Source organism: Acinetobacter sp. YH1901141 (assembly GCF_013416935.1).
GTDB classification, from domain to species: Bacteria; Pseudomonadota; Gammaproteobacteria; order Pseudomonadales; family Moraxellaceae; genus Acinetobacter; species Acinetobacter towneri.
In genome coordinates, this window is sequence record NZ_VPEY01000004.1 from 114,006 (window position 1) to 160,468 (window position 46,463).

Annotated in this window: 59 protein-coding genes and 2 pseudogenes; 19 read left to right on the plus strand and 42 right to left on the minus strand. The window is 41.3% G+C overall.

Going from position 1 to position 46,463, the window contains the following annotated elements:
* Window positions 1-113 precede the first annotated feature (113 nt).
* From FTV52_RS03985 to FTV52_RS04005, 5 genes are all read left to right on the plus strand, one after another.
* Window positions 114-1,706, plus strand: a complete 1,593-nt coding sequence (locus FTV52_RS03985; protein ID WP_004974887.1) for a peptide chain release factor 3 — start codon at window positions 114-116, stop codon at window positions 1,704-1,706.
* A 167-nt stretch (window positions 1,707-1,873) separates the two neighbouring features.
* The gene (locus FTV52_RS03990) at window positions 1,874-2,689 is read left to right on the plus strand and encodes a hypothetical protein (protein WP_004974888.1); all 816 of its coding nucleotides are present in this window, start codon (window positions 1,874-1,876) and stop codon (window positions 2,687-2,689) included.
* A gap of 49 nt (window positions 2,690-2,738) precedes the next feature.
* Window positions 2,739-3,755 carry an RsiV family protein gene (locus FTV52_RS03995; RefSeq protein WP_096901396.1) on the plus strand — a complete coding sequence of 339 codons (1,017 nt, stop codon included), beginning with the start codon at window positions 2,739-2,741 and terminating at the stop codon, window positions 3,753-3,755.
* A gap of 1 nt (window position 3,756) precedes the next feature.
* Window positions 3,757-4,593 (plus strand): TatD family hydrolase, encoded by an 837-nt coding sequence (locus tag FTV52_RS04000; RefSeq protein WP_179989956.1) that lies wholly within the window; start codon window positions 3,757-3,759, stop codon window positions 4,591-4,593.
* Between the two features lie 45 nt (window positions 4,594-4,638).
* Window positions 4,639-5,409, plus strand: coding sequence for a ThiF family adenylyltransferase (locus FTV52_RS04005; RefSeq protein ID WP_179989958.1), 771 nt, complete (start codon window positions 4,639-4,641; stop codon window positions 5,407-5,409).
* Between the two features lie 76 nt (window positions 5,410-5,485).
* Here the strand turns inward: FTV52_RS04005 and dusA are convergent, their stop codons facing one another.
* Window positions 5,486-6,535, minus strand: coding sequence for a tRNA dihydrouridine(20/20a) synthase DusA (gene dusA, locus FTV52_RS04010; RefSeq protein ID WP_179990050.1), 1,050 nt, complete (start codon window positions 6,533-6,535; stop codon window positions 5,486-5,488).
* Window positions 6,536-6,636: 101 nt separating this feature from the next.
* Between dusA and FTV52_RS04015 the strand changes: the two genes are divergently transcribed.
* Window positions 6,637-7,788, plus strand: coding sequence for a tyrosine-type recombinase/integrase (locus tag FTV52_RS04015; protein WP_179989960.1), 1,152 nt, complete (start codon window positions 6,637-6,639; stop codon window positions 7,786-7,788).
* A gap of 11 nt (window positions 7,789-7,799) precedes the next feature.
* Here FTV52_RS04015 and FTV52_RS04020 read toward each other — a convergent pair whose 3' ends face one another.
* The 9 genes and pseudogenes from FTV52_RS04020 to FTV52_RS04060 all read right to left on the minus strand — a co-directional run bounded on the left by FTV52_RS04020 (window position 7,800) and on the right by FTV52_RS04060 (window position 12,976).
* Window positions 7,800-7,985: a hypothetical protein gene (locus FTV52_RS04020; protein ID WP_179989961.1), complete on the minus strand. Its 186-nt coding sequence runs from the start codon at window positions 7,983-7,985 to the stop codon at window positions 7,800-7,802.
* 32 nt (window positions 7,986-8,017) lie between these two features.
* Complete coding sequence (locus FTV52_RS04025; protein WP_179989963.1) at window positions 8,018-8,296, minus strand: pyocin activator PrtN family protein; 279 nt, start codon at window positions 8,294-8,296, stop codon at window positions 8,018-8,020.
* Complete coding sequence (locus FTV52_RS04030; RefSeq protein WP_179989965.1) at window positions 8,297-8,626, minus strand: hypothetical protein; 330 nt, start codon at window positions 8,624-8,626, stop codon at window positions 8,297-8,299.
* A 27-nt stretch (window positions 8,627-8,653) separates the two neighbouring features.
* A pseudogene (gene ssb, locus FTV52_RS04035) lies at window positions 8,654-8,992 on the minus strand (single-stranded DNA-binding protein); the annotation flags it as partial.
* Window positions 8,980-9,468 carry a hypothetical protein gene (locus FTV52_RS04040; protein WP_179989969.1) on the minus strand — a complete coding sequence of 163 codons (489 nt, stop codon included), beginning with the start codon at window positions 9,466-9,468 and terminating at the stop codon, window positions 8,980-8,982. The gene FTV52_RS04040 and the pseudogene ssb, both read right to left, overlap by 13 nt.
* Complete coding sequence (locus FTV52_RS04045; RefSeq protein WP_179989971.1) at window positions 9,465-9,734, minus strand: hypothetical protein; 270 nt, start codon at window positions 9,732-9,734, stop codon at window positions 9,465-9,467. The genes FTV52_RS04040 and FTV52_RS04045 overlap by 4 nt, the downstream gene beginning before the upstream one ends.
* Window positions 9,734-12,493: a toprim domain-containing protein gene (locus FTV52_RS04050; protein ID WP_179989973.1), complete on the minus strand. Its 2,760-nt coding sequence runs from the start codon at window positions 12,491-12,493 to the stop codon at window positions 9,734-9,736. The genes FTV52_RS04045 and FTV52_RS04050 overlap by 1 nt, the downstream gene beginning before the upstream one ends.
* Window positions 12,493-12,735, minus strand: coding sequence for a hypothetical protein (locus FTV52_RS04055; protein WP_257221663.1), 243 nt, complete (start codon window positions 12,733-12,735; stop codon window positions 12,493-12,495). Before FTV52_RS04055 ends, FTV52_RS04050 begins: the two co-directional genes overlap by 1 nt.
* Before the next feature lie 46 nt (window positions 12,736-12,781).
* On the minus strand, window positions 12,782-12,976 hold the full coding sequence (locus tag FTV52_RS04060) for a hypothetical protein (RefSeq protein WP_137311808.1): 195 nt from the start codon (window positions 12,974-12,976) through the stop codon (window positions 12,782-12,784).
* Window positions 12,977-13,078: 102 nt separating this feature from the next.
* On the opposite strand from FTV52_RS04060, the gene FTV52_RS04065 reads away from it, so the two are divergent.
* Entirely contained in the window at window positions 13,079-13,405 is a 327-nt protein-coding gene (locus tag FTV52_RS04065) for a helix-turn-helix domain-containing protein (RefSeq protein ID WP_171529613.1), read from the plus strand.
* Window positions 13,406-13,460: 55 nt separating this feature from the next.
* Here the strand turns inward: FTV52_RS04065 and FTV52_RS04070 are convergent, their stop codons facing one another.
* From FTV52_RS04070 to FTV52_RS04080, 3 genes are all read right to left on the minus strand, one after another.
* Window positions 13,461-13,667 (minus strand): hypothetical protein, encoded by a 207-nt coding sequence (locus FTV52_RS04070; protein WP_179989975.1) that lies wholly within the window; start codon window positions 13,665-13,667, stop codon window positions 13,461-13,463.
* A 103-nt stretch (window positions 13,668-13,770) separates the two neighbouring features.
* Window positions 13,771-14,577: a Rha family transcriptional regulator gene (locus FTV52_RS04075; RefSeq protein ID WP_179989977.1), complete on the minus strand. Its 807-nt coding sequence runs from the start codon at window positions 14,575-14,577 to the stop codon at window positions 13,771-13,773.
* Between the two features lie 3 nt (window positions 14,578-14,580).
* On the minus strand, window positions 14,581-14,775 hold the full coding sequence (locus FTV52_RS04080; protein WP_179989979.1) for a hypothetical protein: 195 nt from the start codon (window positions 14,773-14,775) through the stop codon (window positions 14,581-14,583).
* 458 nt (window positions 14,776-15,233) lie between these two features.
* Here FTV52_RS04080 and FTV52_RS04085 point away from each other — a divergent pair, with 458 nt between their 5' ends.
* Complete coding sequence (locus FTV52_RS04085; protein ID WP_179989981.1) at window positions 15,234-15,887, plus strand: hypothetical protein; 654 nt, start codon at window positions 15,234-15,236, stop codon at window positions 15,885-15,887.
* Between the two features lie 195 nt (window positions 15,888-16,082).
* Here the strand turns inward: FTV52_RS04085 and FTV52_RS04090 are convergent, their stop codons facing one another.
* From FTV52_RS04090 to FTV52_RS04215, 26 genes are all read right to left on the minus strand, one after another.
* Entirely contained in the window at window positions 16,083-16,253 is a 171-nt protein-coding gene (locus FTV52_RS04090) for a hypothetical protein (RefSeq protein WP_179989983.1), read from the minus strand.
* A 72-nt stretch (window positions 16,254-16,325) separates the two neighbouring features.
* Window positions 16,326-16,526: a TraR/DksA C4-type zinc finger protein gene (locus tag FTV52_RS04095; protein ID WP_179989985.1), complete on the minus strand. Its 201-nt coding sequence runs from the start codon at window positions 16,524-16,526 to the stop codon at window positions 16,326-16,328.
* Window positions 16,519-16,770, minus strand: coding sequence for an ogr/Delta-like zinc finger family protein (locus FTV52_RS04100; RefSeq protein ID WP_179989987.1), 252 nt, complete (start codon window positions 16,768-16,770; stop codon window positions 16,519-16,521). The genes FTV52_RS04095 and FTV52_RS04100 overlap by 8 nt, the downstream gene beginning before the upstream one ends.
* Window positions 16,771-16,922: 152 nt before the next feature.
* Entirely contained in the window at window positions 16,923-18,236 is a 1,314-nt protein-coding gene (locus FTV52_RS04105; protein ID WP_179989989.1) for a contractile injection system protein, VgrG/Pvc8 family, read from the minus strand.
* Entirely contained in the window at window positions 18,236-18,676 is a 441-nt protein-coding gene (locus FTV52_RS04110; RefSeq protein WP_179989991.1) for a phage tail protein, read from the minus strand. The genes FTV52_RS04105 and FTV52_RS04110 overlap by 1 nt, the downstream gene beginning before the upstream one ends.
* An 8-nt stretch (window positions 18,677-18,684) precedes the next feature.
* The gene (locus FTV52_RS04115; RefSeq protein WP_179989993.1) at window positions 18,685-21,129 is read right to left on the minus strand and encodes a phage tail tape measure protein; all 2,445 of its coding nucleotides are present in this window, start codon (window positions 21,127-21,129) and stop codon (window positions 18,685-18,687) included.
* A 12-nt stretch (window positions 21,130-21,141) separates the two neighbouring features.
* Window positions 21,142-21,288 carry a GpE family phage tail protein gene (locus FTV52_RS04120; RefSeq protein ID WP_308444327.1) on the minus strand — a complete coding sequence of 49 codons (147 nt, stop codon included), beginning with the start codon at window positions 21,286-21,288 and terminating at the stop codon, window positions 21,142-21,144.
* Complete coding sequence (locus FTV52_RS04125) at window positions 21,285-21,626, minus strand: phage tail assembly protein (RefSeq protein WP_179989995.1); 342 nt, start codon at window positions 21,624-21,626, stop codon at window positions 21,285-21,287. Before FTV52_RS04125 ends, FTV52_RS04120 begins: the two co-directional genes overlap by 4 nt.
* A gap of 71 nt (window positions 21,627-21,697) precedes the next feature.
* Window positions 21,698-22,213: a phage major tail tube protein gene (locus tag FTV52_RS04130; protein ID WP_179989997.1), complete on the minus strand. Its 516-nt coding sequence runs from the start codon at window positions 22,211-22,213 to the stop codon at window positions 21,698-21,700.
* Between the two features lie 10 nt (window positions 22,214-22,223).
* Complete coding sequence (locus FTV52_RS04135) at window positions 22,224-23,396, minus strand: phage tail sheath protein (protein ID WP_179989999.1); 1,173 nt, start codon at window positions 23,394-23,396, stop codon at window positions 22,224-22,226.
* 93 nt (window positions 23,397-23,489) lie between these two features.
* Window positions 23,490-23,882 (minus strand): hypothetical protein, encoded by a 393-nt coding sequence (locus tag FTV52_RS04140; RefSeq protein WP_179990001.1) that lies wholly within the window; start codon window positions 23,880-23,882, stop codon window positions 23,490-23,492.
* A complete protein-coding gene (locus FTV52_RS04145; protein WP_179990003.1) occupies window positions 23,879-24,826 on the minus strand; it encodes a phage tail protein in 948 nt (315 codons plus the stop codon). The genes FTV52_RS04140 and FTV52_RS04145 overlap by 4 nt, the downstream gene beginning before the upstream one ends.
* A complete protein-coding gene (locus tag FTV52_RS04150; protein WP_179990005.1) occupies window positions 24,827-25,357 on the minus strand; it encodes a phage tail protein I in 531 nt (176 codons plus the stop codon).
* The gene (locus tag FTV52_RS04155) at window positions 25,354-26,271 is read right to left on the minus strand and encodes a baseplate J/gp47 family protein (RefSeq protein WP_179990007.1); all 918 of its coding nucleotides are present in this window, start codon (window positions 26,269-26,271) and stop codon (window positions 25,354-25,356) included. The genes FTV52_RS04150 and FTV52_RS04155 overlap by 4 nt, the downstream gene beginning before the upstream one ends.
* Window positions 26,268-26,615 carry a GPW/gp25 family protein gene (locus FTV52_RS04160; protein WP_179990009.1) on the minus strand — a complete coding sequence of 116 codons (348 nt, stop codon included), beginning with the start codon at window positions 26,613-26,615 and terminating at the stop codon, window positions 26,268-26,270. The genes FTV52_RS04155 and FTV52_RS04160 overlap by 4 nt, the downstream gene beginning before the upstream one ends.
* Window positions 26,612-27,244 (minus strand): phage baseplate assembly protein V, encoded by a 633-nt coding sequence (locus tag FTV52_RS04165; protein WP_179990011.1) that lies wholly within the window; start codon window positions 27,242-27,244, stop codon window positions 26,612-26,614. The genes FTV52_RS04160 and FTV52_RS04165 overlap by 4 nt, the downstream gene beginning before the upstream one ends.
* A gap of 77 nt (window positions 27,245-27,321) precedes the next feature.
* Window positions 27,322-27,771, minus strand: coding sequence for a phage virion morphogenesis protein (locus FTV52_RS04170; RefSeq protein WP_179990013.1), 450 nt, complete (start codon window positions 27,769-27,771; stop codon window positions 27,322-27,324).
* Entirely contained in the window at window positions 27,768-28,295 is a 528-nt protein-coding gene (locus FTV52_RS04175; RefSeq protein WP_179990015.1) for a phage tail protein, read from the minus strand. The genes FTV52_RS04170 and FTV52_RS04175 overlap by 4 nt, the downstream gene beginning before the upstream one ends.
* Window positions 28,292-29,149: an N-acetylmuramidase family protein gene (locus FTV52_RS04180; protein ID WP_179990017.1), complete on the minus strand. Its 858-nt coding sequence runs from the start codon at window positions 29,147-29,149 to the stop codon at window positions 28,292-28,294. Before FTV52_RS04180 ends, FTV52_RS04175 begins: the two co-directional genes overlap by 4 nt.
* On the minus strand, window positions 29,146-29,439 hold the full coding sequence (locus FTV52_RS04185) for a phage holin family protein (protein ID WP_179990019.1): 294 nt from the start codon (window positions 29,437-29,439) through the stop codon (window positions 29,146-29,148). Before FTV52_RS04185 ends, FTV52_RS04180 begins: the two co-directional genes overlap by 4 nt.
* Window positions 29,436-29,828, minus strand: a complete 393-nt coding sequence (locus FTV52_RS04190) for a putative holin (protein WP_179990021.1) — start codon at window positions 29,826-29,828, stop codon at window positions 29,436-29,438. The genes FTV52_RS04185 and FTV52_RS04190 overlap by 4 nt, the downstream gene beginning before the upstream one ends.
* 10 nt (window positions 29,829-29,838) lie before the next feature.
* A complete protein-coding gene (locus FTV52_RS04195; RefSeq protein ID WP_002060529.1) occupies window positions 29,839-30,048 on the minus strand; it encodes a tail protein X in 210 nt (69 codons plus the stop codon).
* Window positions 30,049-30,513 (minus strand): head completion/stabilization protein, encoded by a 465-nt coding sequence (locus FTV52_RS04200; RefSeq protein ID WP_179990023.1) that lies wholly within the window; start codon window positions 30,511-30,513, stop codon window positions 30,049-30,051.
* Window positions 30,514-30,616: 103 nt separating this feature from the next.
* A complete protein-coding gene (gpM, locus tag FTV52_RS04205; protein WP_179990025.1) occupies window positions 30,617-31,363 on the minus strand; it encodes a phage terminase small subunit in 747 nt (248 codons plus the stop codon).
* Between the two features lie 10 nt (window positions 31,364-31,373).
* The gene (locus FTV52_RS04210; protein ID WP_179990027.1) at window positions 31,374-32,363 is read right to left on the minus strand and encodes a phage major capsid protein, P2 family; all 990 of its coding nucleotides are present in this window, start codon (window positions 32,361-32,363) and stop codon (window positions 31,374-31,376) included.
* 52 nt (window positions 32,364-32,415) lie between these two features.
* Complete coding sequence (locus tag FTV52_RS04215) at window positions 32,416-33,243, minus strand: GPO family capsid scaffolding protein (protein WP_179990029.1); 828 nt, start codon at window positions 33,241-33,243, stop codon at window positions 32,416-32,418.
* Window positions 33,244-33,401: 158 nt separating this feature from the next.
* On the opposite strand from FTV52_RS04215, the gene FTV52_RS04220 reads away from it, so the two are divergent.
* The 8 genes from FTV52_RS04220 to FTV52_RS04255 all read left to right on the plus strand — a co-directional run bounded on the left by FTV52_RS04220 (window position 33,402) and on the right by FTV52_RS04255 (window position 40,205).
* The gene (locus tag FTV52_RS04220; RefSeq protein ID WP_179990031.1) at window positions 33,402-35,189 is read left to right on the plus strand and encodes a terminase large subunit domain-containing protein; all 1,788 of its coding nucleotides are present in this window, start codon (window positions 33,402-33,404) and stop codon (window positions 35,187-35,189) included.
* Window positions 35,189-36,205 carry a phage portal protein gene (locus FTV52_RS04225; RefSeq protein ID WP_179990033.1) on the plus strand — a complete coding sequence of 339 codons (1,017 nt, stop codon included), beginning with the start codon at window positions 35,189-35,191 and terminating at the stop codon, window positions 36,203-36,205. The genes FTV52_RS04220 and FTV52_RS04225 overlap by 1 nt, the downstream gene beginning before the upstream one ends.
* Window positions 36,183-36,674: a hypothetical protein gene (locus tag FTV52_RS04230; protein ID WP_179990035.1), complete on the plus strand. Its 492-nt coding sequence runs from the start codon at window positions 36,183-36,185 to the stop codon at window positions 36,672-36,674. The genes FTV52_RS04225 and FTV52_RS04230 overlap by 23 nt, the downstream gene beginning before the upstream one ends.
* Window positions 36,675-36,688: 14 nt before the next feature.
* The gene (locus FTV52_RS04235; RefSeq protein WP_179990037.1) at window positions 36,689-36,973 is read left to right on the plus strand and encodes a hypothetical protein; all 285 of its coding nucleotides are present in this window, start codon (window positions 36,689-36,691) and stop codon (window positions 36,971-36,973) included.
* Between the two features lies 1 nt (window position 36,974).
* A complete protein-coding gene (locus FTV52_RS04240) occupies window positions 36,975-37,910 on the plus strand; it encodes a hypothetical protein (protein ID WP_179990039.1) in 936 nt (311 codons plus the stop codon).
* A complete protein-coding gene (locus FTV52_RS04245) occupies window positions 37,907-38,239 on the plus strand; it encodes a hypothetical protein (protein WP_179990040.1) in 333 nt (110 codons plus the stop codon). Before FTV52_RS04240 ends, FTV52_RS04245 begins: the two co-directional genes overlap by 4 nt.
* A 711-nt stretch (window positions 38,240-38,950) precedes the next feature.
* Window positions 38,951-39,178 (plus strand): hypothetical protein, encoded by a 228-nt coding sequence (locus tag FTV52_RS04250; RefSeq protein ID WP_179990042.1) that lies wholly within the window; start codon window positions 38,951-38,953, stop codon window positions 39,176-39,178.
* Between the two features lie 382 nt (window positions 39,179-39,560).
* Window positions 39,561-40,205: a hypothetical protein gene (locus FTV52_RS04255; RefSeq protein WP_179990044.1), complete on the plus strand. Its 645-nt coding sequence runs from the start codon at window positions 39,561-39,563 to the stop codon at window positions 40,203-40,205.
* Window positions 40,206-40,233: 28 nt separating this feature from the next.
* Here FTV52_RS04255 and FTV52_RS04260 read toward each other — a convergent pair whose 3' ends face one another.
* Together FTV52_RS04260 and FTV52_RS04265 are read right to left on the minus strand one after the other, a co-directional pair.
* Window positions 40,234-41,424, minus strand: coding sequence for an MFS transporter (locus tag FTV52_RS04260; RefSeq protein ID WP_179990046.1), 1,191 nt, complete (start codon window positions 41,422-41,424; stop codon window positions 40,234-40,236).
* A 94-nt stretch (window positions 41,425-41,518) separates the two neighbouring features.
* The gene (locus FTV52_RS04265; protein ID WP_179990048.1) at window positions 41,519-42,442 is read right to left on the minus strand and encodes a DMT family transporter; all 924 of its coding nucleotides are present in this window, start codon (window positions 42,440-42,442) and stop codon (window positions 41,519-41,521) included.
* Window positions 42,443-43,322: 880 nt separating this feature from the next.
* On the opposite strand from FTV52_RS04265, the gene FTV52_RS04270 reads away from it, so the two are divergent.
* The 3 genes from FTV52_RS04270 to FTV52_RS04280 are packed head-to-tail and all read left to right on the plus strand — an operon-like array spanning window position 43,323 to window position 46,234.
* Window positions 43,323-44,450 carry a Re/Si-specific NAD(P)(+) transhydrogenase subunit alpha gene (locus tag FTV52_RS04270; RefSeq protein WP_004974923.1) on the plus strand — a complete coding sequence of 376 codons (1,128 nt, stop codon included), beginning with the start codon at window positions 43,323-43,325 and terminating at the stop codon, window positions 44,448-44,450.
* A gap of 11 nt (window positions 44,451-44,461) precedes the next feature.
* Entirely contained in the window at window positions 44,462-44,785 is a 324-nt protein-coding gene (locus tag FTV52_RS04275; RefSeq protein ID WP_004974924.1) for a proton-translocating transhydrogenase family protein, read from the plus strand.
* A gap of 3 nt (window positions 44,786-44,788) precedes the next feature.
* Window positions 44,789-46,234 carry an NAD(P)(+) transhydrogenase (Re/Si-specific) subunit beta gene (locus FTV52_RS04280; RefSeq protein WP_004974925.1) on the plus strand — a complete coding sequence of 482 codons (1,446 nt, stop codon included), beginning with the start codon at window positions 44,789-44,791 and terminating at the stop codon, window positions 46,232-46,234.
* A 109-nt stretch (window positions 46,235-46,343) separates the two neighbouring features.
* Here FTV52_RS04280 and FTV52_RS04285 read toward each other — a convergent pair.
* A pseudogene (locus FTV52_RS04285) lies at window positions 46,344-46,463 on the minus strand (IS30 family transposase); the annotation flags it as partial.

Below are 46,463 nucleotides of genomic sequence, written 5' to 3' on the forward strand. Positions count from 1 at the left end.
TTAGAACATATCAACAATCAATAAAATTTGATTCAAATCTGCTACAATTACGCCAATTTTTCATATTGATCATTTTGATCTTATACACTGCGGTTCTGCAGTAGGTGTCTTGCATGAGTTTTAAAGATGAGTTAGCGGCGCAGGTCGCACAGCGACGTACTTTCGCGATTATTTCCCACCCCGATGCTGGTAAAACCACCATGACAGAAAAACTGCTGTTATGGGGACAAGCCATTCAAGTTGCAGGGATGGTAAAAAGCCGTAAGTCAGATCGTGGCGCAACATCTGACTGGATGGAAATGGAAAAAGAACGTGGTATTTCCATTACAACTTCGGTGATGCAATTCCCGTATAAAGACAAAATGATTAACCTGCTCGATACCCCAGGGCACGAAGATTTCTCTGAAGATACTTACCGCACTCTAACTGCGGTGGACTCTGCACTGATGGTGATTGATGGTGCGAAAGGTGTCGAAGACCGTACCATTAAATTAATGGATGTGTGTCGTATGCGTGACACACCCATCATTTCATTCGTCAACAAAATGGACCGCGAAATTCGTGAACCATTAGAGTTGTTGGATGAAATTGAAAATGTCCTCAAAATTAAGTGTGTGCCAATCACTTGGCCAATGGGTACAGGGCGTGATTTCGCAGGGGTGTTTAACCTCATCGAAGAAAAGTTTTATGTGTACAAATCAGGTTTTGGTTCAACCATTCCTGAAATTGAAGTACGTGATGGCTATAACCATGCAGACCTACGTGAAAAAGTAGGTGAATTGGCATGGGCGGCATTTGAAGAATCACTTGAGTTGGTACAAATGGCGAATGAGCCTTTAGACCGTGAAGAGTTTTTAGCGGGTCGTCAAACACCAGTGCTATTTGGTACTGCTTTGGGTAACTTCGGTGTAGATCATGTATTGAATGCATTCAGTGAATATGCGCCGCCGCCAAAAGCACATCCAACGCAAGACCGTATTGTAGAAGCCAATGAAGAAGGCTTTAGTGGTTTTGTTTTTAAAATTCAGGCCAATATGGATCCGAAGCACCGTGACCGTATTGCTTTCATGCGAATCTGTTCAGGCAAGTATGAGAAAGGCTTGAAAATGAAGCATGTGCGTATTGATAAAGATGTACGTATCAGCGATGCCTTAACCTTCTTGGCAGGTGATCGTCAGCACCTCGAAGAAGCGTGGCCGGGCGACATTATTGGTCTACATAACCACGGGACGATTCAAATTGGCGATACCTTCACTTCGGGTGAAAAGTTGCAATTTACAGGGATTCCGCACTTCGCACCTGAAATGTTCCGTCGTGTACGCTTGAAAGACCCATTGAAGTCCAAACAGCTGCAAAAAGGCCTTAAAGAGCTTTCAGAAGAAGGTGCAACGCAAGTCTTTATGCCACAAAACAGCAATGATTTAATCGTAGGTGCTGTTGGTGTGCTACAGTTTGAAGTCGTCGCCTATCGCCTGAAAGAAGAATACAAAGTCGATTGTATTTACGAGCCTGTCAGCATCAACACGGTACGCTGGGTGTCTTGTGCCGATGAGAAAAAGTTTAACGAATTTAAGAAAAAAGCCCACGATCAGTTGTCTGTCGATGGTGGTGGTCACTTAACTTATCTCGCGCCAAGCCGTGTGAATTTACAGTTAATGCAAGAGCGTTACCCTGACATTGAGTTTAGAAATACACGCGAGCACTAAGCCTCAGGTTGATGATGCTTAATCTGGCAGATGCAATCAGCGTAGCGCAGATGAATGTTCGGCATGCCTAAAAGTTTCAAAATTAAAACAGCTTCTTTAGGAAGCTGTTTTATTATGGGGGCGGTAAAAGATTAAAGATTATTTTTGATAAATGAATTGGGGAAATCATGCAGCAAAAATCGGTTTATCTGGGTGCAATTTTGAGCGGGATGGTTTTGCTTAGCGCCTGTGACTCATCTAAACAAGATCAAAACTCAGATGAGCAAACGTCTATTTTTCAGAAAGATCAAGCGGATGTTTTACCGTATTTGAATATCAAGCAACAGGCGGCAGAAATTGCCTTGCCATTTTGTGAAAATAAAAACTGCATTGAATTAGAAGTACAAACTTTAAATACCCAAGATACATGGCTCAACAGTTGGATTGCAAAAAATCAGGCCATGGTGATTCAAGACCAAATTGGCTTAAAACAAAACATGAATTTGCAGCAAGCCGTAGATGCCTATGTGAAAAAATCCGATGCTTGGCAGGCACAATTAGATCAAAATAAAGCTTATGAATTGGCGATGTACACCCGTATGGCATATCAACGCAATCAATATGTTTTGTTGCAAGTCGGGGTAGATAGCAAACAGGAAGGCACGCAGGTCAAAGAACGCTATTATTTCTTTGTGGCAGATCGGAAGCAGCAAAAAGCCTTGTCTGTTTTAGATGTGATTGATGCCAAACAACAAACCCGTATGAATACTTTTGTACAGCAGGCCTATCAGGATTGGCTCAAAACACAAAGCAGTGACGTGCAAAAAGCAGCACCTGCCAAATTATACTGGGGGCAGGCAGATTGGTTTTTTGATGATCAGGGCTTAGGATTGCATTATCGCACCCATGAAATTGTCAAAGATGGCACGCAGTTAGATATTTACCTAAGCAAAGCACAAACACAACAAGTTTTAAAAGCAGACATCTATCCATCTATGTTTTAGTAGGTGAGTACGGTGACAAGCAAAAATAGATGAAATCAAGGTTGGATCCATGTTGAAAAATAAAAGTATTTTGGCGATCAGTATTTTAATTACAACGCTAGGGATTACTGCATGTCAGCCAAAGAAAACCGAACCAGAAACAGTCGAGCCAGAGCAGACGCAGGCGGAACAACAAAGCTTAAAACTGGTCGGGGATACTGAAAAACTGAATTTGTCGTTGCCTAAATGTGAAGGGAATAACTGCCCTGAAATTTCAATTGAGCGTTTGAATAGTAATCAGGCCTTTATCGACCATTTTATTGATCAGAAAATTATTCAAGAATTGGCACAAATTTTAGAAATTGCACCACAGCAGGCGGCTTCTGAGGCTATAGCAGTTGAGAATGCAGCCAGTGAAAATACAGCAGCCAGTGCTGCAGATGCACCTGCCAGCAACCCCACTGCAGCAGCCATTGCACAAGTGGAAACTTTGGCGCAAAAATTAGAAAAACAAACTGTGCCTTATGTGCAAAGCTTTTTGGTACTTGATCAGGAACTGAAAGCTTTAAGCTCAAATCATAAAATCAGTTTGATGATTAAGCCTAAAATTTTGAATGCAGATCAGCCTTTGGCAACCGTGGTACTGAATAGCAGTAGTTATTTGGGAGGAGCGCATGGTGCATCGGCACAGCAATACTATAATTTTGATTTAGAACAGAAAAAATTAGTATTGTTAAATGACATTCTGTTAGAGAAGCAGCGTCCACAATTGGAGCGCAAAGCCTACGAAGCGTTTAAACAATGGGTCATCGCATCTGAACTTTCCACCAATGTGCAAGAATATGAACAAGCGTGGAAATTTAAGCTGTCGGAAAATTACTATTTAGGTCAACAGGGTTTAATTCTGCAATACGCAGAATATGAAATAGGCCCTTATGTCGTTGGTTTACCGCGTTTAACCATTCCGTATGCAGAACTGCAGGGGATTTTAAAAGCTGCGTATTTGCCTGTAACAGAAGCAGCCTCTGAAGCAACCGCAAAATCTGCCGAAGCCAGTGCAGTAAACACAACCAAAGCGAAATCTTAATATGAGCATTGCGCTGTTTGATACGCATACCCATTTTGATGTACCTGATTTTGACTCAGATCGGGAGCAATTGGCGTATGCGGCCAAGGCAGCGGGGGTAGAACATTTAGTACTGATCGGTTTTGTGCAATCACGCTTTCAGGATTTGATTGCAACCCAGCAGTATTTGAATCAACTTGATCAGGCGCCACGTAGTCATTTGGCGCCTGGACTGCATCCCTTTTATATCGAACAGCATCAGCGTCAGCATTTACACGATTTGGAGCAAATTTTACAACAGCAGCATTGCGTTGCTGTGGGCGAAATTGGTTTAGATACTTTTTTAGCTGAACATAAACAAGCTGAGGCATTTCAAAAACAGCAAGATTTTTTTACAGCCCAATTGGAAATTGCCTGTCATTGGCAAAAGCCTGTATTGCTACATATCCGTAAAGCGCATGCCGATGTATTAAAAATTTTAAAACAACAGCAGTTTCAACTTGGCGGCATCGCCCATGCTTTTAGTGGTGGGGTAGAAGAGGCCAAAGCACTGATCAAGCTAGGTTTTAAAATTGGTGTGACAGGGCAGATCACCAACCCTAATGCAAAAAAACTGCGTCGTGTTGTACAAGAAATTGGTGTTGAAAATTTGGTTTTGGAAACCGACTGTCCCGACATGACGCCATTATGTTGCCAAACCGATACTCAAACCCGTACCCGCAATACGCCTGCCAACTTGATCTATGTGCTTGAAGGTTTGGCGGCTTGTTTGAATATCTCGCCGCAAACGCTGGCTGAACAGCTTTGGCAAAATACATTTCGGGTTTTAGATGTGCGCGAAACAACACCCAAGCCCTGAAACACAGTAAAATGCCTCTACCTTGAAACTATATTTGATGAGCGCATGACTGACCTTCTTCAAGATGACGAATATGAACGCCGTTTTGCAGGCGTTGCCAAAATTTATGGTGACAGTGCATTTCAACATTATGCGCATAGTCATGTGATGGTCATTGGTGTTGGCGGGGTTGGTTCTTGGGCGGTCGAGGCCTTAGCACGTACAGGCATAGGTGAGCTGACTTTGGTCGATATGGATGTGGTTGCAGCATCGAACATTAACCGTCAGTTACCTGCCATGAGTGCGACCTTAGGACATGAAAAAATTAATGTGATGGCTGAGCGCTGTCGTTCGATTAATCCACGCATCAAAATTAATTTGGTGGATGATTACTTAAGCCCAGATAACGTCAAAGCGTTATTGGCAACAGCCCCTGACTTGGTGCTAGATTGCATTGATGATGTTAAAGCTAAACTGGCGTTGATGTTGTATTGCCGTTTTAACAAGATTCCGCTCATTGTATCGGGTGGTGCAGGCGGGAAGCTTGATCCACTTAAAATTCGGGTGGCAGATTTATCTAAAACCGAACAAGACCCAATGCTGGCTAAATTGCGAGCTCAATTACGGAGCAAAGGCATTTGTAAAAAGCCAAAAGAAAAGTTTGGTATTACCTGCGTGTATTCTATAGACAATCCATTTTCTAGCGCAGATGTTTGCCCAAGTGCAGGCTTACGTTGCGGTGGTTATGGTTCGGCTGTGGTGGTTACGTCCAGTTTTGCAATGGTGGCTGTGGCTGAAGTGCTGAAAAAACTGGATGCACTGCACAGCAAGAAATAGGCAGAACACCTGCCATGCTGAGTATATCTAGCATGGTCTTTTACGACGATATTCTGCTAAAAGTATGAATTGAAATTTATTCTGCCTGAAGCGACTGCTGCTCTTTTAAATAGGCTTCTGTACGTTGCATGGCCGCCTGAATATTGGCTAGCGCATTTTCCACATCGGCAAAGGTTTTGGCGTTGCCACCACTTAGTGCCTGACGCCATTTACGTGCACCTGGCAGGTTTTGGAATAAACCTAAAATATGGCGGGTAATGACAGAAAGTGGTGCACCTTGTTGTAGACGTTGTTCAATATACGGCAACATGCGCTGCATAATTTCAAAACGGTTAGGTAATTCTAGCCCCCATAATTGCCCAAGCTCTGCCAGTAAATAAGGGTTGTGATAGGCTTCACGACCAATCATCACCCCATCGACATGCTTGAGGTGTTGTTGGGTTTCGGCAAACGTTTTAATTCCACCATTAATTTCAATTAACAATTCGGGGCGGTCTTGTTTTAGGCGATACACATCCTCATAACGCAGAGGCGGAACTTCGCGGTTTTCTTTAGGCGATAAACCTTGTAATAAGGCAATTCGGGCATGCACGATAAAGTTATTGCAACCTGTTTGAGCCACAGTATCCACAAAATGCAGCATCTCTGCATAAGAGTGCATGTCATCAATCCCGATGCGATGTTTTACGGTCACAGGAATATCAACCGATTGACGCATGGCGGCAATACACTCTGCAACCAAGTCTGGTTCTGCCATTAAACACGCACCAATTTTATTGTTTTGTACTCGATCACTTGGGCAGCCAACATTCAGGTTGATTTCATCATAACCCCAGTCTTGTGCCATTTTACTGCAGGTCGCAAGGTCTTTCGGATTTGAACCGCCCAACTGTAAGACAATAGGATGTTCTTCCTTACTGTAATCTAAATGGCGCTTGGCATCACCAAATAAAATCGCGCCTGTGGTCACCATTTCAGTATACAGAATGATATTGGGGTTAAATAAACGTGCAAAAAAACGGTAATCGCGGGTAGTCCAATCCATCATCGGTGCCACGGAAATACGAGGTTTTATTGAGTTATCAATAAGTTGTCGATTTTTCAGGGATTTATCTACATTTTGCATATTGCATTTACTCGCATTTTTACTCATATTCCCCCATATTTCAGTATTTCGGTGCACCGTATTTGCACCGTGAAATGGGTTTTGGGTCAGGGTGCAAATTTATGGGTACAGTTACAGAAAGAGTTCTGTCCACTGGTGTGAAAAAATACAGGGCGCAGGTGCGCGTGAAGCGACAAGGGCAGCCGAATTTTACAGAGTCTAAGACGTTTAGTAAAAGGTCATTGGCTGAAGCATGGATCAAAAAGCGAGAATATGAACTTGAACTGAATCCTGAACTGATGATTTCTGCAAATATTTCAAAGGGCATGACCTTAGCTGCTGCTTTAGAGAAATATTTAAACGAAGTTGAAGGTTTTGGGCGATCAAAACGCATGGGACTGCGTTTTTTAACGCATTGGCCAATCGGACAGGTCAAAATTTCAGATTTAACCAGGAAAGATTTCACTGATCATACTTATTTAAGGCGCAATGGTTATCCAGCGATAGGTGCAAATCCGATTGAATCAAGTACTGCACTGCAAGATTTGCAATATTTAAAGGTGGTTTTGACCCATGCCGATTTGGTTTGGGGCGAAAAAGTGAATCTTTTTGAGCTGGAACAGGCGATGAAGGGTCTACGAAATGCACGTGTGATCACCAAATCCAAGAAACGTGACCGTTTGCCGACATCAAATGAGCTGCAATTACTGACCAATTATTTTTATAGGCGTTGGAAAACCAGTAAAACGTCAATGCCTTTGCATCTGATTATGTGGTTGGCCATTTATACCTGCAGGCGTGAAGATGAATTGACACGACTTTTTTTGAATCAATTTGATCAGAACCACAATGAATGGAAAGTTTTTGATTTAAAAAATCCGAATGGCAGTGCCGGCAATCATAAAAGTTTTAAGGTGACTGAACAGGCTGAACGTGTCATCAAAGAATTAATGAAGCCTGATGTGCGTGATCAAATGCTTCGTTTAGATTCTGCAGATCCGTCGGTGTTGTTGCCGTTGAATGCAAAATCATTTGCATCACGCTGGCGTGAAGCGATCAAGATGACAGGGATTGAAGATTTACGTTTTCATGATTTGCGTCATGAAGGCATTACCCGATTGGCTGAAGATGGTTTGACTATTCCCCAGCTGCAGCAGATCAGTTTGCATGAATCATGGGAAAGTCTAAGACGTTATGTGAATTTGAAAAGCCGTCGTGATCGATTGGATTTTGTGGAAGCCATGAAAGTGGCCAAAGAAAAAGCCCTCATTTGAGGGCTTTTTTCTTAGTCGTGTTTGGTATACATGCTTTTACCAATTACTTGTATTAATTGTTTCTCAAGAAGGTTCAGTCGTCTGTTTACTTCTTCAGCCTTTGCTTTTTTTTCATCTTCAGAATATCGATCACCAATAAGTTCACATACACGAATTCGCGTGTGTTTTATTTCATCTACAATATCACTTAAAGTCATTAAATATTCTCCATTTTAAGTTTAAGGCACGATTAGGCGTGCATGTTTATCCAATCTTGTTGTGAAATTTGACTTTGCTTATTCAGCCAAATTGCCACGTCTGTAATGTTCACCATGTAAGGGGCTTTATTTGAATCTTCTGCCTTGAACGTTGGGAATGGCAGGTCTTGAACGGCTGCACGCTTCTTGGCTGTTTCAATTTTAAGATGCGGTAAAAAGTCCTTTACAATCACCTCCAGTGGAACCACTGGAGACTGATACTTCATGGCCAATAAGAAACTTGAATCAAATTGATTCAATGCAGCGTTCATTTATGTTTGTTCCTCAGTAGCTGAATAATGTTTTGAATCAATTGGCACATAATCTTCAATATCTTCATCCCAGATGGATAGATCAGCTTTACAGCAAGGTGATACATAGATCATCACAAAACTTTCAGTACCTTCACCTGTCTGCATGTTCACCATCCCCCAATAAACATTTTTATAGTGCAACGGTTTTACTGCATTACCTGAACCACATTGATCACATAAAAAACATTGGGTTTCTGTCAATTCAGGTAATGTCATTAATTCTTTTTGAGCACGGAAAGGATTAAAGCCTTCAAATTCATCATCAAAATCAAAATCGTCATCAAACATTATAATTTCCCCTTAAACCGCATTTGCCTGTGATGCTGAATCCAGCATCTGTAAATTTTCTGCACGAATTTCTGTGCTGTAACGTTCCTGACCGTTTTGATCGTTCCATTTACGTGTACGAAGTGAACCTTCGATATAAACTTTTGAGCCTTTTTTTAAGTACTGCTGGGCAATTTCACCCAAACGGTTGTTAGCTACAATACGGTGCCATTCGGTTTGTTCAATCCAATCACCAGTTTGTTTGTTCTGCCATTTTTCAGATGTTGCGATGGAAAATTGACAAACTGAACCACCATTTGGAAAGGTTTTGCTTTCAGGGTTGGCACCCAGCGTGCCGACCAGAATGACTTTATTTACGCCACGCATGAAGCTGCTCCTTCAATTTTTGCAAAATGACTGAAATGTGCTGTGAAACATTTCTGATTGTTGGTGAATGGGATCTTTGGATCTTCGATATGGCAGACATACAGCTGATCTGTACCGACGATCTGCTTCACTTCAAAACGCTGATGACTGCTGACAATAAATTTGTAGCGTGCAAATTCATTAGGGATCCACACTGTTTCACCGATTTTAAAATCATGAACTGTATTGATTTCAGGATCCGTGAACGGTAGGGCATCATCAAAGTCGAGTTCAGCAGTTTCAAGGCCACCTGGCTGTGCTTTGCCAGTATCAACAATATTTTTCATTTCGTTGATCAAGATGCATGCTTCAGTTGGCATGTGCTGAACGCAATGATGCTGATTTAAAATGCTGTGCAAGCGAAGTACACGTGCTGACAGTTCTTGATGTTCAGCGATCATGGTGTAATAGCTTTGATCTTGAGTTTGAGCGTTCATGCTTTTTGCTCCAGTATTTCTTTGACTGCGATTTCAATCAATTGTTGCAGTCGATCATAAGTGACCATGCTTTCGATTTTCTCAGTCAACTTTGCGTTGATCTCAAATTGTTCTAGTAGAGATTTTTCCGCTTGTGCTTTAATTTCCAGCTCAATGGCATTTGCGAAGTCATAAACATATGCGTTTAAATCAATATCCCCACTTGCTTGCTCTTTAAGCTTGAATCCATTAGCTAAAGCTAATTCTTTAATCTTTTGAATATCCATTACTTTTTTGCCCCTAAATTTGGATTGGTGAAGATCCAACACTTCACATTTCGGCTTGCTTTACCTGGTACTTCACGACTTTTATTCACCGCTGCCACGTCATCGGCAGGGAAGCGGTCTGAGTACACCTGTTTATTACTTTCAATGAATTTGTACTTGCGTGAGGTGCGAAGTAATTTCTTCATTTCATTGATTTCAGGCAGCTGCTGATAATTGCGTGCAGCCACTTTGTAAATTTCGTTTAAGTTGATTGCGACGGTTTGAGCATCGGCAGGGTGATGGTTTAAGCCCCATTCTGGTGAACGATTGCCCTGCAGGTATTCGTAAACATCCCAGAATTTTTCCACGTCAGGATGATCACCATTCAACTGTTCAACACGTTCACGCGCCATGTCTTCAAGCATGTCTTGTGCTTCAAGCATGTCTTCCAAGTCGATTGGCAAAACGTGTTTGGTCATTGCTTCAATTAGTGCAGCTACTTGTGCATGACATAAGGCAATACGTGTATGGGTAATGCCAATTTCATGATAGTGATCTTCAATTGCCTGTAGCTTTGATGCATAGGTTTCCAAAATTTTGTCTTCATGACGCAAGCAATGCGTCATGAACGTGCAGGCATCTTCAAGTTCCATGCGATCCAGTTCATCGACAATGCGTTTGGTTTCCAGTGACTGTCCTTTGCGGTCAAAGTACAAGTGCAAAGTACGAGTCAAAATTGCTTCTGAAGCCTGAATTGCTGTGTTCTGTGAAATCAGGATGGCACCACGGAACGGTGGTTCATAGGTTTCATTACCTGCAGTCTTTAAACCTTTAGAACGAATTGCACGACCATTGAATGCATCTTTCAATTCATCCCAACTGAATTTTGACTTTTGAACAGCATTGCCGTTCACATCGTTACGGTCGCCTTCGATTAGGACCACTGGCAGGTTTGCGATCTGTGCAAAGTTACGGTACACCGCCACGTTTGTTGATTTGTTTGCATCAAAGCCTTCATAGTCTTTACGACCTGAAAGTTTCCACATCATTTCAATTAAACGTGATTTACCTGCACCTGCTTCACCGACAATTTCCATGAAAGGATATGAGCTGTGCATGGCACGGATTTGTTCAGCAAAATATGAACCCATCCACCATGCAAGCGCGACAATTCCTTTGGCACCACGAACTTTATGGAAGTCATTCCACCATGAAGGATCAAACTGTTTTTTAGGGTTCAATGTGATCGCTGGTGAACTTGCCAGTGTTTTGATTTCCTGACGTTTTACTTTGAAAAAGTCATGCTCATTGATTGGGATGATTTGCCCTTGATGAACAGCGTATTTTTCAAAAATATAAGTCTGGTATTCACGGCTGTAACCAATGTAATCAATAGTTTTGACTTCACGTAAACGTTCGGTTTCACGTTTGATGAATGTCTCCAGCTGCATATCTGTACCTGTCCACATTGCACCAGACATGACCGACATCACACGTGGTTTGAACTTTGAACGTGATGACATTTGATCTGCTGTAAACGTGGTTTTTGCTTCTGACCATGGACTTTGCAATTTGAAGTAGTACCAAGATTCATCGGTAATTTCATTGCGCTGGAAGTACAACGGTTCAATCTGAGCATTACAGATTTCTTTTGCTGCTGAACAGTTCTTCAATGCACTGGCACGGATCTCTTTATCAGTCAGGATCTGACCACCATTTTCAGCTGCTTCAATGTTGCGGTCTTCCAAGTGCTGAACTGCTTTGTTGAATTTGTCATAGTCGAGTTCCCACCAGTACAAACGGAATTTGTGGTTGTAATAGAACGTGTGACGACGACCTTCATAGAAGTTGTAAATTAAAAGACCTGCTTCTTCAGCCGTTTCAGCAATCAGCAATTCACCATAGTGTTTGTACTTTGGGAATTGATCAGGGTTGAGTTTGTCCCACTGGAACAAGTCATTCCAATCGAGTTTTTTTCCTCCATTTGCCGGTGGCTGTGCAGCAGTAGACGACCAACCTTCAGCACGTGAACGTTCATGCCATTTAACTGTATATGCTTTACCTGCTGCATCATTGTCGAATGCCCAGCGTAAACGTGGCTTGTCAATTTTGAGTTCATGACAACGGTCTGCAATTTGTTTTAAGAATGCAGAAGGGTAGTTGACACATGACAGACAAGATATGGCTTTGACACCTGACTGACTCAGTGCAATGGCATCAAAGATCCCTTCAGTGATCCAAACTGCTTCGCCTTTTTCCCCTAGACGGCAAATTTCATCCAATTCATGCACTGACCATGCTTGGCCAGCATTTTTAAAACCATAGTTAAAACGTGCTTTTTTATTGCCAAAACGTTCAGGTCGGTCAATCAGACGTTCCCAATAGTTTTTGTCATCTAACATAAAGCGAACAGTGGCACTTGATTCGCCTGTATTTGAATCTTTATAGAACTGCTGGGTGTATTTACCAATCAAGTTTTTAAGATCAAAACCACGACCTTCAGATAAAAATGCATCTGCTGCAGCATTTGGATTCGCATCAGTTTGTGGATGGTATTCAGACCAGTCTTTGAATAAGTCTTCACAGATATCTTTGACGTGTTCTTCATAACCACATTTGACCAGACGACCACATTTCACGATACGTGGATTGTGGGCATGGGTATAAAGTTCTTTTTTACCGCATTGTGGGCAGACACCTTCACGGAACCATTCGCCACGTGTCTTGAAACTGAACATATTTTCAAGACGGTCAATGATGCGGTGCTTTATCTCTGACATTAATTCACACCTTGATATTTAGTTTCAACGATATGAAGCCAGTCGCATGCATCTATGTAAGTCATGTGGTTCTGGTCATAAATGGCTTCTATGTAGCCTTTGAGTTTGATTGCAGCAATCATGCGTTGATTGCCTTGTTCTTTTTGCATTTCTTGAATACGTTGCAACAATGCTTGGGTACCATTTCGGTTTTTAAGCTGTGTTTTGCGCTTATTCGTTAAATCTTGAAGTGTTATCATCATGTTTACTCTTGCGTGAAATTGTAAACTTCTAAGCATTTTCAGATGCTTAGGTGTTATTTTTCGCAATGAAAAAAGGGTTTTCAGGATCTGCAATTTTTGACAATTCATTTGCAACGGCTTGACGAATCACATTAGAAATAGTCGTGCGGTTTTTAGCTGCATGGATACGCATGTAGTCTTTTTCGGGTTGGGTAAAATGTGCGCCACTCATTTCTGTTCGGTTTTCTTTGACTGTAGACATGTGAGTTACCTTTTTTTAAAGTTTCGATATATCAACAGTGTTAAACTGTTAAAGTGATCATATTACGAAATATCGAAAGATTCAATAGTATTAGAGGTAGAAATGTCGATAAATGATAATTTTTTAGAGCGTGGGGCGCGTTTGAAAGCGGAAAGAAACCGTTTGAAGCTGACTCAACCTGAAATGGCTGAAATTATAGGTAAAGCAGTCGGATCTATAGTCCGTTATGAAAAGCATGGTGATGCCTTGAACCAGGATCAGCTGATTGCTTTGAGTAATGCGGGATTTGATGTCTTTTATATTACGTTTGGTTTAAGAGCTGATACTTTAAGTGAGCCTGAGCATGAAATTGTCACGGCATACCGTAGTCTGGGTGATGATGCCAAGGCTGCTTTTGTCAAAATGGTCAAGGCTTATGTGGCACAGTAATTTCAGGGCAAGCCTAAATCATCTACCCCAACCTTAGTTGGGGTTTTTTAGTGCTTTATATTGCTTTGGCGATCTGAACGACTTGGTGGTGAAGGGTATTGAGGAGAGCGTTTAGTTCTTCGCTTGTGATTTGATGCTGTATTGATAGTTTGGTCAGTACAGAGAGTGTTTGTTCCAAGTTTTGAATTGGAAAGCGTATTTCGTCCAGTATTTCTTCTGCAGTCATGGTGTTATGGCTGTTAATGTCCAGTATTGAGTTCATTGTTCCCCCTGTCTATTTATAGTGGGTTTATTTTGCTAAAAATTGTTTAAATAATACAGTCCTGTGCGACAACTTTTGTCGCACAGGATGGCCGATTTTGTAACTAATTCAAGAGTGGTAGATTTGTTTGGAACAACCAGCATTTGATATTTTTGCTGTGTAATGCGCTGTAAATCTGTCGGTTATTTTGCATAAACACGGGGTTAGGGCTTTGACTTTGCATAAGTATGGCAAAAAGCTGGGGCTTGAGTGGTAAACCTTCTATGCACTGATAAATCTGAGAAATATTAAGTGCCAAGATATTTGGGTTACGACTGTGATTGAGTCTATGTAAGCCATAGCTATTCACACTTGCCCAGAAGTCATTCAACATTTTATTGTTGATAATATTTTTTGTTTCTAAGGATAAACAAGCCACTGGAAGGATGTCACGGCACAGAGTCGCTTTATTATGCCAAATGACTTCAGCATCTTGCATGAAGCCATTCTGGTCATAGTGGATCTGACTCACGGTATAGATAGGACCACCTGACTTGAGTTGCACTACTGCACCAACATGGATACTTTCATTTTGGCCGTGCAAGTTGTAGAGCATGGCTGCCATTTGGTTAAAGGTGTTGATGTAGGCTTCTTTAATTTTTGCGGCAGCTGCTCCAGTAAAACCCATAACCAAAAACATAAAGCCGTCTTTGGTCATTTCGTACATAGGTAATTTACGCCCCGTGCTGTCTAAATATTCACTGAGCGTAAAATTGCGCTCAGTGAAATCAGTTGAACAGTCTAGGCTTTCTAGTTTGCGTAATACATCCTTGTGCTGCTTATTGAAAATATCAGCCACTTTTAAACTGGTGGTTTTAACTTGATGCTCTTGAATAAAAACTGCGTCATCAATATGTGCAATTGCGTTCATGGCTCACACTCCCCAAAACAATAATGAGAAGACGATAGAACATGCTGAAAAGAACACGGTGGTGTCTAAGATGTTTTTAAAAATTTGTTTACGTTTAAGTTTGCACTGGCGTTGTTCATACGCTTGCAGGTCGTAAATAGGGGAGTGTTCACGTACGTTATTTTGAGTGCACGAATGTGCAGAAGCGAAATGTTTCATTGGCTTTTCCTTTTGTGTTCAAGTTTTAAACCTGACACCATCACTTCTCACGGTAATGGTGACAGACTGAACAGGGGTGAGAATACCGCCACAAAAGGAAACGGCCAGCGCGAAGCTGCCCTATCCAGCCTGCCAAAAAAGGCATAGCCGAATTTTACGCAAAAAAACAGCCGCTTGCGCGACTTATTTGCGCCTTTTGTGTTCGTTTCAGGTTCTCACGCCTGACCACAGATTTTGCTGTAGTGTTAAAACTGTAACAGTGTTAAAGTATTAAGGTCAAGTGGCTTTATAAAAATATTTTTGAGGGTGTATAGATGGATTCATGGGTAATCATTTACATCGAACACATATTAAAAAATGCTGAATTGGTAAAAGATAATAGGTATGCCTTTGGGTGGAGTATTTACCTTATTTCTATCCATGATTAAAAATACAGTTTTATATTTAGAGGGTATTTTGTGAAAAGTTTATTATTGGTTTTGAGTTGTTTATTTGTTGTTGGCTGTTCAAGTGAATCAAATACAAGTATTAATTCTGCACAAGTTGAACAAGAAAAAATAGAATTTAATATTCGATCTGATGAAAAGAAACGCGATGTAAAGCGTGTTGTTGAAGTGGATATTGAAAAGCGAATTGATGAAGCCCAAATTAAGAGCCTTGCAGAAGAAATAAAACAAAGTGATCCGAATCAATATGAACGTACTTTCATTGTATTTTTTATCCCTGAAATGGAACAAGCATGGGCAACTGTAAGTTATGATCCTGATTATAAACTTACAATGTTGGGTAGTTCTGAGCAAAGTCACGAAGCATTAAAAGCAAACGATACGGAAATTTCAGGTCAAAAAATTGGTGAATGGAATGCCAATTGGGGTTTTGAATACAAAGAAATATATGAAGAAAAAGACGGAAAGATTTTTAGACATCAAATATTTGCAGATGGTGAGCAGAAGCCAGTCGAAATGCAGATCATTGAGGTTAAGGGTCAGAAGGCTTACCAAGATGCTATCAGTAAAGAACATGGTGAATTCTTTGTCATTAATAAAAATGGTGACTTAGAGTATTGGAGCGAAAACGGAAATTATTATACAGCTAAGAAAATAAGCGAATAAAAAAGCCCCGAAAGGGGCTTAATTATTGGAGCTGAAAACGTGTCACGCCACGTACAGCATATTGAATATTTTGCTGTCATCCTTTTGTTATTATAACCGTTTTTTTAAAACCATCCTACTGTATGTAGGAATAATAAAGCACTGCCGATCACACCCAGCATAGCACCGACTAAAAAAGGATAGAGCCACATATTTTTATCCTTTACGCTTGGCTTGGGTTTGAATAAATGCACAGCTTGGTTTGTTATTTTGCTGAATTAAGCTTTCAATGCGTTTGGTATAACGGTCGAACAAGTACCAAATGATGACTACCACGGCAGCCAATAGGTTTACAACAATTAAAATCAGTGCAGTTTGTTGGTCCATTTTTATTTTTCCTTTGCTTATTCATCTTGTGATGTGCATTCAGGGCAGGGACATTCAATTGGATCTGATGTATCAGCGATAACGATTGGCATAACGTTCTTCTAAACTTTTACATTCAATACATAAGGTCACAGCACCCAGCTTTTGGCGTTCTGCTGGAATGTCATTGCCACACTCGAAACACTCGGTCAGTGATGGTGCGCTGTAATCACGTGGTTTTACTTTGACTTGGTTTAGTTGGTTTTCTTGTGCGCGGTCAATTGGGTCAGACACATGCCACCTCTTTATGTTGTTTTGCTGCGGATTTTGGAAGATGAATGTTAGGATTCGGCATTGCAGATGGGGAAAGTTCAGCATCCCATGTCAGGAAGCCTTGAGCAGTAAAGCCACAATGTAAGTTGGTGCATTGACCGTATAACCGTTTTAAAAGTGGATCGACTTGTTCACTTGAACGGATCCAAAGAGATTCGCCGCAATGAGGGCATTTATTACTTATCGTACGTCCTGGTTTAGACATTTTTGCTGCCTCTGCTGAATAAATAATATCCAACAAATATACAACAAAATTACGTTATATCTAAAGTTTCTATTGTAAAAGTTATTAAATATCGTTATCTTGTTTTTACCCATTTCATCCTGACTCCACCCCAAAGTCAGGATTTTTTTGTCCTATTTTTTGGCTTTGTCTATTTTTTCTTGTTCAAGTTTTACGGCATTATTCGCGTTCTTTTTTGATTTGTAGACGTAGGTCAACTTTAATGGCTTGCTTTGATCACCTGAAGTGATTTTGACTGACTTGCGACCTTCGCTGTAATAGGCAATGACACCGGTATAATCTGCATAATTTTTACCAGTACGCTTTTTACTTTTGGACTGTTCATTTTCTTCTTCGGTTTTTTCTTCATTGCCTTCAAACAAGGTCGATACATCATCGGCATCTGGAAGCTGAACTTCTAATTCAACTGAGGTGGTGAAGCCACTGTCATTGAGTGAATGGGTGACATTGGTCCCTAGCCACACAATTTCGTCAATTTCAGGTTTTAAGCCAATGAATTCAAATTCCTGTTCAGGGATTAAGGTTGGATCACCTAATGCCAAGGTATATGTCAGTTTTTGGGCAGTACGTTTGCAACGATTGTATTCCGCATTTGCTGCCAGTTCAGCGGTGGTTTTATCCCGATGCACATAGCGGATCTCTTTCATGTTGTCTTCACTGTCACCGACCACCACATGCAATTTCTTGGCTTTGTTTTCGGTGTAGTAATAGGCTTTGACACCTGTGATATTGTCCGTACCTGTGCCATTGGTGTAATTGTGCTGATCGCCTTTGTTCCTGGTGATTTGCACACGCGGCAAAGCTAAGCCTGAAACGGTTTGACTTGCGCCACGTGGTAATAAAATCAAATGGCCATTCTTCACTGTGGCAATTGCGTCATTTTCATCGGCAATACGTGTAATGAGATTTGCATCAGATTCATTCTGGGCAATGTACTTGACCTTTTTAGATGCGAATTTTTCATGAACAATGACTTTCAGTTCATATTCAGCACCGACCTTTTTAAATATGTCTTGAATGGTTTTGTCGCTCCAGCTGCGTTCACGCTTCTGTTTTAAACCTTCTGATACGTCATTGGCCATGGCAGAAATACTAAGTACATCTGGTGCGCCACGATGGGATGTGGAATCGACTTTGTATTTGCCTTTGTCGAATAAACCGGTATTGGACCAACCTAACCAGACCTGAATGATGGCACCTTTGGGTGGAATACTGAGCATGCCATCTGCATCATTCAGTTCGATGTCCACTGAATCCACCACAAGCCCACGATTGTCTTTAATACTCAGTGACATTAAACGTGAAGCCATAAGGGATGAAATATCGACACCATCGACTTCAACTCGAAAAATGGGGTAAGGATATTCTGTCATTTTTTCAAAAGAATTTAATGCCGTACCAACGACGTTCATGACTTTATTCAGCATTAGAGAATCCTATTTAGTGCGCCAACACCCATGCCGATCAGGGTGCCTAATAAGGTCGGTTGCCAATCGCGTACAATGGTCAGTTTTAAAGTAAATTCAGTTTTTCGCGCTGCACCATCTTTAAAGAAATAGGTTTTGGTTTCATCTAAATCATTAATGATGACTAAGCCATAAATTTTGCCTGTGCCTTCAATTAGGGTATATGCCTTGCCTGTATCCCCCATTTGTCTGAGGGTGTCCAATGTGGCGCGACTTCCTGTCAATTCGTGGTAAATCACACCTTTGAGTGTAATGACATCTTCACCTTTACCAATAAATTGATAGGCAGGGGAGTCCCCGACACGGCTATTGGAAGGATGTCGCCAATTGGTGACACGTTGCAGTTCTTGATATGACGCTGTTCGTAATGAAAAGACAAACAAGCCTAGAGCCATCATCATGTTGTGTATTACTCCGAATCTGTCAGGAATTTACGTCGTGCGTTTTGTTCTTCTAGCGCGACACGTCGAAGTTCTTGACGCATTGCTTCAGCTGTTCCTTTGACCACGGATCCATCTTTGACATGAATATGCACTTCAATGGTGTCTTGGCTGACAAAGGAACGTGGATTATTGCGACCAACATTGATGGGTTTGACTGGCTTAGTTTGGGCAGCAGTGTTGACCACACCTTGTGTGGCGGTGGATGTTGCTGCAATCGGTAATCCATTTGCATTCGCAATACCGTTTGCCATACCTTGCATGGTGTAGTCACCAATTCCCATGAATACGCGTGACGGTGAATGAATGCCTAGAATGCCACGGGCTTTATCAATCACGCCACTTACAGCACCAGTAATGGCATCTTTGACGGCATTGACTTTGGATAAAATACCGTTCTTGAGTCCTTCTAAAATCATGGCACCAAAGCCGGTAAACTTAGCTGGAAGATCCACACCGAACCATGACAGTACTTTGGCAAAGGCTGAATAGAACAGTCCGATTGGACTCCAATTAATGATCAGTGCTGAAATTCCGGTGATACCACCACTGAATGCCGTCTTGATGGTGTTCCAAATGCCGACAAAGAATGCTGATATAGGTGCCCAATTTTTGTAAATCAGCAATGCAGCACCAGCAATGGCAAGGACAATCCATGTAATTGGGTTGGTCAGTAACGCCATGCTCATACCTTTGGCCGCCAGTGCTACTAGACCAAATGCACGACCAACCATCATCATTGGTCCAAAGATGGCAATTGCACCAATGGATAGGGCAGATAACCCCCCAACAATGGCAATAGCACCGACTGCAATTTTTGTTAGTGAACTGGATAAGGCTGGATTCGCTTGTGCCCAAGTCTGTACGGATTTTATTACACCAGTAAATTTCTCGGTAATACTGTTAACACCTGGTAATAGTTGATTGCCGATGGTAATTCCCAGTGCTGCCATTGCACTTTTTGCAAGAATAATATTATTGGCAGTGGTTTCTGCTCGTGCAGCATATTCTTTTTCCATACTGCCAGCGTACTTTTGCTTATCTGCAACTTTCCCTAAATTGTCTTCAAGGGCTTTCATGTTGGTCAACAAAGGTGCGATAGATCCAAGTGACTCAGAGCCAAATAATTCTTTTAACATGGCAGCTTGTTTGTATTTATCCATTTCTGAAATGGCTTTCAATACAGATAATGTGGTTCCTTCAGCATCCTTCTGCATGCCTTCAGCTACCTTTTTCGCATCCATACCTAATTCAATATAAGCATTTTGCTGTCCCTTTGTGGCAGACTCACCTGCAACCAAGGCAAGCATCATATTTTTAATACCTGTAGCAGCCACTTCTTCAGCTACGCCCATGCCACGAATTGTTGCCCCTAATGCGGCAATAGATCCAGAAGCAAAGCCACCGACTTCACCTAATGGACCAATACGTTGCACAATATCCATGATGCCTTTAGCCGCGGCAGGGGTATTGTTGCCTAGGTAGTTAATTTTATCCGCTAATGTTGTTACTTCAGATTGTGACATTTTGAATGCTGTACGCATTTCTGCCATTGCCTGTCCTGATTCTTCGGCTGTAATGTCGAAAGCTACACCCATTTTCACAGCTGTTTCGGCAAACTGAGTCAATTCATTTTTTGCAATACCAGATTGTCCACCTGCTGCATAAATAGCTGCAATATCTTTGGCGGCCATTGGCAATCGTGTACTCATGTTGATGATATCTTTTTCCATTTGCTTAAACTGCTGTGGGGTATCAAAGTCAACCACCTTTTTTACATCAGCCATGGCAGATTCAAAATCAATAGAAAGTTTAACTGGTACTGCTAAAGCAGCTGCACCAGCACCAGCGATCATGAGTCCTTTTTTTGCCATTTCATTGGCTTTGCCCATACGTTCTTGCATTTTTTCGTATTTCTTTTGGGCTTCGGTATGTTTGCCTAAGGCTTCTTTTTGTTTGTTTAACTCCATGGTGGTCAAATGAATCTTATTTTTTAGATCTGATTCGCTTTGACCTAAATCATCCATTTTTATGCCTGCAACATTAAGGTCACGGACAACGCCTGTAATTTCTGCTGATTTACTTTTTAATGCACTTTCTGTACGACGTATTCCTACTTCAAGATTTTTTAGTTTTTTTGCTTGGTCATCACTTAACTGTCCAAGCTTACTCTGTTCTTTTAAAAGCTTATGTTCACTACGGTATTTAGCTAAAGTATCTGATGTTTTAGCAATACTTGACTGAAGGCCGCGAAAGCTGTCAACTTTACGTTGCTGTGCTTCCAGATCCTTCAGCTCGCTATTGGTTTTTTTGAGCGCGTCAGCCATTGTTTTAGAGCCACCAATGATTGTTTTGATGGGGCCAGTTACTTGGTCATATGCTTTAAACATGACTTCTAATTTTAATTTTGACATTGGTGGACTCTTTTATACAGTGGTTTGGTGACGCTTTAGCGCATGGTGATGCCATTTACTTAATTCGATGATGTCCATGTCATCGTATGCGCTGGGTGGCCAATGAAAGATGCAAGCAATATTGGCAATCGCTTCATCTACATCATCGACCAGTTTTATTGCTGTTCCTCTTTGATCGCTTTCTGCAGATCCTTCGGGTACAAAAAAGTGACCAAGTGACCTCCAAGCTGTGCAAAGTCCACTGGATCTAGTTCAAGCACTTGCTGTGGTGTTAATGCAGGTGTGGTCACACGTGGTAAAACTTTGATTAATGCGTTTACATCATGCTGATAGATGGCTTGTAAACTGACACCACTTAATGCTTTGACATTTGGTTTGCGGATGGTGATTTCAGTAATGGTATTGCCACCAAATTGAATTGGTTGTTCAAGCTGAACGGTTTCTTGGTTCGGGTTTTGAATCAGTTGCTGATTTAATTCTTGATCTTGAGTATTCATGTCGCATTCCTAAAATAGATTTGAATCAAAAAAACCTTGCACAGAACGAATCCATGCAAGGGCAGGAAAACTTATAATCCGATAGCTTTACGTTGTGCTTCGAGACGGTCTTTGCCATCTACAACTTCTTTGAAGCCAAGCACGTCAATTTCGATTTCAACTTTGCCGTTGACTGTGAGTTTGTAATAAGCACAGTTGGTCACGACTTTATGTTCAGTGTCTTCACCTGGTTCAGAGTCACCGCCATCAATTTCTTCATGGCGACCACGAACCACAACTTCCACTGAATCCACTTCGCCTGTGTCATCACGTTGATAAGCACCAGCGAAACGCATATACACACCGTCGACTTTTTCCATACCGAACTGACGCAAGGTGAGCAGGTCTAAGCCACCAAACGTGGATTCAAGCACTAAGCCGTCATCGCCCATGCCCATGTCGACCTTGATCGGTGCGTTCATACCACCACCGCGATAGTCTTCCATCTTGCGTGTGAGCTTTGGCAATACGACCGTTTTAATTTCACCTAAGTAACTTTGACCTTCGTTAAATAGGTTCATATTTTTGAGTTTACGAGGAAGGCTCATTCTTCAGCTCCTATGCAGTGATCGTTGAAGCGAATTCAGCCAAATAGCTGTCTGTAATACGCTGACGGAAGGTGAGGTCTTCAAGCGGTGGCACAGGTGTATAGTCATAATCGATATACAATTTTCCTGCTTTGAGCGTGTCTTTTGAGTTCAGCTCTGGGTCATACCAGGCATCACCACCCATCAGATAGCCTAGGCGTGTCCATTCACGTTGTTTGGCTTTAATGCCTTCCAACATGTCGTTGACCAATGAACCGTGCATTGGTTTATCAATGGCCCACATGTGTGCTTCTGCAATCGTGTCAGCCATGATCTGTGCTGTACGTGTGTAGTTTTCGAAAGCAAAGAGTGGATCGTCTGAACATGTGCGCGAACCCCAGAAACGGAAGCCGTCATGCTGAATCAGAGTGGTGATTTCGTTGCTGTTGAGATAGCCAGCATCGGTTGCAGGATCTTGAAGGTCCCAAGTCACATCGGCATCGATACCAGTTACACCGTTGACAGCAACGTTTGACAGGGTTTTATGCCAACCGATTTCGTTGTCGATCTTGGCACGTAAGCCCATCGCCACTGCAACTGCAGGTACAGTTTCGGTTTGTGCTGTATCGACATTGAATGCCACAAAATTTGGCCAAATCACCATGAGTTCACGCGCTGAAATCGCATCACGATAGGCAACGACTTCTTCTTTGGTTTCACATCCCCAAGCATAGACATAGGCAAAGGCACGAAGTTTTTTTGCAATGGTTGCAAGTTCAGTGGCAACAGATTGGGTGTCCAGACCAGGTGCGCCAATGATGCGTGGCTGTACGCCTAGTTTCGATTTTGCGGTCAGCAATGCTTTTGCACCGGTATATTTACCAGTGGCATCTACGGTACCAATGACGTTTGCTGTTTGTGCTGCTTCATCTTCAGCAGCTGCAACACGTACCACGACGCAGATTGAATTGGCTTGGTTGGCCATGGCTTGCAGTGCTGTTTTTAGTGTGCCGTTGGTACCGGCTTTTGCAACTGCAGCTTGGGTGTTGGTAATGAGCACTGGCGTATTCAATGGGAAAACGGTTGCATCTGCATCTTCTGCAGTGGCAATGAGTCCTTGAACAGCAGTGGCAATGGTTCGGATCGGACGTGTACCTTCGTTGATTTCAACGACACGTAGTCCGTGGTGGTATGAATCTGCCATAAAAAAAGCCTGTTTATTGAGGTTTTATTTCAACAAACAGGCTTGCATGGGTCCGAATAAAGCCCAAGTGTATGGGCTTGTATTAAGTGGGTTTTACAATGTTAATGCTTCAGACCACATCGCATCCACTTGCTCATCTGTCCAGTTGAGCAGCTTCGACATTTCTGTAACAGTTGGACTTAATCGCTCAATATCAGAAACTGTGTCATATTCGATCTTAAAACGCGGATTTGCTTCAATCGCTTGCATCACTTGATCATACATATTGTGATCAAAAAGATATAAAGCAAACTGACGTTTTGAAAGCTTTGATAGTGACTGACGTTTTAAAAGTGCTTTTTCTTCATCACTTAGATAGTTTTGCGGATTGATATGACGATCAATTTCATCTTGTGTCATTGCAATAAATTCATCAGTGATTAGATGATCTTGTGAGTTGTCTGATTCAAATGCCCACACTCTATTGTCTTTTTTAAAATATTTCATTCTTCAGCTCCAAGTTCAATTACATATTCAATTTCTTTAAAAAGAGCTTCGAATCTATACGAAGAACCAGGTGGCACAAATGCACTAACACTTAAACCTGTTGCTATTGAGCTTGCAACATCATTCGAGTCAAAAAGTTTATCATCAACATAAATCGATATTTTATTTGATGATGTCGTTGAGTGTTTACTCTTAACTTTAACAAAAATCATTTGTTTTTCATTGTTTGTATATTCAACATTTTTAAATCTAAATGCTGTAACGTCTCTAATTTTTTGTTTATAACCGAAAATAGGTAAATCAATATCTTTCGTAGCATCAAACTCCACGCCATTAATTTTACGTGCTGTTTCTAACTTTGAAGCACTCACAGCATTGTCATTCTTACCGAGTTTATTGTCTTGCAAATTCTTTGCTTGCTTTGCTGAAACTGGCTTGGTTGCGTCATCTGTTTCTACATCATCAACAATTTCAGAACGCGGAATATAATGCTCATCAGTCCATGCTTGAGATGCATAAATTAACGATTCATCTAACATGATTTCAACAACAGAACCATCAGTTACATTTTGCGTAAATCTAAGTCGATATTCACTCACACCGCTTGGGTCTGCAACTTTTTCAAATGGAGCATGTGAACCATGTGAAATCAACTTTCCATTCGCGATAATGCCCATTTCACGAATTGTAAAACCACCAACACCAGATGGAATAATAGTTTCAATCACAATCCAATTCGCATTTGTTGCATGTCGCTCATATTTAGTGACAGCTTGACGATGAACTTCACGAACTAAAGATGTCCGTGCTTTGTTCGGTGTAGGTACTGATCCATTACCATCACCGAATGCAACATGTGTAATATTTAATTTCGTATTTGTGGCAATAGCATTTGCAATTTCTGCATCACCTAAATTTGTTGTGACATTATAATATTCAGCCATTTATGCCCTCGGCTCACTTGTATACGTCAGTGCTGTTTGATGCACAATAAGGTTGCGTGTCGTTAAAATTGGGTTAATTGTTACGGTAAGGTTTGCTAAATGCCGTGATGCTGCTTTAGATTCAGACACTAATCTATTTATTTCACTGTAGGTTTCAGCATTTAAACTTTTGCCAATAACGTTCAGCTCTAAATTAAAAGTACCTGGTACTAAATTAGGCTCTGCCTTAAACCATTCAATTAAAGTCACTTCATAACCAAATGGCTCTAGTGCTCGCTTAATCGATGCAGGTGTACCTTTAATCTTGTGTTGCTCTTTAGATGACTTAATGACTTGGCGTTTGAGTAATTCTTGCCAACTGTCATCCCAATAATCTACAGATTTTTGATATGCCAAAAACGGGAGAAATGCAGACGGTACATTATCAAAATTTTTTACAATACGAATTGATGGTAAATCAAATGTGTCACAATTTACTTCTGTGAGTTTTTTTTCAAGATCTGTTGCGTTCGGAGGGAGTAAACTTTTCAAATGACACCCCCACTTGTAATACTTCTAGAAGTGCAAAATGGGTGGTGATAGCTGTCTATAATGATGTCAGTACTCGGAGATATAATTTCTACGCGTTCAATTCCATCTACATGTAAAGCTGCATAAATCGCAGATAAATAAATACTATCTCCATTTTTTTTAGCGTTCTTGATGTAATTATCTAAACGAATATTAGCTGCTTCAAGAAGCAATGTGTCTTCTGCATTTTTCCACATATAAAGGATAGCTTCGACTTGATAATTGACAGCAGTACTCGACGTTACAGTTGGGCGATCACCAACAGGGCGAATAGTGTCTGGATTCAAAGCTGTCTGAACAATATCGATCAGTTCTTGTGATGCTTCACCATTCACACTGTCAGATTGAGTGATGATAATGTCTAAATAACAAGGTGTTTCTTCATCAGACTTCACTTTGATATTTTCGACACGGCCATCGGCAGAAAGTGCAAAGTAACGATATGCATTGGTCGAACCTGCAGTATTCATTCCATCATAAGATAATAAACAGCGTTCTTTTAAACGTTCATCTGATTCATATACGGCTGGTAATGGTGGAGTGACGGATAAGTCTTCAGGCGTAATGATCTGACGGACAAGACCATATTCAGTCAAAGCTAAGTGGTCTAAATCTGGACCTGTAGAAAATGCAATTAATAGTGCACGTGCATCCGTATTGCACTTGTGCTGATAGAGCATTTCTAAATATGCATTTTCTTGAAGAATTTTAACGATTGGATCTGATTCGCGCGAAAGAATAGCACGCCATTGTGCTTGTTCTCCGGCCGGATACAGCCCGATAAACTTTTCTTTTCGGTCATTAAATAGCGTCTCAAAATCCAGCTCTTTGATTAGATTGGGGGCTGGTAATTGAGAAAAGTCGACGATGCTCATGATATTGCCCCGAAGTTAAGTGGAATACTTAAAGATTCATTTTGGTTGCTGTTCACCACAGTTAAACTGAGATCCAAAATAAATTTACCGTGCTCTTGGGGTTCGATTGAAATTGACTCCAAACTGATTCGATTTTCCCATTGGATCAGTGCTGTGGCTGCAGCAGCATAAAGTTGTAAACGTGTGATTTCATTAAATGGGGTATCAATCATTTGCGGTAATAATGAGCCATAGCTTCGACGCATGATTCGTGAACCAATGGGTGTGGTCAAAATATCCTGAATAGATTGACGAATTTGTTCTGCTTCACTCTGCAAACTCAATCCTGTATATCTAGACATCATGGTATAGGCCCTCCAGATGTACCAGATCCTGGTTGAACACCAGAAGTTTTATGGTTCTTCAGGCTGATATTGCCTGCAGAAACATCTGCTTCAGTACTAAATTGACCTGATGAATGACTAGATCCTTGTACTAACTGACTGCCACCAACGGTGTTGTTTCCTGTCATTGCGGTACTACCATTGACTTGTAAATTTCCATTGATAGTCGTATCACCGTTGACAGTGACACCACCATCAGCAGTCAAAACGGCTGTGCCACCTGCAGGTAAAACTGCAGATAAATGATGGGCTGCAATGTCATAGGCAATGACACAGCCATCGGCAAACATACGAATTTTTTTGTTTAGATCGTCAGAGGGTGCAGGGTGGTCATCGTTATAAAATCCATATAAAACGAAGCTGGTTGGACCAATATCACCGCATGGTGAAATAACCACACATTCTTCATTGATCGATGGCATATCCCATGTTGCATCGTCACCAGAACGAATATTTAGGCAACGGATTTCCGGTGTCTCTATATCGCCTAAATTGACGATGACACGTGGAATAGGTTTAGACGGATTGATGGTCTTGACGGTTCCAAATCGAACAATATTTTCAAGACGACGGTTAGCATCTGCATTCATGCAAACACTTTGCGTCAAGGACTAAGCCATTTCAGCTAATGGGGCTTGTATTAAGTGAGTTTTACAATGTTAAAAACTTAAAGATTGATATGTTTTAAGAATGAATCTTCAATCAGTTTTAAATCCTGATCTGTGAAGCCTAAAAGTTCACGTTTTGGATAAACCACACTCGGTGCGCCACGTTCAGCACGATCTTTTAAACCTTCCTGATGTACTTGTGCAATACGTCCAACACGACCCACAAAGCCTATCGCAATGGAATTCGCATTGCTGAGCAATTTTAAATGAGCAGTGTTTTTTAATTTGGTGAACATTTTGCGTTTGATTTTGCCTTTTTGTTCACGTAGGCGTTTGCGCCTTGGAGTGTATGTTGAACCATCAGGATTCTGTTGTGCAGAAATACGTTTGCTCTGATTTTTTCTTAAATCACGTCCAATCTGTTTGGAAAGCTTGGCACGTTCACCCACTGACAACCGTTCCAAGTACGGCTGTAAGTAGGTGGCAAGTTCTTCAACATTGTTCGTCATGGATTTTTACCAGTCGGTGGCATGTCTAATGACCAACCTTGTTTTTCAGTTGTGGTCCATGAAGCAATGACTTCACCAGATGGATCGATGACTTCAAAATCAGTGGCAGGTTCAAATTCTGTGTACTTCGGTTCTTCAGGATGACTGAGTTCTAATTTGCCGTCTGACAACTTTTTCACGACGACACGTTCAGTTAGTGGAATTTGAAAGTTAATGTCATATTTACTGTTATCAATCAGTTCAGCTTCAAAGCTGATGGCTTGTTTGCCTTTCTCATGGTTGGCCATCAATTCAGGCTGATTTTCTGCAATCCACGTGAACAGCACGACACCAATAACATCGACATCACCGGCATAGTCAGTAATGACCAGATCCAAGGTATATGACATTTCAAAACTAAAACCACTGACCATGGTACTGCGAAGCGAACCATTATTGGTAAAGATCAATAAGCGATCCTGATCAGGACTCAGACCAGGAATCGCGTTGAGCAAATATTCTCTTAATTGATTTGGCTTTTTCATGCAGCTTTTGCACTCTTATAGTTTGGATCGAGGCGATTCATCACACGTAAAAACTTAGTGTCATAGCCAAGTTTTTTATAGTTTTTGCCGTTATACAGCGAAAAAACCACGTGCCAATTTTCTTGACGTAACGCATCGATGAGCATCCATTTTTTGTCATCGACTTCACCAGACTTGGTTTCACAATAACGAAGGAATGCTTCAAACTGAAGGCTTTCACTTTGTTCATGCTGTGCCACAAATTCCTGAACAGATGCATAACCAAGTGATTTCCAATTTTCACCCATGAGCTGGAAACGTCCCCACGATGCCGACTGTAATGCACATGATTCATCCAGCTGTTTGGCTTGACTTAAACGTGTGTACTCAGCAGATCCACCGTGATAACCACCTGTTTTGGTATTCACAATATTCGGATGTTTAGCCATAAGTGCATTGGCTTTGGTTTTGCCAAATTTCTGATTCAAATAGAAATACATGCGATGACGTTCAAACAGAATTTTAGGCTTACCATTTGGCAAGTAACCTTCACCCAGCGTTTCAACTTCAGCAATGGCTTTAATCACGATGACAGGCACACCCAAACGTTTGGCACCTGCAACCAAATCACTTTCATTTAAAAGTTTACTGGTGTCTTCACCACGTAGGGCTTTTAGTGTGTAGTCACCGACCAATCCATCGACTTTCAGATTTTTCAGTTTCTGAAATTGAATCACGGCATATTCAGTATTTTCGCCAAAGTCACCATCAGCAATGAGTGGTTTCTTATTTTTACCAGTCATGCCATTTTTAATCAGCAGTTTTTGTAATTCAGTGACCGCTGAACCTTTTGAACCCAATTTTAAAACGCTCATGGTGTGCTCCTTAACATTGAAACGACATTGCCTTTATTTCGAAAAATAAAGACCACCAAAAACACCGCGAAAATGGCATCCCAAATCGTGACTGGATCTTTAATGAAAATGATATGAATACTTTGTGTTAAGAACGCACCGATCAATACGGCTGAAAATAGTCGAAACGAACATTTTTGCAGGTGCAGTCGATCAAAACATAAAATACGGAATGCACATGCCACATAGCACAGCACGGCAAAGATGGAAAAAATTGTTTGTGCCAATGGCGACAACATGAGTTGCATCATTTTTTATTCTCCTTTCCAAAGGTGCTGGACAGGGCAGAAAAGAATTTTGAAGTGGTGTTGAATATTTCAGTCAATGTCGACTTGTCCACCCATTTCATGACCTTCACCAAAACAGGCAAAGCAAACATGCTGGTAAAACAAGCGATGACCGTGTGACTGTTCACACCAGTTCGATTTGAAATTTCAGGTGCTAAGGCATAGCCTAAGGCAACGGATAACATGAGCGAAAAAATACGTTTTCCATAGCTTAGTGACTCTTGCGTAAATGCTAAAAATGCTGCACCAATTACGGCACCAAACAGTGCATCACCGTTCACGAATGGAAGGAGTGATACCAATCCTGCAGAAGCGGTAATTGCGACAGTCGTTGATGTGGTTGGTTCAGCCATATTTTTGTTCTCAGTCCCAAAGCTGAATGCTTTGCGTTTTATTTTGTTGTGTTTGAAGTTCTGGTAACTGAACCTTTGTCCCCATCGGGAGAAATGGACCAAATTCAGACAAGTGTGGATTGGCTTCAAGTACTGCTTCGACCACACCAGATGAACGTCCATAGTTGCGCCAACAAATTGCGTCAACCGTGTCATTCTGAAGGGCATAAACAGTTTTCATTTAAACCAACTCCACATTCAAACGACGAATTTTTTTTAAATCACGAATAGCGAAGCGCAGATCTCGACGGTAATCATCAATCGTTGGTGTCAGATCATCTGCTTTTTGGCCACCATTGTTGTTGGTGTCATAAGCACGATACTTTTCAGTCAATTCAGCACCAACCGCTGCTGCAACGGCACGGAAATACAAAACTTCAGTGATGGGCTTTTCCACACCTTTTGTGGTGATGGTTTTTGGACTGATTTCAGCAAGTGATGCTGCTTTTGATGTCAGGGATTCGAGCTGATCATTGACTTCAATGATGGCTGATTCAATTGCAGGAATTAAACGCTGATCAGTGATACTTCCATCAAAGCGCAATGCTTCACGAATGGCTTTGCTCGATATGCTAGGAAAAAATGAATCACTGGTGATGACAACTTCTTCATTGTTGCGGTTGCCGTTTGCAATTAGTCCGGTCATTGTCATTCTCAAATAGTTGAGGGGTGGAGAATTGAGTTTGTAAATACGCATAAAAATGTCATTACAGCGTCAATTCTGCCCCTCGGTTGGCGCGGGGCACTCGTTACGTCGGATGAAACATCAAGTTTCCTTGATCATCGACGACCTGTGAACCATCAGCATTAAGCATCGGTTCAGGTGAATTTGTTAATTGTTCTTTGTAAAGCTTTTCAGCTTTTTTAAGATCTGTTTTACCGCCACAGTTTTCATTTTTTGCAATCGCCATTTTGATAAATGCCACTGCTTCAGATCCACGATCTAACTGCAGGAAAGTACGACCAATTGCTAAATATAATTTGGCGCGGATCTGGTCGTGCATATCATGATTGGCAGTCAATTGGTTCGCTTTTTCAAGAACATCAAGTTTGAATACCTGGCCATCCTGATAGGTTTTGTGAGCAGCATTGCCAATTTCTTCAGCAACAATACTTGCAGTACTGCGACTAAATGAATCAGGCATTTTTAACTCATTTTGCAAAGCATATTCAGCAAGGCTTAAACCTTGATTGAATAGACCACAGTCAAAGCACCACAACATGATGGTGGTAATGACTTCATCCTGTTCAACTTTTGCACCTGACTGAACAATACCCAACACATAAGGCATGTGCTTTGGGATCAGTTCTTTTTTCGCTTCAGCACGTTTTTCTTGTGACTGAATTGAACGTAAAACATGAATATCGTTTTTGAGTTCGGTCAGTTGTAATTGGTAGACGCTTGCGTCTGGACGTACACCACCAAATTCATCAGCCTTGGCAGCTTCTTTCGCTGCCAAAGCCTGAAGGCGATGTCGTCGAGCTGGACTCAACATAAATCACCTATTATTCGATTGTGATGCCTTCAACCAATGCCACTTTTTCGTATGCTTCAATGACATACGCTTCATTTGAAGATTGATAATCTTCAATGCGGTTTTTGCTTGGTTTTTCTTGGATGTAACGACGTTTTGCATCTTTTTGATAGTAGATTGACAGGTTGTCAAAAGACGTAATCAAAAGAGCATTGTCAGGGAAATGTGGCACACGTGCTGCAGGTAAACCACCAATTTGTTTTTGGCTTAACAGCACTTGACCAGCCAATACATTTGTATTGTCAGATGCATCATTCACAATCGGGAAGTTTTTGTCTGCCAACAGTGAACGGCCACAGATCACGACCAGATCTGTATCATCTTGATGGACTTCATCAATCAATTCATTGACTGCATCAACCACCAAGGCATCTAAGTTTTTGTATGTGCCAGCTGCACCAACTGTCACTGTCGTCATTACGCGATCAGCTGCATTGGTACGGATTTTTTGTAACCAGCCGATGTTCACGTCCTGCAGTTTTGCATTTGTAGAACGGTCAGTCGTTGCTGCTGCTGAAGTACCGTTGAAACCAATCATGATACGATCTAAAGCAATCGCTTTAGCAACGGCATTGGTCCAACGTTGGTGGAAATCAGCAAACGGAGCCCATGCATCAAGTTTTGCATAAGGAATTGCCACATCGAAATTGGTTTGTTTGCATTCATATTTATCTACACCTAAACCGGTTGGATCGGTTGGTGTACGTTCACCATTACCTGAAGTGTCAGTACGACCTGCAATCGTTGAATTGACAGATAGACCAATTGCTTCACCAGTTTGGGCATCAACAGGGATGATATTAATTTTTTGAAGAAATTCGCTTGAAGCCTGAATTTTTTCTTCCATTTTTTGAGCTGGTGCAGGGGCTACTGTAAATTGCACCTGAGCCGATTCAACACCATTGAGTTCAGCAACTTTTGCCAAACTATGATTAAATTTTTTACGTGTATCGTTACGCATTTTTTTCTCGCTTATAAGCAATATTTATAGACTGCTGACAGTGATTAAACTATTAGCACTCGATTTGTTCAGAGAAGTTGCCAGTGTTTTCAGGGGCAGGTGGTGTACCTGGATTTTCTTCGCCTTCTAACTTGGCTTTAAGATCAGTGAAGTCTTTTTCCAATTTAGAATGCTTGGTTTTAAGTTCCGAAAATTCAGTTTCGACCTTTTGCAACTTGGTCTGAGTTTCACCAAAAGTTTTGGCAATCGCTTCAAGTGAGTCAGATACTTCTTTGAATTGGTCTTTATTTTTATTGTCTTGTTCTTCTTGTTGTGGCTTCAACCAATCCAAAACTTTAGAAAATAGACCTTTTGCTGGTGCATCTTGGCCATCTTCAAACTGGAGATCTGCTTCCTCAGCTGCAGTGAACAAATTGTCTTTATCTTGTTTTTTGCTGACAAATGGATTCGCTTCAGGATTTTTTGATGCAAATTCCATGATCTGAGTACCCAGTGAAGCAGGGGTGTCAGTGAACGCAAGACCGACTAAATATGCTTTTCCGGTATCAGCAAAATTTGGATTGACTTCAATGGACGTAAATAACTTTTGGCCACGTTGGTGCAATTCAAGCAATTGCTCGAAAGCATCAACCTGAGCAAATAATGCAAGCTTCTTGGTACCGTTGATTTCTACTTCTTCAGCTTTTAGAGCAGTGACCTTTGCATACGTGCCAAATTCAGAACTTGGTGAAAAACCACGATAGTGCTCAAGATTGCCTAAAGCTGTGTATGTGTTTGGATCGTAGCTGTCAGCCATTTGTTGAATCCATGTCGCTTCAATCACTCGACCATCAGTCGTGGATCCAGCAACGGCAACACGGAAAAATTTGGATTTCTTCATTTCTGAATCCTGTGTCTATGTCGATAGATAAAATCTATTTAAAGTAGTTAGCAGAATCGGAAGAACGGCATAAACATTCAATCCAAAGGGCTTGTATTAAGTGGGTTTTACAAAGTAGCTACAATGAATAAATGTTATAGCGTTGGCTTAATGAGCCAATGGATAAAGCACTTGATACACCGAAAAATCTAAACTTCGACAAACGCCTTCTAGCAAAATTTTTGTATTGGATGGGGTGGCGAATCAGCTCGATTGCAGATTACATCGACGAGCCTGATAAAAATGTTCACGCTTGGAAAACACGCGATGAATGGGACAAAGATGCCCCTGCAGGTCGAGTCGGTGAAGCTTTAACTGCTCAATTGATCAAACTGATTATTCTTGAGAAAAAAACACCTGGTGATTACAAAGAAATTGATTTACTCATGCGCCAACTTGAGCGTATGGCACGAATCGAAAAATATTCTGACGGTGGCAATGAAGCTGATCTGAATCCAAAACTCAAAAATAGAAATGCTGGACCACGTAAACCAAAACAGCCAAATGCACTGACTGAAGAACAAGTCGAAAAACTTCTTGAAGACTTTGATGACGGTTTATTTGAGTATCAAAAGGTTTGGTACCGTGCGCGTGAACAGCGAAATCGTGCCTTATTAAAATCACGGCAAATTGGCGCGACGTTTTATTTTGCACGTGAAGCTTTGATCAAAGCTGTCACCACTGGTCGAAATCAGATTTTCTTGTCTGCATCTAAAGCCCAAGCACATGGTTTTAAAACTTACATTAAAAACTTTGTCATGCAATCCATTGAAGTGGATCTGCAAGGCGATCCGATTTCAATCACGCTTCCATGTGGCAATACTGTTCAGCTGATTTTCTTGGGTACCAATGCCAAAACAGCACAGTCATACCATGGCGACTTATATTTTGACGAATTCTTCTGGGTACATGGCTTTGCCACACTGAAAAAAGTGGCATCGGCAATGGCTGCCCAAAAGCAGTATAAAAAAACTTATTTTTCTACACCTTCAAGTAAAACGCATGAAGCGTATGCCTTTTGGACAGGGGATGCTTTCAATAAAGGTCGTACCAAAGAAAATCGAGTTGAGATTGATACCAGTCATGCAAATTTAAGAGACGGTGCTTTATGTGGCGACAAAATGTGGCGACATATTGTCAATATTCAAGATGCCGAACGCCAAGGCTGTGATCTATTCGATATCGATGAACTCATTGCCGAAAACAGTCCTGAAGAATTTGCCAATCTTTATATGTGTGAATTCGTTGATGATGGTCACAGTGTATTTCCACTGTCCATCATTCAGCCATGTATGGTCGATTCATGGGAAGTTTGGTCCAAAGATTTTAAACCGTTGGCACTTCGTCCATTTGGTAATAAACCTGTTTGGATTGGATATGACCCAGCTGAAAGTGGCGATAGTGCAGGGCTTGTGGTCATTGCACCACCTGAACCTGATTATCCAAAATTCCGTTTACTTGAACATCATCAGTTCAAAGGCATGGACTTTGCCAGCCAAGCGCAATACATCAAAAAGCTGACGACAAAATATAACGTCAAATATATCGGACTTGATACCACTGGTATGGGTACTGGTGTGGCGCAATTGGTCCGTGATTTCTTCCCGAACCTAACGACCTTCAACTATAGCGTTGATATAAAAAATCAACTGGTCATGAAAGGCATGGATGTAATCAATAAAGGTCGTCTTGAATTTGATGCCGGATCTACTGACGTTGCCGTATCCCTCATGGGTATTAGAAAAACACTCACTGCATCACAGCGACAAATGACATTTGAAGCATCACGTGCAGAAAATGTAGGTCACTGTGATTTGGCATGGGCACTTCTACACGCATTATTCAATGAACCTTTGACCCTTGATGACCAAACAAAATCTAAAAAATCCTCTATGGAGATTTACTAATGTCCGACAGCAAAGTGCTGGCATTTACGTTCGGTGATGCAGAACCGGTGATGAATGGCCGTGACTTATCACAGTTCTATGAAACATGGTTATGTGGCAATTATTACGAACCCCACATCAGTATGAATGCTTTGGCAAAATCTTTTAAGGCAATGCCTTATTTGTCGACTGCAGTGTTTTATAAAAAGAATCAACTGGTGTCGTCATTCACGCCAAATAAATTGATCAGTTCATCTGAATTTGAACGCATTGCTTTCGACTATTTGGTTTTTGGTAATGGCTATTTACAGCGGATCGACAATCGATTGAATGAGCCACATCACTATGATGGACTCATGGCCAAGTACACCAGACGCATGAAAAAACCTGATGAGTTTTTACAGCTGCTGAATGGTTTTGAAGAACATATTTTTAAACCTGGTACCGTTTGCCATATTAAGGGCATTGATGTCGATCAAGAAATTTATGGAACACCTGAATATATTGCTGCACTTCAATCCGTTTGGCTAAATGAATCAGCAACTTTATTTCGTCGCAAGTACTACAACAACGGATCTCATGCTGGCTTCATCTTATACATGACCGATTCAGGGATTGATGATGATGACGTAGAAGGTCTGAAACAGGCAATGAAAGATTCACGTGGTCCAGGTAACTTCCGCAATTTATTTTTGCATGCACCTGGTGGAAAAAAGGATGGCTTGCAACTGATTCCAATCAGTGAATTGGCTGCCAAAGATGAATTCTTAAATATTAAAAATGTCACACGTGATGACGTTCTTGCCTCCCAACGTACACCACCACAACTTCTCGGAATCATTCCATCTAATGCAGGTGGCTTTGGATCTATTAGTGAAGCACGTGAAGCCTATTGGTATTCCGAAATTGTTCCACTTCAAAATTTATTTGCCAACACAGTAAACGAATGGGCAGGTGATCAGATCATCCGCTTCAAAGAGTTTCATCAACTTCAATTCAAACAGGAAAAAAATAATGAATATTGCTTTGGCAATTAAAAATTGGAAATTCATCGTGATGGCTGCCTTGGTCATCGCTTTGGCATTTTCAGTCACTAACTGCACAGGTAAGTCACATCAAATTGATTTACTCGAATCACAAAAAACTTTAGCTGAAACACAACGTGATCTTGCTAGATCTGAATCTGCTGCAGCTTCACTTGAAACGGAAAAAGTATGGGCCCATCAATTATTGGAGTCAGAACAAAATGCAAATAAAAACTTACAAGTTGCGCTGGCTGCTGCCAGTGACAGTGCTTTGGCTGTTGACCGGTTGTCAAAGCAGATCAGTGATGCAGACAAACGTCTGTCCTCAGGTTCCAATCAAGCCCTCATTGAATACGCCAAAACCTGCAATTCCGTACTCGAAACAATGGCAGACCGTGGTGGAGAAATCGCAAAGTCAGCTGATGAACACGCAATTGATGCAGAACGATTAGACCAGGCATGGCCTACAAATAAAAGTTAAAGAGGTAAATTACCATGAACTTTAAAATGCAAAACCACAATGTTGTTCTTAAATATAATGTTGATGGCAAATCATCAAATGAATTGGTTGGTGGAAATGGGAATATATTTACATTACAGATTTTTGGTAATGTTGGACAAACTATTTTAGTTGAGGGATCTAACTGTCCTGAAAAAAACATTTGGACAGAAATAGTAAAAGAAACATTGACAACTACTCAATCATCTTCAACAGTAATGATGTCATGGATGCATCTACGAATTACTGGTACAGCAAGTCTTGTGATGTCGAGAGGTTGATATGCCGACTATTAATTACAATGCTGCTTTGCCAGCATTTAGTTCTATTTCTGGACGTTCCAGTATTGATATTAATAAATGGGTTAGTGAATTAAAATTCAATATTAGCTCACTAATCAAATCCCTATTCGCAAACGGTGAGCAAGGTTTTTTCTACGACCCGAATGATCTATCTACGATGTTTCGGGATGCAGGATGGACTACCCCTGTTACGGGTACAGGGCAACCAGTCGGGCTGATGTTTGATAAGAGCAAGGGATTTCCTCTTAGTTTAGAAAAAGTAATTAATAGCGACTTTGATAGTGATACAGCATGGACAAAAATAGCTGGTACAACAATATCAGGCGGTAGTGCTATTCTGAACAATGTGTCAGGAAACCCAGTATTAAGTCAGGTTGCAGGATTAGTTCCCAACGCATGGTATGACGTAACTGTTGTTGTTTCTGAATTGTCTGTTGGAGCTATGATTTTAAGAGTTTATGGTTCAGTGGGTAGTAGTGATACTGTTTTCAATATGTCTTCATCAGGAACGTATAACACTAAAATTAAAGCCAGAAGTGATGCCACAGGGTTAATAGGATTCAGCGCGGCAACAACTTCAGCAAAGATTGATCGTGTATCTTTCAGAGAAGTCGCAAGCAATTACGCTTACCAAACCACAGCATCAATGCGTCCGCTACTTGTTGCATCACCGCAACGCTTAGATTACGACATAGCAGATGACAAGCTCATTACCACACTACCTGCACAACTCACAGGTTGCACAGTGATTCGTTCTGTACCGAATGTCGGCACTCAGATTCTAACGAATCAAACAATCCCTGCAACATACGAAGACAACACAGACCATTGTGGGTTGATTGTTGTTAATCGTGCTTTAACTCCTAGCGAAACCTCAGCAATTACGCGAGAATTTAACAAGAGGGCGGGTGTATGAAATTTAACTTATCCGTCGTAAACATCATCCCCGATGCTCACAAAGATTCTATCAATAAAATAGCAGAGTTATACGACTGCGGTGAAAACAACATATCTGTAAAGTTAATTGACAGTACAGGTGCAATCTATTGGGGTTGTCATTCTTGGTGGAAGCCTGAGCATTACGCAATATTTAGCGATGATGAATTGCGACAACAGGTAGTACCTGCGGAGTTAGCACCTGCACTTGAACATTTGTACGAGCGATTAGTTTTAGATGGTGACGCTCAAGAGAATTGGCAAAGTGCTTTGGGTGAATTGGGGTTAAGCCTTGTTGAAGCCGAATAAATATGACCGTCCGAAAGGGCGGTTTTTTTATGTCTGTTGAAATTATCTAAAACCTAAAACATTACTTCAAGCCGTGCGGTTGACCCCCCACCTCACCTGCCCAGTAAATGTGTCGAATATTCAACAGATTTGTGATCCCAACCGATGACCCTCTAAGCCACAGCAGTACTGGTGCATGACACAGCCGAATGCCCAAAATTCAGTTCTACATAATTCAACAGGGATTCTATGAATGCCTACAACTTGCGATTTATCAAAAGTTTCTTCAACTCAATCAATAGTGCTTAAAAAAGGTTAGAAACAGTAAAATGAAAGGTTTTCAATATTTAAGTATCTGATATTTAATAATTAAATTTCTAACCATATAAAGGTTAGAAGTGGTTAGAAAAAAGTTATAAAAGTCAAAATATTTATATAAAACAATAATATAAAAGGTTAGAACTTCTAACCAAAATTAGAGGTTAGAACTAACCATAATCTAACCATTTTCTAACCTTTTTAAAATTGTAATTAATCTTTATAAATCATATATTTGAATACTGTTTTATAATTTTCTAACTTTTCTAACCTCTTTTTTTTCTCACCTGAAATTTTCAAAATAATCAAAATCACATTAAAAAAGCCTTTTCCAAACTTTGGCCATTGCTGTCATATATATGTGTGTGATCTCTACATCTGATATATTTTCTGTACTGTTATTGGAGATCTGTCATGCATACCGAAGAATTATTTCAACTGTTTTTTAAACTATTAGATCCTGACATGCATCCACCAAGACTTTATCAACGTGGAGATTTGGAAATGTTTTGGCGTGAGCGTTTTTCAGAAGCATTAGGTTTTCAAGAACCAAATGGTGCAATGATGAGTTATGTAGAGTTGCCAAAAATATTTTTGAAGACTTATAGAGCTGTTCAGGAAAAAATGGAGTCCTCTAAATAATAGGACCGATAGTTATTTTGCACCGTATTTGCACCGTGCTTTTTATTATTGAATTAAACCACTGATAATAAGAATAAATTTTTAAATATTGTCTAGTCCATCATAGGGGCAACCGAAATGCGAGGTTGTAAAGTTTGGATGGCACGTGTCATAACCCACCTGAATTGAAAAACAAAAGCACAAGACCGCGCATTATACGGGGTTTAAGTGAAAATCGACAGTATCCCCAACCCACATCCATTGGCATTAACTTTGCTTTGTTCGCTATGAACAAAGCAGCGCAACCGTAGATGCTAAAGCGGAACTGCTCAGTATTTGTATGCGTAGCCGTTTTTTAGTATGTTGAAAAGATAGGATAACGCAGCATAAGAGGGAAAATAAAATGTTGGTATTAGAAGAAATTTATCGAACTAAGAAAAATGAATTTTCAACGGCATTTAATTTACGCATGCAGCGCAGTTTAAGTTGGTGGAAAAAAGCCATTGAGTTTCATGATGATGTCGATATGCAATTTATGACAGCATGGGTGGCGTTGAGTGCCTTGTATGCGCAAGGTCAGACGGCAGAGCATACACAACAGACTTTGCAGCAATTTGTGCAGCGCATGTATCAAAAAGATGTCGATCAGCGCATGGCGAGAATCATTTGGGAAAAATATCCACAAAGTTTAGAGGTATTGCTGACCAACCCTTATTTGTATCAAAGTTTTTGGGATTGGCGTAATCAAAAAATGACTGAAGCTGAATGGCGTGCAGATTATGAGGCAGAAAAACAGCAGATTATGCAGGCATTGCACATTCATGATTCGGTCACAATTTTGGCATGTTTGTTTAAGCGCTTATTGACGTTACAGCAGCAACTTTTACAAGGTGGTGCAACTTATAACAGTGCAATCAACCGCAAACAACTCAGCCATGCCAATACTTTATTGTGTGCGTTGATGCCGTGTTTTATTCAAATTTTATTGGAAAATTTAGAAAATGTGGAATTGAGTCAGCCATTTTACCCTGTGATGCAAATGTCTTAAGCGACTTGCTTGATTGTAATCGCAGCGTTTAAGGCATGGCGGTGTGTTGACGTTGATGCTGCCAGTCGAGTAGGGCAAAGCTCATTGCGGCGGTAACAAAACACAAACCAACTAGGCAACTCCATAACCATCCACCGTGTTGCCATGCATAGATTCCCAAGGCAGAACCACAAGCACCGCCAGTAAAATAACTGGTCATATAAATTGAGTTAATCCGCGATTTGGCATCGGGGCGTAAGCGAAAAATTACGTTTTGGTTGCTGCTGTGTACGGTGGCAAGCCCAAGGTTAATTAAGCCAAAACCAAGAATATAACTCCATAAGCTAAATTGTCCGTTGTATAGAAAGCCCCAGCTAATTGCCAATAACGCCAACCCCCCCCACGTCAGCGCTGTAACATAGCCACGATCTGCAATTTTCCCCACGTGTTTGGTCGAAAGAGCACCGAATACACCCACCATTGCCACAATGCCCACCATAAAGTCAGCTAAGCCAAAACTGGATTTGAGTAATACTGCAATGGTGGAAAACAACACGCTCATCGCTGCAAAAGCAAACGCACCGAGCAAGGCACGATAGACCAAACGACGTTCTTCTAAAATGAGTTTGCCCATAGACTGAAACACGGCCAAATAGCTGAGTTTGCTGGTTGAGATAAAGGGTAAGCGTGCTTTGAGTACCGCGGCAATGCAAAGCATCAGCACACCGCTAATCAGGTAAATCACTTTCCAATGGAATAAGTTGGACAGCAAACCTGCCAAACTGGTCGAAAGTAAAATACCGACCAATAAACCACTCATCAATAAACCGACCACTTCACCCATTTTTTCAGGTTTTACGGTCATGGTGGCAAAGGGAATTAAGACTTGTGCTGCAACTGAAAACAGCCCTGTGATAATCGTGCCAATCCATAGCATGCTTAAATTGCTGGAAAAGGCACATAAAAATAAGCCAATCGAGGCCAAAAACATCAATAAGGGAATGAATTTGGTTTTATTGACAATATCGCCCATGGGCACAATGAATAATAAACCCAGAGCATAAGACACTTGTGCAAAAGTCACTGTCAATGCCACTTGGGATTGCGGAATTTGGAAAGATTGATGAATCGAGTAAATCAGCGGTTGGCAATAATAATTCGCCCCCGCGCATAGACCACAGGCGATCGCCATCAACCAGAGCAGGGTTTTATCTTGGCTGATGTCGGGTGCAGTGTTCATAATTATCCTAAGGTCAATGGTAAAACGGGGTTGCAGTAGCTCAAAGTTTGAATCCAATATTCAACTTCATTAGTGGCAGGATGTCGCCTTTAACTTAATGAGAGAACTTGTTTTTGGACAAGGTGATCATCATCACGCCTACAATATTGAGCATGCAGCCGAACCATTGTATGCCATTTAGATGTTCACCTAAAAATGCTGTGGCCAATAGAATCGTCAAGATGGGGCCAATTGAAGCAATCATGGCCGATTGTGCCGCACCTAAACGGGCGATACTGTGCGCCATGAGTAAGGTGGGCAAGACTGTGACAAATATCCCTAAAGCTATGCCATAGCCCAGCACTTCTACAGGCAGTTGTTGCACCAGTCCGAGCGGATTAGGTGTGACCAAACTGTAATGCGTAAGCGTACCGATGCAGGCAATACTTAAAGCCAGACCTGTAAAATTCCATGAACCAAAATGCTGAATCAGGCTTTTGGTCAGCAATAAATAGCCTGCAAAACACACCGCACTGGCAAACACCAAACTGCTGCCTAACCAAAAATACGTGTCATGCGGGGTATTGCTCTGTTCCTGTAACATCACAATCACTGTTCCGCCATAACTCAGGGCAATTGCAAATAGGCTCAGCCAGCTCAGTTTCTGTCGATACATTACGCTCGAAGCCAGAACGGTGAGCGTTGGGTATAAAAACAGAATAATGCGTTCTAATGAGGCACTAATGAACATCAGCCCTAAAAAATCCAACCAGCTGGAAAAATAATAGCCCATAAAACCTGCAAAAATCAGCAACAGCCAATTGCGTGTAGAGATGTTGCGACTGTGATGGCGATTGAGCCAACAAATCAGCAAGAAGAAAGGCAGGGCACTTGCCATGCGCAAAGCCATGAGTACGGTTGCGTCGACCAACGGTGAAAGCGCATAAGCCTGTTTAATAAAAATAGCTTTGGTGCTAAACAAAAAAGCAGCAAATAAAGCGAAGATTGAGCCCCATTGTGTGGCGTTAAGTCTGATCATGAAAAATGCTGTCGAGCAAGGTGGATGCAAGAAAAGTGACACATGCCGCGCACACAAATACAAGTTGTATGATGGATAAAGACAGATGCGACTGCATGAATAAAGCTGTGTGCTGTATTTGAGTAAGCATAGCCGATTTTATGCAGATGGTCTGCTTGAGATGGCATAAATTTTGTGAAAAGTAGAGTAAATGAGCTTTGCACGATAATGGTGCAAATTAGCTAAAAATATTGCAAAACAGAGAAAATCCATCATCAGACTAAATGACGCACAAAAAAAATGAAAAAAATAGCAGCACTTAACTTAGACCTGAGTTGAATAAATTCAAGCTTCTTTTAAAAGTTTTACTGTTTCAAATATTCGATTTTACTCATAAGGCAAAGGTAGGTTTTTCTAAGGTTTTCAGATGCGCAAAACACTTCTAAATTGAACCTTGTTGTGCGGTGTAAAAATTGTCAAAAAAGTCAATTTGGTGTTTAAGTTTTTGCTTTTAGCGCTTAAATGTATAGATATGCAATCTTTTAGCGCTAAGTCGGATTTTCCCAATTAAGTGAAATGCGTGTCAGAATGATCAATGCTTAATTCATTTAAATGTGGTCAACTGCAAGCTCAAAGCATCGCTTTTTTTCTTTTAGACACTTCAAATCGAAGTTTTGCTGAATAATTAGACTTATATTCAAGAAGCAAAACTTATCAATTATATCTCGCAACAATATTTTTATGAATCATCAGTTCAAAATATGGGTATTTATTAAATAAATATTGGGTGGTAATTTAAAAATGTTGCATTAGAATCCAAAAATTCAACAAAACTTATCCTGAGGGGAAAGCATCGTTATCCACGATGTTGACTTAAGAAAAACTAGCTTGAGGAACGCTCATGCAGATCGGAATTCCAACCGAAACTGTTGTCGGTGAAAATCGTGTCGCTGCGACGCCAGAAACAGTAAAGAAGTTGATTAGCGCGGGTCATAGCGTAGTCATTGAACGTGGTGCAGGCGTAAAAGCCGCTTATATCGACAGCGCTTATGAACAAGTAGGCGCGACCATGACAGATGATGCTTATCGCGGTAGCCAAATGATTTTGAAAGTTCGTGCCCCAAAGGGTGAAGAAATTCAGAAATTGGCACCGAACAGCACTGTGGTGGCGATGTTTGATCCTTACCGCAATACTGAATTAGACCAATTTGCTGCGGCTCAGGTGTCTGCATTTGCTTTAGAGCTTTTGCCACGTACCTTGTCGCGTGCGCAAAATATGGACGTGTTGTCATCACAAGCCAACTTGGCAGGTTATAAATCTGTGTTGTTGGCTGCAGCAGAATATCAACGCATGTTCCCAATGTTAATGACGGCAGCGGGTACTGTAAAACCTGCGCGTGTTGTGATCATGGGTGTGGGTGTTGCTGGTTTGCAAGCCATTGCAACAGCGAAGCGTTTAGGTGCTGTAGTCGAAGCAACTGACTTGCGTCCAACGGCAAAAGATCAGGTGGAATCTTTGGGTGGTAAGTGGTTAGACGTACCAATGTCTGAAGAAGAACAACAAAAAGCTGCCGATGCTGCCAAAAATGGTTATGGCTGGATGCCTGGTGAACAATACATTAAAGACCAAGCAGTGATTGTCGATAAAGCCGTTTCTAATGCGGATATCGTGATTACCACTGCGTTATTGCCGGGTCGTGATGCACCGCGTTTAATCAAAGCGGAAACTGTGGCAAAAATGAAGCCGGGTTCTGTGATTTTAGATATGGCAGTCGAAACGGGCGGTAACGTCGAAGGTTCACAATGCGGTGAAACTGTAGTGACTGCCAATGGTGTGAAAATTTTGGGTATTCCAAATATTCCATCGACTGTATCGACAGAAGCATCTGCACTATATGCGCGTAATGTGTTGAATTTTGTTGAAACATTATTTGATAACGACAAGAACTTCGCATTGAATCCTGAAGAAGAAATTCAGAAAGCGTTGCTGGTCACTCATAACGGTCAAGTGCTGTTAAAGCGTGGTTAAGGAGAATTCTCATGGTTGAAACAATTACGATTTTTGTCCTTGCCATCTTCGTAGGTTACTACGTGGTGTGGGGGGTAACACCTGCGTTACATACGCCATTAATGGCAGTAACCAATGCACTTTCTTCAATCATTATTGTCGGTGCGATGATTCAAACTGTTGGTCTACCAATCATGGGTGTAGAAGGCAGTGTCGATTTCCAAACCATTAATGTGGTGAGTGTACTGGGTGCGATTGCTGTGTTCTTGGCAAGCATCAATATTTTCGGTGGTTTTGCAGTGACTGCACGTATGCTGGAAATGTTCAAACCAAAAGCAAAGAAAAAAGAGGGCTAATGCATGGAATTTATTCGTGAATATGCAGACTGGTTCTATTTAATCGGGGCTGTGCTCTTTATCTTAACTTTACGTGGTTTGTCTGGGCCTAAAACTGCGATTGCGGGCAACCGTTACGGCATGATCGCAATGGCGATTGCAGTCTTGACTACATTCTTTGTGGCAGACAATCCAGTTGTGTGGATGATTCTGGCAGCTATGGCAGCAGGTGCGGTGGTGGGTATTGCCCGCGCACGTACGGTGCCAATGACTCAAATGCCTGAAACTGTAGCGTTAATGCACTCTTTAGTCGGTTTGGCTGCAGTTTTAATTGCGATTGCTGCGATTATTCATAACAACAAGTTAATCGAACTTGGTCCAGACTTGTTGGCTGCAAATGGCATTACTTTCCATGAAATGAGCAAAGTTCATTTATTTGAATTGTTTGTGGGCTGTTTCGTGGGGGCGATTACCTTTACTGCATCTGTTTTTGCATACGGTAAATTGGCGGCGAAGAAATGGGCAAAAACTATTTCGGGTGCATGGGTAAAACCTGTTCAGGCGTTAATTTTCCTTGCCATGCTCGGTTTTGGGATTCACTTCTTCCTGAGCGGCAACATGACTTCATTCTGGGCAATGACAGGTTTAGCATTGGCATTCGGGTGGGTATGGATTGCACCAGTGGGTGGTGGTGACATGCCAGTTGTGGTGTCATTGTTGAACTCGTTCTCAGGTTGGGCGGCAGCAGGTATTGGTTTCACACTTGAAAACAACATGCTGATTGTTGCAGGCTCATTGGTCGGTTCTTCAGGTGCGATTCTCTCTTACATCATGTGTAAAGCCATGAACCGTTCAATCATCAACGTATTGTTTGGTGGTGCGATGGGCGGTGCAGCAGCACCAACGGCAGCAGCGGGTGCACAAGTGCAACGTAACTACCGTTCAGGTTCTGCAGATGATGCTGGCTTCTTGATGTCAAATGCAGACAGCGTGGTGATTGTACCGGGCTATGGTATGGCGCAAGGTCGTGCACAGAATGCAGTCAAAGAATTGGCCAACTTGTTAAAAGAGCAAGGTGTAACTGTGCGTTTTGCGATTCACCCAGTTGCAGGTCGTATGCCGGGTCACATGAACGTATTGCTTGCAGAAGCTGACGTACCGTATGAAGACATCTTAGAAATGGACGAAATCAACTCAGATTTCCCTGCAACAGATGTGGTGTTGGTGATTGGTGCAAATGACGTAGTTAACCCTGCGGCAAAAGACGATCCAAACTCGCCAATTTACGGCATGCCAATTCTTGAAGCGCATAAAGCACGTACCATTATGGTCATCAAGCGCTCAATGGCAACAGGTTATGCGGGTCTAGACAACGACTTGTTCTATAACGACAAGACCATGATGATTTTTGGTGATGCCAAGAAAGTTGTGGAAGATATGACTAAATCAATCAACGGTACAGGTCACTAAGACACTGTTCCTAGAGATTAAACCGCCTTCGGGCGGTTTTTTATGGCTGATGTAAAGTGGTCAGTTGAGATAGGGAATTTGGTTAGGGTAGGTTAATACGATGGCGGATTCAAGCGGCAAGTGCAACAGTATAAAAACCAGCCATAACTTCACTCGGTGTATACCAACCTAGTGTTTTTCTAGGACGATGGTTGAGTGCAAATTCTATCTGCTCTATTTGTTCGTTTGA

What these genes read in the sequence shown, in the direction of transcription:
- FTV52_RS04140 (WP_179990001.1), bottom strand. Translation starts at nt 23,882, where the DNA reads ATGAAATATTTTAAAAAAGACAATAGAGTGTGGGCATTTGAATCAGAC.
- FTV52_RS03985 (WP_004974887.1), top strand. Translation starts at nt 114, where the DNA reads ATGAGTTTTAAAGATGAGTTAGCGGCGCAGGTCGCACAGCGACGTACT.
- FTV52_RS04245 (WP_179990040.1), top strand. Translation starts at nt 37,907, where the DNA reads ATGAAATTTAACTTATCCGTCGTAAACATCATCCCCGATGCTCACAAA.
- FTV52_RS04215 (WP_179990029.1), bottom strand. Translation starts at nt 33,243, where the DNA reads ATGAAGAAATCCAAATTTTTCCGTGTTGCCGTTGCTGGATCCACGACT.
- gpM (WP_179990025.1), bottom strand. Translation starts at nt 31,363, where the DNA reads ATGTTGAGTCCAGCTCGACGACATCGCCTTCAGGCTTTGGCAGCGAAA.
- FTV52_RS04180 (WP_179990017.1), bottom strand. Translation starts at nt 29,149, where the DNA reads ATGAGCGTTTTAAAATTGGGTTCAAAAGGTTCAGCGGTCACTGAATTA.
- FTV52_RS04090 (WP_179989983.1), bottom strand. Translation starts at nt 16,253, where the DNA reads ATGGACCAACAAACTGCACTGATTTTAATTGTTGTAAACCTATTGGCT.
- FTV52_RS04000 (WP_179989956.1), top strand. Translation starts at nt 3,757, where the DNA reads ATGAGCATTGCGCTGTTTGATACGCATACCCATTTTGATGTACCTGAT.
- FTV52_RS04235 (WP_179990037.1), top strand. Translation starts at nt 36,689, where the DNA reads ATGAACTTTAAAATGCAAAACCACAATGTTGTTCTTAAATATAATGTT.
- FTV52_RS04130 (WP_179989997.1), bottom strand. Translation starts at nt 22,213, where the DNA reads ATGAGCCTTCCTCGTAAACTCAAAAATATGAACCTATTTAACGAAGGT.
- FTV52_RS04155 (WP_179990007.1), bottom strand. Translation starts at nt 26,271, where the DNA reads ATGAGCATCGTCGACTTTTCTCAATTACCAGCCCCCAATCTAATCAAA.
- FTV52_RS04015 (WP_179989960.1), top strand. Translation starts at nt 6,637, where the DNA reads ATGGGTACAGTTACAGAAAGAGTTCTGTCCACTGGTGTGAAAAAATAC.
- FTV52_RS04060 (WP_137311808.1), bottom strand. Translation starts at nt 12,976, where the DNA reads ATGTCTACAGTCAAAGAAAACCGAACAGAAATGAGTGGCGCACATTTT.
- FTV52_RS04280 (WP_004974925.1), top strand. Translation starts at nt 44,789, where the DNA reads ATGGAATTTATTCGTGAATATGCAGACTGGTTCTATTTAATCGGGGCT.
- FTV52_RS04135 (WP_179989999.1), bottom strand. Translation starts at nt 23,396, where the DNA reads ATGGCAGATTCATACCACCACGGACTACGTGTCGTTGAAATCAACGAA.
- FTV52_RS04045 (WP_179989971.1), bottom strand. Translation starts at nt 9,734, where the DNA reads ATGGATATTCAAAAGATTAAAGAATTAGCTTTAGCTAATGGATTCAAG.
- FTV52_RS04265 (WP_179990048.1), bottom strand. Translation starts at nt 42,442, where the DNA reads ATGATCAGACTTAACGCCACACAATGGGGCTCAATCTTCGCTTTATTT.
- FTV52_RS04175 (WP_179990015.1), bottom strand. Translation starts at nt 28,295, where the DNA reads ATGAAAAAGCCAAATCAATTAAGAGAATATTTGCTCAACGCGATTCCT.
- FTV52_RS04160 (WP_179990009.1), bottom strand. Translation starts at nt 26,615, where the DNA reads ATGATGTCTAGATATACAGGATTGAGTTTGCAGAGTGAAGCAGAACAA.
- FTV52_RS04030 (WP_179989965.1), bottom strand. Translation starts at nt 8,626, where the DNA reads ATGTTTGATGACGATTTTGATTTTGATGATGAATTTGAAGGCTTTAAT.
- FTV52_RS04255 (WP_179990044.1), top strand. Translation starts at nt 39,561, where the DNA reads ATGTTGGTATTAGAAGAAATTTATCGAACTAAGAAAAATGAATTTTCA.
- FTV52_RS04230 (WP_179990035.1), top strand. Translation starts at nt 36,183, where the DNA reads ATGAATATTGCTTTGGCAATTAAAAATTGGAAATTCATCGTGATGGCT.
- FTV52_RS03995 (WP_096901396.1), top strand. Translation starts at nt 2,739, where the DNA reads ATGTTGAAAAATAAAAGTATTTTGGCGATCAGTATTTTAATTACAACG.
- FTV52_RS04100 (WP_179989987.1), bottom strand. Translation starts at nt 16,770, where the DNA reads ATGTCTAAACCAGGACGTACGATAAGTAATAAATGCCCTCATTGCGGC.
- FTV52_RS04080 (WP_179989979.1), bottom strand. Translation starts at nt 14,775, where the DNA reads ATGAAACATTTCGCTTCTGCACATTCGTGCACTCAAAATAACGTACGT.
- FTV52_RS04065 (WP_171529613.1), top strand. Translation starts at nt 13,079, where the DNA reads ATGTCGATAAATGATAATTTTTTAGAGCGTGGGGCGCGTTTGAAAGCG.
- FTV52_RS04260 (WP_179990046.1), bottom strand. Translation starts at nt 41,424, where the DNA reads ATGAACACTGCACCCGACATCAGCCAAGATAAAACCCTGCTCTGGTTG.
- FTV52_RS03990 (WP_004974888.1), top strand. Translation starts at nt 1,874, where the DNA reads ATGCAGCAAAAATCGGTTTATCTGGGTGCAATTTTGAGCGGGATGGTT.
- FTV52_RS04185 (WP_179990019.1), bottom strand. Translation starts at nt 29,439, where the DNA reads ATGATGCAACTCATGTTGTCGCCATTGGCACAAACAATTTTTTCCATC.
- FTV52_RS04220 (WP_179990031.1), top strand. Translation starts at nt 33,402, where the DNA reads ATGGATAAAGCACTTGATACACCGAAAAATCTAAACTTCGACAAACGC.
- FTV52_RS04005 (WP_179989958.1), top strand. Translation starts at nt 4,639, where the DNA reads ATGACTGACCTTCTTCAAGATGACGAATATGAACGCCGTTTTGCAGGC.
- dusA (WP_179990050.1), bottom strand. Translation starts at nt 6,535, where the DNA reads ATGCAAAATGTAGATAAATCCCTGAAAAATCGACAACTTATTGATAAC.
- FTV52_RS04210 (WP_179990027.1), bottom strand. Translation starts at nt 32,363, where the DNA reads ATGCGTAACGATACACGTAAAAAATTTAATCATAGTTTGGCAAAAGTT.
- FTV52_RS04075 (WP_179989977.1), bottom strand. Translation starts at nt 14,577, where the DNA reads ATGAACGCAATTGCACATATTGATGACGCAGTTTTTATTCAAGAGCAT.
- FTV52_RS04110 (WP_179989991.1), bottom strand. Translation starts at nt 18,676, where the DNA reads ATGATGATGGCTCTAGGCTTGTTTGTCTTTTCATTACGAACAGCGTCA.
- FTV52_RS04115 (WP_179989993.1), bottom strand. Translation starts at nt 21,129, where the DNA reads ATGTCAAAATTAAAATTAGAAGTCATGTTTAAAGCATATGACCAAGTA.
- FTV52_RS04170 (WP_179990013.1), bottom strand. Translation starts at nt 27,771, where the DNA reads ATGACGAACAATGTTGAAGAACTTGCCACCTACTTACAGCCGTACTTG.
- FTV52_RS04250 (WP_179990042.1), top strand. Translation starts at nt 38,951, where the DNA reads ATGCATACCGAAGAATTATTTCAACTGTTTTTTAAACTATTAGATCCT.
- FTV52_RS04275 (WP_004974924.1), top strand. Translation starts at nt 44,462, where the DNA reads ATGGTTGAAACAATTACGATTTTTGTCCTTGCCATCTTCGTAGGTTAC.
- FTV52_RS04200 (WP_179990023.1), bottom strand. Translation starts at nt 30,513, where the DNA reads ATGACCGGACTAATTGCAAACGGCAACCGCAACAATGAAGAAGTTGTC.
- FTV52_RS04125 (WP_179989995.1), bottom strand. Translation starts at nt 21,626, where the DNA reads ATGAATACTCAAGATCAAGAATTAAATCAGCAACTGATTCAAAACCCG.
- FTV52_RS04105 (WP_179989989.1), bottom strand. Translation starts at nt 18,236, where the DNA reads ATGCTGAATAAAGTCATGAACGTCGTTGGTACGGCATTAAATTCTTTT.
- FTV52_RS04190 (WP_179990021.1), bottom strand. Translation starts at nt 29,828, where the DNA reads ATGGCTGAACCAACCACATCAACGACTGTCGCAATTACCGCTTCTGCA.
- FTV52_RS04050 (WP_179989973.1), bottom strand. Translation starts at nt 12,493, where the DNA reads ATGTCAGAGATAAAGCACCGCATCATTGACCGTCTTGAAAATATGTTC.
- FTV52_RS04055 (WP_257221663.1), bottom strand. Translation starts at nt 12,735, where the DNA reads ATGATGATAACACTTCAAGATTTAACGAATAAGCGCAAAACACAGCTT.
- FTV52_RS04195 (WP_002060529.1), bottom strand. Translation starts at nt 30,048, where the DNA reads ATGAAAACTGTTTATGCCCTTCAGAATGACACGGTTGACGCAATTTGT.
- FTV52_RS04270 (WP_004974923.1), top strand. Translation starts at nt 43,323, where the DNA reads ATGCAGATCGGAATTCCAACCGAAACTGTTGTCGGTGAAAATCGTGTC.
- FTV52_RS04070 (WP_179989975.1), bottom strand. Translation starts at nt 13,667, where the DNA reads ATGAACTCAATACTGGACATTAACAGCCATAACACCATGACTGCAGAA.
- FTV52_RS04145 (WP_179990003.1), bottom strand. Translation starts at nt 24,826, where the DNA reads ATGGCTGAATATTATAATGTCACAACAAATTTAGGTGATGCAGAAATT.
- FTV52_RS04165 (WP_179990011.1), bottom strand. Translation starts at nt 27,244, where the DNA reads ATGAATGCAGATGCTAACCGTCGTCTTGAAAATATTGTTCGATTTGGA.
- FTV52_RS04025 (WP_179989963.1), bottom strand. Translation starts at nt 8,296, where the DNA reads ATGAACGCTGCATTGAATCAATTTGATTCAAGTTTCTTATTGGCCATG.
- FTV52_RS04020 (WP_179989961.1), bottom strand. Translation starts at nt 7,985, where the DNA reads ATGACTTTAAGTGATATTGTAGATGAAATAAAACACACGCGAATTCGT.
- FTV52_RS04240 (WP_179990039.1), top strand. Translation starts at nt 36,975, where the DNA reads ATGCCGACTATTAATTACAATGCTGCTTTGCCAGCATTTAGTTCTATT.
- FTV52_RS04040 (WP_179989969.1), bottom strand. Translation starts at nt 9,468, where the DNA reads ATGAACGCTCAAACTCAAGATCAAAGCTATTACACCATGATCGCTGAA.
- FTV52_RS04225 (WP_179990033.1), top strand. Translation starts at nt 35,189, where the DNA reads ATGTCCGACAGCAAAGTGCTGGCATTTACGTTCGGTGATGCAGAACCG.